This window comes from Kocuria marina (assembly GCA_014652975.1).
Taxonomy (GTDB): Bacteria; Actinomycetota; Actinomycetes; order Actinomycetales; family Micrococcaceae; genus Kocuria; species Kocuria marina.
In genome coordinates this window covers 57672-115342 of record BMZV01000006.1, presented here as the reverse complement: position 1 = coordinate 115342, position 57671 = coordinate 57672, and the positions used below count along the sequence as shown (strand labels likewise).

57 protein-coding genes and 1 pseudogene (2 of these 58 cut by a window edge) are annotated in these 57671 nt (G+C 68.7%); 38 read left to right on the top strand and 20 right to left on the bottom strand.

Going from position 1 to position 57671, the window contains the following annotated elements; translation table 11 throughout:
- The 4 genes from IE157_RS11905 to IE157_RS11890 all read left to right on the top strand — a co-directional run.
- Positions 1-290, top strand: the 3' end of a protein-coding gene (locus IE157_RS11905; RefSeq protein ID WP_064847476.1) for a recombinase family protein. The gene continues 313 nt to the left of window position 1, outside the view; only the last 290 of its 603 coding nucleotides appear in the window; its start codon lies off the left edge, out of view; it ends in the stop codon at positions 288-290.
- Between the two features lies 1 nt (position 291).
- Positions 292-1698, top strand: a complete 1407-nt coding sequence (locus tag IE157_RS11900) for a Mu transposase C-terminal domain-containing protein (protein WP_139126915.1) — start codon at positions 292-294, stop codon at positions 1696-1698.
- Positions 1695-2513, top strand: coding sequence for an AAA family ATPase (locus IE157_RS11895; RefSeq protein ID WP_144998909.1), 819 nt, complete (start codon positions 1695-1697; stop codon positions 2511-2513). The genes IE157_RS11900 and IE157_RS11895 overlap by 4 nt, the downstream gene beginning before the upstream one ends.
- A gap of 68 nt (positions 2514-2581) precedes the next feature.
- Entirely contained in the window at positions 2582-3019 is a 438-nt protein-coding gene (locus tag IE157_RS11890) for a hypothetical protein (RefSeq protein WP_144998911.1), read from the top strand.
- 194 nt (positions 3020-3213) lie between these two features.
- Here IE157_RS11890 and gabT read toward each other — a convergent pair whose 3' ends face one another.
- The 3 genes from gabT to IE157_RS11875 form a co-directional block, all read right to left on the bottom strand.
- Complete coding sequence (gene gabT, locus IE157_RS11885; RefSeq protein WP_064847249.1) at positions 3214-4557, bottom strand: 4-aminobutyrate--2-oxoglutarate transaminase; 1344 nt, start codon at positions 4555-4557, stop codon at positions 3214-3216.
- Positions 4558-4730: 173 nt separating this feature from the next.
- Complete coding sequence (locus IE157_RS11880) at positions 4731-6206, bottom strand: NAD-dependent succinate-semialdehyde dehydrogenase (protein ID WP_035959265.1); 1476 nt, start codon at positions 6204-6206, stop codon at positions 4731-4733.
- A 103-nt stretch (positions 6207-6309) separates the two neighbouring features.
- A complete protein-coding gene (locus tag IE157_RS11875; protein WP_064847248.1) occupies positions 6310-7758 on the bottom strand; it encodes an APC family permease in 1449 nt (482 codons plus the stop codon).
- A 277-nt stretch (positions 7759-8035) separates the two neighbouring features.
- Between IE157_RS11875 and IE157_RS11870 the strand changes: the two genes are divergently transcribed.
- On the top strand, positions 8036-9412 hold the full coding sequence (locus tag IE157_RS11870) for an NAD-dependent succinate-semialdehyde dehydrogenase (RefSeq protein ID WP_064847247.1): 1377 nt from the start codon (positions 8036-8038) through the stop codon (positions 9410-9412).
- Positions 9413-9517: 105 nt separating this feature from the next.
- On the opposite strand, the gene IE157_RS11865 is transcribed toward IE157_RS11870, so the two are convergent.
- Both IE157_RS11865 and IE157_RS13005 read right to left on the bottom strand, forming a co-directional pair.
- On the bottom strand, positions 9518-9853 hold the full coding sequence (locus IE157_RS11865) for an MFS transporter (protein WP_193520072.1): 336 nt from the start codon (positions 9851-9853) through the stop codon (positions 9518-9520).
- Positions 9854-9963: 110 nt separating this feature from the next.
- The gene (locus tag IE157_RS13005; RefSeq protein WP_255359901.1) at positions 9964-10086 is read right to left on the bottom strand and encodes a hypothetical protein; all 123 of its coding nucleotides are present in this window, start codon (positions 10084-10086) and stop codon (positions 9964-9966) included.
- Between the two features lie 356 nt (positions 10087-10442).
- Between IE157_RS13005 and IE157_RS11860 the strand changes: the two genes are divergently transcribed.
- Positions 10443-11483, top strand: coding sequence for an Lrp/AsnC family transcriptional regulator (locus IE157_RS11860; RefSeq protein ID WP_064847358.1), 1041 nt, complete (start codon positions 10443-10445; stop codon positions 11481-11483).
- Between the two features lie 133 nt (positions 11484-11616).
- Here IE157_RS11860 and IE157_RS11855 read toward each other — a convergent pair whose 3' ends face one another.
- The 3 genes and pseudogenes from IE157_RS11855 to IE157_RS13135 all read right to left on the bottom strand — a co-directional run.
- Entirely contained in the window at positions 11617-13245 is a 1629-nt protein-coding gene (locus IE157_RS11855) for an amidohydrolase (protein ID WP_193520071.1), read from the bottom strand.
- A gap of 214 nt (positions 13246-13459) precedes the next feature.
- Entirely contained in the window at positions 13460-13987 is a 528-nt protein-coding gene (locus IE157_RS13000) for an aminotransferase class I/II-fold pyridoxal phosphate-dependent enzyme (RefSeq protein ID WP_318281467.1), read from the bottom strand.
- 59 nt (positions 13988-14046) lie between these two features.
- Positions 14047-14268: pseudogene (locus tag IE157_RS13135) on the bottom strand (PLP-dependent aminotransferase family protein); the annotation flags it as partial.
- Positions 14269-14336: 68 nt separating this feature from the next.
- Between IE157_RS13135 and IE157_RS11840 the strand changes: the two are divergent.
- The 4 genes from IE157_RS11840 to IE157_RS11825 all read left to right on the top strand — a co-directional run bounded on the left by IE157_RS11840 (position 14337) and on the right by IE157_RS11825 (position 17545).
- A complete protein-coding gene (locus tag IE157_RS11840) occupies positions 14337-14708 on the top strand; it encodes a hypothetical protein (RefSeq protein ID WP_193520068.1) in 372 nt (123 codons plus the stop codon).
- Between the two features lie 103 nt (positions 14709-14811).
- Positions 14812-15147: a rhodanese-like domain-containing protein gene (locus IE157_RS11835; protein ID WP_064847362.1), complete on the top strand. Its 336-nt coding sequence runs from the start codon at positions 14812-14814 to the stop codon at positions 15145-15147.
- On the top strand, positions 15144-16145 hold the full coding sequence (pheA, locus tag IE157_RS11830) for a prephenate dehydratase (protein ID WP_193520067.1): 1002 nt from the start codon (positions 15144-15146) through the stop codon (positions 16143-16145). Before IE157_RS11835 ends, pheA begins: the two co-directional genes overlap by 4 nt.
- A 5-nt stretch (positions 16146-16150) precedes the next feature.
- The gene (locus tag IE157_RS11825) at positions 16151-17545 is read left to right on the top strand and encodes a GntP family permease (protein ID WP_193520066.1); all 1395 of its coding nucleotides are present in this window, start codon (positions 16151-16153) and stop codon (positions 17543-17545) included.
- A gap of 141 nt (positions 17546-17686) precedes the next feature.
- Here IE157_RS11825 and IE157_RS11820 read toward each other — a convergent pair whose 3' ends face one another.
- The gene (locus IE157_RS11820; RefSeq protein WP_064847365.1) at positions 17687-18628 is read right to left on the bottom strand and encodes a diacylglycerol/lipid kinase family protein; all 942 of its coding nucleotides are present in this window, start codon (positions 18626-18628) and stop codon (positions 17687-17689) included.
- A gap of 126 nt (positions 18629-18754) precedes the next feature.
- Here IE157_RS11820 and serS point away from each other — a divergent pair, with 126 nt between their 5' ends.
- From serS to IE157_RS11805, 3 genes are all read left to right on the top strand, one after another.
- The gene (gene serS / locus IE157_RS11815; RefSeq protein ID WP_064847366.1) at positions 18755-20059 is read left to right on the top strand and encodes a serine--tRNA ligase; all 1305 of its coding nucleotides are present in this window, start codon (positions 18755-18757) and stop codon (positions 20057-20059) included.
- A gap of 87 nt (positions 20060-20146) precedes the next feature.
- Complete coding sequence (locus IE157_RS11810; RefSeq protein WP_082943469.1) at positions 20147-21061, top strand: HAD family hydrolase; 915 nt, start codon at positions 20147-20149, stop codon at positions 21059-21061.
- Positions 21062-21134: 73 nt separating this feature from the next.
- Positions 21135-21746: a hypothetical protein gene (locus IE157_RS11805; protein WP_064847367.1), complete on the top strand. Its 612-nt coding sequence runs from the start codon at positions 21135-21137 to the stop codon at positions 21744-21746.
- Between the two features lie 120 nt (positions 21747-21866).
- On the opposite strand, the gene IE157_RS11800 is transcribed toward IE157_RS11805, so the two are convergent.
- The 3 genes from IE157_RS11800 to IE157_RS11790 form a co-directional block, all read right to left on the bottom strand.
- Entirely contained in the window at positions 21867-22661 is a 795-nt protein-coding gene (locus IE157_RS11800; protein ID WP_260850678.1) for a hypothetical protein, read from the bottom strand.
- 240 nt (positions 22662-22901) lie between these two features.
- A complete protein-coding gene (locus IE157_RS11795) occupies positions 22902-23417 on the bottom strand; it encodes an inorganic diphosphatase (RefSeq protein ID WP_035959224.1) in 516 nt (171 codons plus the stop codon).
- Positions 23418-23419: 2 nt separating this feature from the next.
- The gene (locus IE157_RS11790) at positions 23420-23638 is read right to left on the bottom strand and encodes a hypothetical protein (protein ID WP_193520065.1); all 219 of its coding nucleotides are present in this window, start codon (positions 23636-23638) and stop codon (positions 23420-23422) included.
- Here IE157_RS11790 and dacB point away from each other — a divergent pair.
- The 20 genes from dacB (at position 23637) to IE157_RS11690 (ending at position 44104) form a co-directional block, all read left to right on the top strand.
- A complete protein-coding gene (dacB, locus tag IE157_RS11785; protein WP_193520064.1) occupies positions 23637-25076 on the top strand; it encodes a D-alanyl-D-alanine carboxypeptidase/D-alanyl-D-alanine endopeptidase in 1440 nt (479 codons plus the stop codon). The genes IE157_RS11790 and dacB overlap by 2 nt on opposite strands.
- A gap of 87 nt (positions 25077-25163) precedes the next feature.
- A complete protein-coding gene (locus tag IE157_RS11780) occupies positions 25164-26258 on the top strand; it encodes a zinc-dependent metalloprotease (RefSeq protein ID WP_167318828.1) in 1095 nt (364 codons plus the stop codon).
- 53 nt (positions 26259-26311) lie between these two features.
- On the top strand, positions 26312-26773 hold the full coding sequence (locus tag IE157_RS11775; protein ID WP_064847371.1) for a hypothetical protein: 462 nt from the start codon (positions 26312-26314) through the stop codon (positions 26771-26773).
- 4 nt (positions 26774-26777) lie between these two features.
- Entirely contained in the window at positions 26778-27980 is a 1203-nt protein-coding gene (gene tilS / locus IE157_RS11770; RefSeq protein WP_404820643.1) for a tRNA lysidine(34) synthetase TilS, read from the top strand.
- Positions 27977-28528 (top strand): hypoxanthine phosphoribosyltransferase, encoded by a 552-nt coding sequence (gene hpt / locus IE157_RS11765; protein ID WP_098054248.1) that lies wholly within the window; start codon positions 27977-27979, stop codon positions 28526-28528. Before tilS ends, hpt begins: the two co-directional genes overlap by 4 nt.
- Before the next feature lie 230 nt (positions 28529-28758).
- On the top strand, positions 28759-30879 hold the full coding sequence (gene ftsH / locus IE157_RS11760) for an ATP-dependent zinc metalloprotease FtsH (RefSeq protein WP_064847374.1): 2121 nt from the start codon (positions 28759-28761) through the stop codon (positions 30877-30879).
- Positions 30879-31535 carry a GTP cyclohydrolase I FolE gene (gene folE / locus IE157_RS11755; RefSeq protein WP_193520063.1) on the top strand — a complete coding sequence of 219 codons (657 nt, stop codon included), beginning with the start codon at positions 30879-30881 and terminating at the stop codon, positions 31533-31535. The genes ftsH and folE overlap by 1 nt, the downstream gene beginning before the upstream one ends.
- Positions 31532-32479 (top strand): dihydropteroate synthase, encoded by a 948-nt coding sequence (gene folP, locus IE157_RS11750; RefSeq protein WP_144998929.1) that lies wholly within the window; start codon positions 31532-31534, stop codon positions 32477-32479. The genes folE and folP overlap by 4 nt, the downstream gene beginning before the upstream one ends.
- Before the next feature lie 7 nt (positions 32480-32486).
- Positions 32487-32903: a dihydroneopterin aldolase gene (gene folB / locus IE157_RS11745; protein WP_131333416.1), complete on the top strand. Its 417-nt coding sequence runs from the start codon at positions 32487-32489 to the stop codon at positions 32901-32903.
- Positions 32900-33424 carry a 2-amino-4-hydroxy-6-hydroxymethyldihydropteridine diphosphokinase gene (gene folK / locus IE157_RS11740; protein WP_064847376.1) on the top strand — a complete coding sequence of 175 codons (525 nt, stop codon included), beginning with the start codon at positions 32900-32902 and terminating at the stop codon, positions 33422-33424. Before folB ends, folK begins: the two co-directional genes overlap by 4 nt.
- Positions 33412-33966 carry a DUF3180 domain-containing protein gene (locus IE157_RS11735; protein ID WP_131333415.1) on the top strand — a complete coding sequence of 185 codons (555 nt, stop codon included), beginning with the start codon at positions 33412-33414 and terminating at the stop codon, positions 33964-33966. Before folK ends, IE157_RS11735 begins: the two co-directional genes overlap by 13 nt.
- Positions 33950-34465: a PH domain-containing protein gene (locus IE157_RS11730; RefSeq protein WP_098054260.1), complete on the top strand. Its 516-nt coding sequence runs from the start codon at positions 33950-33952 to the stop codon at positions 34463-34465. Before IE157_RS11735 ends, IE157_RS11730 begins: the two co-directional genes overlap by 17 nt.
- Complete coding sequence (locus IE157_RS11725) at positions 34465-36300, top strand: PH domain-containing protein (RefSeq protein WP_193520062.1); 1836 nt, start codon at positions 34465-34467, stop codon at positions 36298-36300. Before IE157_RS11730 ends, IE157_RS11725 begins: the two co-directional genes overlap by 1 nt.
- 51 nt (positions 36301-36351) lie before the next feature.
- Complete coding sequence (locus IE157_RS11720) at positions 36352-37344, top strand: Rossmann-like and DUF2520 domain-containing protein (protein WP_064846316.1); 993 nt, start codon at positions 36352-36354, stop codon at positions 37342-37344.
- Complete coding sequence (panC, locus tag IE157_RS11715) at positions 37341-38183, top strand: pantoate--beta-alanine ligase (protein WP_193520061.1); 843 nt, start codon at positions 37341-37343, stop codon at positions 38181-38183. Before IE157_RS11720 ends, panC begins: the two co-directional genes overlap by 4 nt.
- A 108-nt stretch (positions 38184-38291) precedes the next feature.
- Positions 38292-39740 (top strand): lysine--tRNA ligase, encoded by a 1449-nt coding sequence (lysS, locus tag IE157_RS11710; protein WP_404820644.1) that lies wholly within the window; start codon positions 38292-38294, stop codon positions 39738-39740.
- A 61-nt stretch (positions 39741-39801) separates the two neighbouring features.
- The gene (locus IE157_RS11705; RefSeq protein ID WP_318281465.1) at positions 39802-40074 is read left to right on the top strand and encodes a hypothetical protein; all 273 of its coding nucleotides are present in this window, start codon (positions 39802-39804) and stop codon (positions 40072-40074) included.
- A 218-nt stretch (positions 40075-40292) separates the two neighbouring features.
- The gene (locus tag IE157_RS11700) at positions 40293-40634 is read left to right on the top strand and encodes a histone-like nucleoid-structuring protein Lsr2 (RefSeq protein WP_035959173.1); all 342 of its coding nucleotides are present in this window, start codon (positions 40293-40295) and stop codon (positions 40632-40634) included.
- A gap of 217 nt (positions 40635-40851) precedes the next feature.
- Positions 40852-43470 carry an ATP-dependent Clp protease ATP-binding subunit gene (locus IE157_RS11695; RefSeq protein ID WP_193520058.1) on the top strand — a complete coding sequence of 873 codons (2619 nt, stop codon included), beginning with the start codon at positions 40852-40854 and terminating at the stop codon, positions 43468-43470.
- Between the two features lie 115 nt (positions 43471-43585).
- Complete coding sequence (locus tag IE157_RS11690; protein ID WP_179861259.1) at positions 43586-44104, top strand: amino-acid N-acetyltransferase; 519 nt, start codon at positions 43586-43588, stop codon at positions 44102-44104.
- On the opposite strand, the gene IE157_RS11685 is transcribed toward IE157_RS11690, so the two are convergent.
- Positions 44088-45098 carry an HhH-GPD family protein gene (locus IE157_RS11685; RefSeq protein ID WP_156523404.1) on the bottom strand — a complete coding sequence of 337 codons (1011 nt, stop codon included), beginning with the start codon at positions 45096-45098 and terminating at the stop codon, positions 44088-44090. The two genes, IE157_RS11690 and IE157_RS11685, sit on opposite strands and share 17 nt — an antisense overlap.
- Here IE157_RS11685 and IE157_RS11680 point away from each other — a divergent pair.
- On the top strand, positions 45097-45822 hold the full coding sequence (locus tag IE157_RS11680; protein ID WP_193520057.1) for a hypothetical protein: 726 nt from the start codon (positions 45097-45099) through the stop codon (positions 45820-45822). The genes IE157_RS11685 and IE157_RS11680 overlap by 2 nt on opposite strands.
- 151 nt (positions 45823-45973) lie before the next feature.
- Here the strand turns inward: IE157_RS11680 and disA are convergent, their stop codons facing one another.
- From disA to IE157_RS11665, 3 genes are all read right to left on the bottom strand, one after another.
- The gene (gene disA / locus IE157_RS11675; RefSeq protein ID WP_064846309.1) at positions 45974-47050 is read right to left on the bottom strand and encodes a DNA integrity scanning diadenylate cyclase DisA; all 1077 of its coding nucleotides are present in this window, start codon (positions 47048-47050) and stop codon (positions 45974-45976) included.
- A gap of 108 nt (positions 47051-47158) precedes the next feature.
- A complete protein-coding gene (radA, locus tag IE157_RS11670; protein WP_064846324.1) occupies positions 47159-48550 on the bottom strand; it encodes a DNA repair protein RadA in 1392 nt (463 codons plus the stop codon).
- Positions 48551-48607: 57 nt separating this feature from the next.
- Positions 48608-49765, bottom strand: a complete 1158-nt coding sequence (locus tag IE157_RS11665) for an FUSC family protein (RefSeq protein WP_193520056.1) — start codon at positions 49763-49765, stop codon at positions 48608-48610.
- A 252-nt stretch (positions 49766-50017) separates the two neighbouring features.
- Here IE157_RS11665 and pstS point away from each other — a divergent pair, with 252 nt between their 5' ends.
- From pstS to pstB, 4 genes are all read left to right on the top strand, one after another.
- The gene (gene pstS / locus IE157_RS11660; protein ID WP_064846308.1) at positions 50018-51130 is read left to right on the top strand and encodes a phosphate ABC transporter substrate-binding protein PstS; all 1113 of its coding nucleotides are present in this window, start codon (positions 50018-50020) and stop codon (positions 51128-51130) included.
- A 149-nt stretch (positions 51131-51279) separates the two neighbouring features.
- Positions 51280-52227, top strand: a complete 948-nt coding sequence (pstC, locus tag IE157_RS11655) for a phosphate ABC transporter permease subunit PstC (protein WP_064846307.1) — start codon at positions 51280-51282, stop codon at positions 52225-52227.
- On the top strand, positions 52227-53342 hold the full coding sequence (gene pstA / locus IE157_RS11650; RefSeq protein WP_085108135.1) for a phosphate ABC transporter permease PstA: 1116 nt from the start codon (positions 52227-52229) through the stop codon (positions 53340-53342). Before pstC ends, pstA begins: the two co-directional genes overlap by 1 nt.
- Positions 53343-53378: 36 nt before the next feature.
- On the top strand, positions 53379-54158 hold the full coding sequence (gene pstB, locus IE157_RS11645; protein WP_064846305.1) for a phosphate ABC transporter ATP-binding protein PstB: 780 nt from the start codon (positions 53379-53381) through the stop codon (positions 54156-54158).
- Between the two features lie 207 nt (positions 54159-54365).
- Here the strand turns inward: pstB and IE157_RS11640 are convergent, their stop codons facing one another.
- The 4 genes from IE157_RS11640 to glsA all read right to left on the bottom strand — a co-directional run.
- Positions 54366-55397 (bottom strand): inorganic phosphate transporter, encoded by a 1032-nt coding sequence (locus tag IE157_RS11640; protein WP_193520055.1) that lies wholly within the window; start codon positions 55395-55397, stop codon positions 54366-54368.
- Positions 55398-55403: 6 nt separating this feature from the next.
- Complete coding sequence (locus IE157_RS11635) at positions 55404-56021, bottom strand: hypothetical protein (RefSeq protein ID WP_035959144.1); 618 nt, start codon at positions 56019-56021, stop codon at positions 55404-55406.
- Positions 56022-56281: 260 nt separating this feature from the next.
- Positions 56282-56902: a hypothetical protein gene (locus tag IE157_RS11630; protein ID WP_193520054.1), complete on the bottom strand. Its 621-nt coding sequence runs from the start codon at positions 56900-56902 to the stop codon at positions 56282-56284.
- Between the two features lie 43 nt (positions 56903-56945).
- Positions 56946-57671 carry the 3' end of a glutaminase A gene (gene glsA / locus IE157_RS11625; RefSeq protein ID WP_193520053.1) on the bottom strand. It continues 1116 nt past the right edge of the window, so only the last 726 of its 1842 coding nucleotides appear in the window; its start codon lies off the right edge, out of view — the gene reads right to left on this strand; the stop codon is at positions 56946-56948.

Below are 57671 nucleotides of genomic sequence, written 5' to 3'. Positions count from 1 at the left end.
CGGGCCGGATGATGATGGGCATGCTCGCCACGTTGGCCGAGTATGAGCGCGAGCTGATCACCGAACGTGTCAATGCCGGGATCGCCGCGGCGAAGCAGAACGGTACCCGCTTCGGCCGACCTCCGGTCGACCCGGCCGTGGTCGCAGAGAAGCTCGACATCGCCGCCGATGCGCGCGCGAAGGGCCGCACCGCCGAAGACGCCGCCCGACTCGTCGGCTGGTCGCGGGCGACGCTGTATCGCCACCAGCAGGCGGCCCGCGCCCGAGCAGCTGTCGCCGAGCAGGTGTGAGATGGACGGGGCGGCGCGGTGGCGCATCCTGCGGCTGCACGTCGAGGACGGCATCGCGCTGACCGCCCTGGCTCGCGAGACCGGGATCGGGCTGCGCACCTTGGAGCGCTGGCACGCCCGCTACCGCATTGACGGGTATGCGGGCCTGAGCACAGGACAGCGCTCGGATGCCGGTACTCACCATCTTCCCGCGGAGCTCGTGCGGTTGATCGAGGGCCTGGCGCTGAGCAAACCCCGCCCCGCGATCGCCACTCTCCACCGCAGGGTCACCCGTATCTGCGGTACCCGCGGGTGGCCGGTGCCTTCCTACGGCGTGGTCCGCTCGATCGTGGCGGCCCTGGATCCGGGAATGGTCACTCTCGCCCTGGAGGGCGCGGGGTCCTACCGTGACAAGTACGAGCTGGTGTTGCGCCGGCAGGCCGAGCACCCGAATGCGATGTGGCAGAGCGACCACACGTTGCTCGACATCCTCGTGGTGGGCACCGACGGCAAGCCCGCCCGGCCGTGGCTGACGGCGATCATTGACGATTGCTCCCGCGCGATCTGCGGCTACACCGTCTTTCTCGGTGCGCCCTCGGCGATGAACACTGCGCTGGCGCTGAGGCAGGCGATCTGGCACAAGCCCGACCCGGCGTGGCCGATGTGCGGCCTGCCGGACGTGCTCTACGTCGACCACGGCAGCGACTTCATCAGCCACCACCTCACCCGCACCACCGTCGACCTCCATATCCGGCTGATCCACTCCACCGTCGCCCGCCCCCAGGGCCGCGGCAAGATCGAACGGTTCTTCGGCACCGTCAACACCGAGCTTCTCGCTGACCTGCCCGGCTACATCACCGAGGACCACCTTGCTCCGACGCCGAAGCTGTCGCTGGCCGAGCTCGACAGCGCCCTGGAGGGGTTCGTGGCCACCTACAACGACCGGTCGCACAGCGAGCTTGACACCTCGCCGCGCAGTGCGTGGATCGCCGAGGGCTGGCTGCCGCGCATGCCCGAGAGCCTCGAAGACCTCGACGGGCTGCTGCTCACGGTTGCCCAGTCCCGGGTGGTGCAGCGCGATGGCATCCGCTTCCAGGGGCTGCGCTACGTCTCCCCGACGCTGGCCGGCTACGTCGGACGGCCCGTGGTGATCCGCTACGACCCGCGCGACATCACGGAGATCCGCGTCTTTGACCATGACGAGTTCCTCTGCAAGGCCGTGAACCAGGAGCACCAGGCCCAGAAGATCGGCCTCAAGGAGATCCAGGCTGCCCGCAACGCCCGCCGCCGAGCCCTGCGCCAAGGTATCAATGAACGCATCGCCGTCGTAGCCGCACACACCACCGAGGCGCCGCCGACAGCCGAGCCGCCGGCCCCCGCGCCAGCACCGAGGCGGAAGCTGAAGGTCTACAGGGAGGACCTGATGTGAGCCAGCGCTTCATCGTCACCAAGGAGCACCGCCGCTTCACCCAGTTCGCCGACGCTGTGCGCCGCGGCCACACCATCGGCCTGTGCTTCGGACCGGCCGGGGTGGGTAAGACGCTGTCCGCGCGTCGCTACGCACACTGGGAAAAGGCCTACGACCTGCTGACCAACTGGGGGCCGCGCGCCGACAGCGACGCCAAGGTCTACGCCGCCCTGGCTCGGAGTCGTACCGTGCTCTACACCCCCAGTGTGCTCACCACCCCACGGGTGCTCAAGGACGAACTCGCCCAGGCCATCACCCGCACCAACATCTGCATCGAGCAGCACCTGGAGGCGATCGGCCAGATCACCCCGCAGTCGTGGGGATGGCGGCACGGCAGGAACCACGTGCAGCTGGTGATCGTCGATGAGTCCGAACGGCTCCGCCCCACCGCGCTGGAGCTGCTGCGCGATCGCTACGACCGCGACAACATCGCTCTGATCCTGATCGGCATGCCTGGGCTGGAGAAGCAGTTCAGTCACTACCCGCAGTTCTACAGTCGTGTCGGCTTCGCCCACCAATACCGACCCCTGGGCACGGACGAGCTGCTGTTCGTCCTCCAGCGTCACTGGCGCTCCCTGGGCAAGACCCTCGACCCCGAAGACTTCACCGACGCTCAGGCCATCGCAGCCATCACCCGCATTACCCGCGGGAACTTCCGACTGCTGGAGAGGCTCTTCCCGCAGATCGAGCGCGTCATGAAGATCAACGAGCTCGACACCATCACCAACGATGTCATCGAAGCAGCCGCCAGCACCCTCGTTATCGGTACCACTTGAGGCCGCTACGAAGCATCAACAGAACCCCGCCATTTACCGGCAAGAGTCACAGAGCCCCCGAGGCAAAGGTGCCCGTCGGCAGCAATGATCGGCTGGCTGAGCTCTACGGCACCACGCTGAAGGGCAACGACATCAATTTCCGCATTTTCAGCCCGAATGCCCAGAAAGAACTCAACGCCGTGATGCCTCCACAGCTCAATGGCGCATGGGGCGCATTGTGTTCACATGCCGTCACCCAGGAACAGCTCATGGAGACTGGCGTCAACGCGAACGGCCACAATTGGCGGCCCTTCCAGTACGCGGTGACTGAGAGCGGTGCGCCCCCACTCAGCGGCGATGCGAAGTCCAAAGAATATGAGGCGGCCTCGCTGGCGGAACTTTCTCACGGGGGATCCTGCGCCGTCATCCAGTCACCGGACACATCTGCTGCCACCAAAACCAGCGTCGCCTCCGTGGGCCACTACCTGGGCAACTCGACTCTGGAAGCCACGGTGTACGTGAGGTAGCCTGCGGGCTCCGGATCGGACGCCCCCTGGGGAACTGTGGGGGGGTAGAGCCCGCCTTCGGGCTGACTGCGGCTCAGTCGATGTCGTGCGTTTGACGGATACCCCAGCCGTGCGCGCCGGACACGCGAACGGGCGGCCACCGGAACCCCGGTGACCGCCCGCCGTCGTACGCGGTAAAGCTCAAGAAGCGCGGATCAGGCGCCGACCTCCTCGATGGCCTTGGAGAAGATCCGTAGGCCCTCGCGCAGCAGGTCGAAGTCGATCACGAGCGGCGGCAGCAGACGCACGTTGTTGCCGAACGTGCCACACGTGAGGATGACGACGCCCTGCTCGAGGCACTTGGCCGCGATCTGCTTGGCGGCGTCCGCGTTGGGTTCCTTGGAGCCGGGCTTCACGAACTCGAGCGCCATCATGGCGCCGCGCCCACGCAGCTCGCCCACGATGGGGGAGGACTCTGCCAGGGAGCCGAGCTCATCCTTGATGATCTTCTCGATCTCGAGGGCACGGTCCGCGAGGTTCCAGTCCTCGATGGTCTCGATCGCGCCGAGAGCGGCCGCGCACGCGACGGGGTTACCGCCGTAGGTGCCGCCCAGGCCGCCACCGTGCACCACGTTCACGAGCTCCGCGCGGCCCACCACGCCGGACAGCGGCATACCGCCGGCGATGCCCTTGGCGAAGGTCACGAGGTCCGGCTCGACACCCTCGTACTCGGAGGAGAACCACTTGCCCGTGCGGGCCACGCCAGCCTGGACCTCGTCCGCGACGAAGACCGCGCCGTTGTCCTTGCACCACTGCGACAGGGCGGGCAGGAAGCCCGGGGCCGGGACGATGAACCCGCCCTCACCCTGGATGGGCTCGATCACGATCGCGGCCACGTTCTCCGCACCCACCTGCTTCTCCACGAGGGACAGGGCGCGCTTGGCGGCGTCCTCGCCCGTCATGCCCTCCGGATCGCGGAAGGGGTAGGACATGGGAACGCGGTACACCTCGTTGGCGAACGGCCCGAATCCCTGCTTGTACGGCATGACCTTGGAGGTCATGGCCAGGGTCAGGTTGGTGCGGCCGTGGTAGGCGTGGTCGAAGACCACGACCGCGTTGCGCTTGGTGTGCATGCGCGCGATCTTCACGGCGTTCTCCACGGCCTCCGAACCGGAGTTGAACAGCGCGGCGCGCTTGTCGAAGGCCCCAGGGGTCAGGGACGCGATCTTCTCGGCGACCTCCACGTACCCCTCGTAGGGGGTCACCATGAAGCACGTATGGGTGAACTTACCCACGGCCTCGCGCACCTTCTCCACAACCTTGGGCGCGGTGGCGCCCACGGAGGTCACGGCGATGCCGGAGCCCAGGTCGATGAGCTGGTTGCCGTCCGCGTCCTTGATGATGCCGCCGTCGAGCTCGTCCGCGTAGACGGGCACGGAGGAGGCGACACCGGCCGCGACCGCCTTCTCCCGCCGCGCCGCGAGTTCCTGCGACTTGGGGCCCGGGAGGGCGGTCTTCAGATCGCGCTTCTGCTCGAGCCGGTATTCGATGTCAGCCATGTTCGGTTGCCCTTTCACTACAGCGGCACGGGGACGCGAAAACTCGATAATCGGATCCGCCCCGGAAAGCCCCGGTGATCCGGGGCTCCAGCCGAGGCGGGTCCGTGTGCGGCCGGTGCCGGGAGTTCGGACCCTCGTGGGGCCCTCCTCCCGTCAGGCGGGCGCGGGCGTGCTCAGGCCCAGGGCGAGGGCATGCCCATGTACTGCACGGTGGTGTACTCCTCGATGCCCTCGGCGCCGCCCTCGCGGCCCAGGCCCGATTCCTTGACGCCGCCGAACGGCGCCGCGGCGTTGGAGATCACTCCCACGTTCATGCCCAGTAGGCCGTACTCGATGCGGTCGCCGATGCGCAGGGCACGCGAGATGTCCTCGGTGAACACGTAGGACGCCAGGCCGTACTCGGTGGCGTTGGCCAGGCGGACGGCGTCGTCCTCGTCCTTGAACGTGATCACGGGGGCCACGGGGCCGAAGATCTCCTCCTTGAACACGCGGCACTGCTCGGTCACGCCGGTCAGCAGGGTGGGCTCGAAGAAGTACCCCGGTCCGTCCACGGCCTTGCCGCCCACGACGGCCTCGGCGCCGTTGTCGAGCGCGTCCTGGACGAATTCGGCGACGCTGTCACGCGCCTTCTTCTCGACCAGGGGACCCACGGTGGTGTCCTCCTCGAGACCGTTGCCGGGCTTGAGGGCGTCGAGCTTCTCCGCGAACTTCTTGGAGAACTCGTCCGCGACGGACTCGTGCACCAGGAAGCGGTTGGCTGCGGTGCACGCCTCACCCATGTTGCGCATCTTGGCGGCCATGGCGCCATCCACGGCCTTGTCCAGGTCCGCGTCCTCGAACACGATGAACGGGCCGTTGCCGCCCAGTTCCATGGAGGTACGCAGCACGCGGTCCGCAGCGGTCTTCATGAGCTGTTTGCCCACCGGGGTGGAGCCCGTGAAGGAGATCTTGCGCAGCCGGGGATCCTCCATGATGGGCCCGGAGACGTTGGATGCGGACGCGGAGGACACCACGTTGAGCACACCCGCGGGGATGCCTGCCTCGATCATGAGCTTCGCGAAGAACTGTGAGGTCAGCGGGGTCAGGCGCGCGGGCTTGAGGATCATGGTGCACCCGGCGGCCACCGCGGGGGCCACCTTGCGGGTGGCCATGGCCAGCGGAAAGTTCCACGGGGTGATCAGCAGGCACGGGCCCACGGGCTTGTGGGTCACGATCATCTTGAGGTTGCCCTCGGGGGTGTCCACGTAGCGCCCGTAGTGACGCACGGCCTCCTCGGAGAACCAGCGCAGGAACTCGCCGCCGTAGACGACCTCGCCCTGGGACTCCTTGAACGGCTTGCCCATCTCCAGGGTCATCAGCAGTGCGAGATCGTCCTTGTGCTCCTGGACGAGGTCGAACGTCCTGCGTAGGATCTCGGAACGCTCGCGAGCACTCGTGCGGGCCCAGGACTCCTGGGCGTTCGCGGCGGCGTCCATGGCCGCGCGCGAGTCCTCCTCGGTCGCGGAGGCCAGCGTGGCCAGCACCTCGCCGGTCGCGGGATTCTCGACGTCGAACGTCCCGCCGTCGGAGGCATCTCGCCACTCGCCGTTGATCAGGAGGCCCTTGGGTGTGGCCTCGAGGACTTCTGAAACCCGGTCTTTGATGCTCATCTGGTTCCTTTCTGGGAACTCCACTCGGCGTGGTCCGGTGCAGTCTCGAACTCGTGGGACATAGCTCCCTTCCTCCATGGTATGCCCGGCCGCAACGGTGCGATCAGCGGCTGCGGGTTCGTGACTCGCTCGCTGCCACGAGCCGCTCCTCGGCGTCCGCGCCGGGGGCGATCCCGCGCGGGATGCGCAGCATGAAGATCAGCCCCAGGACCCACCACAGCGCGAAGATCACGTAGGGGGCGGTGCCCAACCCCGCGGGCATCCCGGGCAGATACAGCACAGCGAGTCCCAGGCAGAGCACTACGGACAGCACACCGATCACCACACCGCCGTGGTGCTTCCCGCCGATCCGGTAGGGCCGCTCCATCTCCGGTTCGCGGCGTCGCAGGATCACGAACACGATCGACACCAGCAGGTACGCCACCACGATCGAGGGCGAGCCGGAGTCCACGAGCCAGCCGAGCATCTCGGTGCCGAAGAACGGGGCGATGAAGGACAGCGCCCCCACGAACAGCAGGGCATTGGAGGGGGTCCCGTACTTGGGGTGCAGCTTGGCGAACCAGCGGGGCAGCATCCGGGAGTTGCCCAGGGCCCAGAGCAGACGTGAGGCACCCATGAGCAGGGAGTTCCAGGACGTGAGGATCCCGGCCAGGCCACCGGCAAGCAGCACGTTGGCCATGGCGCCCGAGGTGAAGAGGTTGCCGAACGCGTCCGCCACGGCGATGTCCGCGTTCGCGAGGTCATGTGCGGACATCGCCGAGGACGTGGTGAGGATGACCATCACGTACCACGCGGTCGCTATCAGCACGGAGGTGACGATCGTGCCGCCCAGTTTCTTGGGCGGCAGGTGCATCTCCTCGGAGACCTGCGGGATCACGTCGAAGCCCACGAACAGGAACGGGACCACCACGAGCACCAGGGAGAACCCGGAGACACCGTTGTGGAAGAAGGGCTCCATGTTCTGTTCCGAGCCGCGCGTGAACGCGCCGAAGACCATCATGAGTCCCACGATCGCCAGGAAGATGATCACGAAGACCTGCACCGTGGACGCCTGCTTCACACCGCGTAGGTTGATCCACGTGATCACCACGGCGCTGAGCGCACCCACGAGCGCCCACGTGAGGTTCACCTCGAATCCGGCGATCGTCCACAGCGGGACGTGGCTGAGGTTCGGGAAGATGTACTCCACGGTGCGAGGTACGGCCACGGCCTCGAACGCCACGATCGTGATGTACCCGACCGTGATCGCCCACGAGCCGATGAATGCCCACCTGGCACCCATGCCCCGCAGCAGGTAGTTGTGCTCACCGCCCGCGGCGGGCATCGCGGCCACGAGTTCGCCGTACACCAGGCCCACCACGGCCATGATCGCCCCTCCGGCCACCATGGCGAGCACCGCGCCCATGGTCCCGGCGTCGTTCAGCCAGCCTCCCGTGAGGACCACCCAGCCGAAGCCGATCATGGCCCCCACGCCCAGGGTGATGGCGTCCAGCCGCCCCAGGACCTTCTTGAACCCTGCGCCGTGCTCCGGGAGATGGCGTTCGTGTGTCATGCATGCCGTCCTGGGATGTCGAGGAGGTCGAGGTTGTTGCGCTCCATTGTCCGCGCGGACGGCGCCCCCGGGGCTTGTGTGCGAGTTCGTGTCATCGACAGCGGGCGGAGGGCGACGGCGCTGGGTCCCCTTGGCGGTGGGAGTGGCGTCGTCGTCGGTGGGCAGCAGGTCCCGGCAGAGAGGGGAATGACGGCGCGGGGTGGGGGGCAGGTGTCATGAAGTCTCGCCCTCGGTGAACGCTATGTCGTGAGAGTGTGGCGGGGCATACGCTGACAGCATGGCTTACGCAACAATCAACCCTGCAACGGGTGAGACCCTCAAGAAGTTCGACACCGCCACGGATCAGGAGATCAAGGACGCCGTCCAGCGTTCCGCCAAGGAGTACTCCTCCTGGCGCAATGTCCCGGTGGCCGAGCGCGCTCAGCTGATGCACAAGATGGCGGAGCTGTACCGCGAGCGTCAGGACGAGCTCGCCGCGATCCTCACGGAGGAGATGGGCAAGCCGGCCGCGCAGGCCGCGGGCGAGGTACAGATCGTCGCCGCGATCTACGACTACTACGCGGACAACGCGGAGGAGTTCATGAAGGGCCGCAGCCTGACCCCCTCCACCGGGGGAGAAGCCCGTGTGGTCCTGGACTCCACGGGTGTCCTGCTGGGCATCATGCCGTGGAACTTCCCGTACTACCAGGTGGCCCGTTTCGCGGCCCCCAACGTGATGCTGGGCAACACCATCCTGCTCAAGCACGCCGGTAACGTCCCGCAGTCCGCGCTGGTGCAGGAAGAGCTGTTCCACGAGGCGGGCTTCCCCGAGGACGTCTACATCAACGTGTTCGCGTCCAGCGACCAGATCGCGGAGATCATCATCCCGGACCCCGCCGTCCAGGGTGTGTCCCTCACGGGCTCCGAGCGTGCGGGTGCCTCCGTGGCCGCGACCGCCGGCAAGAACCTCAAGAAGGTTGTGCTGGAGTTGGGCGGTTCGGACCCCTTCATCGTGCTCGACGATAAGAACGTGGAACGCACCGTTAAGCAGGCCGTGAATGGGCGCATGAACAACAACGGCCAGGCGTGCACCAACGCCAAGCGGTTCATCGTGCTCGAGGACGCGTACGAGACCTTCGTGGAGAACTTCGCGGAGGCCGTGCAGGGGATCACCCCGAGCGATCCCACGGACGAGAAGACCTTCCTGGGCCCGCTGTGCACCGTGTCCGCGCGTGACGAGATCATGGAGCAGGTCCAGGACGCCGTGGACAAGGGTGCCACGGTGCTGGCCGGCGGCAAGAAGCTGGACAAGCCCGGTGCTTGGATGGAGGCCACGCTGCTCGCGGACGTGACCCCCGAGATGCGCGCCTACGCCGAGGAGATCTTCGGCCCGGTAGCTGTGGTCTACAAGGTCAAGGACGTGGACGAGGCCATCGAGCTGGCCAACTCCTCCTCGTTCGGTCTGGGCGGTTCCGTCTTCGGCGCCGACGAGGCCGAGGCCCTGGAGGTCGCCAAGCGTGTGGACTCCGGCATGGTGTTCGTCAACGAGGTCACCGGCACCGCTCCGGACCTGCCCTTCGGCGGCGTCAAGCGCTCCGGTGTGGGCCGTGAGCTCGGCCCGTTCGGCATCGAGGAGTTCGCCAACAAGAAGCTGCTGCATACCCCCAAGAAGTAATTCCCGCGCGGCCGGGTTCCACATCCGGGACCCGGCCCTGTCCGACGACGTCGCCCCCGCACCGAGAAGGTGCGGGGGCGACGTCGTACCGGGAGAAGGCGGACCCTAGTGCCGCAGGTCCTTGGCCTTGGTCTCGGGCAGGATGGAGGCAACCACGGTGGAGACCACCAGCAGCAGGCCCATGTGCAGCGAGAACATGCCCGCCGAGTACTGCGTGCTGATCCAGTTCTGCAGGTACGGGGCGGGGCCGCCGAAGATGGCCACGGCTACCGCGTACGGGAAGGCCACGCCCACGGTGCGTACGCTCGTGGCGGGCAGGAACAGGGAGAGGAACATCTGGCCCACCATGGCGTTGAGCGGGAAGAACAGCAGCAGCGGCACCAGATTGCCGATGATCAGCAACGGACGCCGGCCCCAGATGTCGGAGAGCTTGCCCCACAACGGCAGGGAATGATCAGGACCACGTTGGCCAACAGGCTCGCCTGCAGGGCGGTGGCCTGGGGGTTGAAGATCTCACACGCGCAGTAGATGGAGAACGTTGCGTAGATGCTTCAGTCGTACCACTCGAGCGCGTTGCCGATACCGGCGTGGATGAGTGTTTTCCTGGAGGAGACCGCCGGGCCGCCGAGGTTGGTCTCGGTGGCTATCTCAGAGGAAGCAGCGGAAGTAGACATGTCGTGCATCCTGAGAGGTGAGGGCGGGTCAGATCAGCCCTGTCAAGTCGTCACTGCGGGCAACAGTCATGCAGCGTGCTAGCCGCTCTGCATGATGTGATACAAATAACCAACTGTATGACATAAATTTCTACAATTTTGGGTTGCTTGAATCGATCTTATTTCAACTCGGGTGTCCGAACGTCTCGGTTACGACTTGGCACCGGACGGTCCTCGCACTCATCATGGGGCGTTGGGAGCCGCGGTCGGGCCCGGGAGTACGTCCGTCCCACGGGTCGCATGCCGCCATCCTGGGACGGCTGAACGGCACCGCCCGCGCCGCCACCCGTGCCACGAGCCCAGGAAACAGAGGACCCATGCTGAGCAACGGCCACATCAAGAGCGAGCTCTCCCCCCAGGATCAGGAACTGATCAGTTTGCTGCAGTGGGCGCCGCGCATCACGTGGGGGGAGGCGGCCGAGATCCTGGGCGCGCACGCCACCACGCTCGCCGGCCGGTGGGAGAAGCTGGAACGTTCGGGCATCGCGTGGATCACGGCGCAGGTCAACCTCTCGGACACCCGCAACCAGCTCAGCTTCATCGAGATCTCGTGCGATCCGGGGGGCTGGGCTCACGTGGTGGACACTTTCACCGCGATGCCCGAGGTAATCTCCGTGGAGGCGTTCGCGCCGTCCCCGGACCTGGGGTTGACCGTGCTCAGTCACGACCTGGAATCGCTGTCCCGTTTCGTGGAGGGACAGATCTCGCAGGTGCCGGGCGTGGCCAAGGTGCAGCTCATGCTCTCGTCACGCCTGCACCGAGCGGGCGACAAGTGGCGACTGGACCAGCTCAGCGACGAGCAGCGTGCCGCGGCCCAGGCGTGGACCTCCGCCGAACAGGCCGCCCTGCCCACCTCAACCACCGCGCTCGGGGAGGACCAGCGCCCGGTGATCGAGGCCCTCATGCGTGACGGCCGCGCGAGCGCCGCGGAGATCGCCCGCAGCACGGGGCTGCACCCGGCTACGGCCCGGCGCTACCTGCAGAAGGTCCTGGCCTCCGGGCTGTTGAGCATCCGCTGCGACCTGGTGCAGGGGCTCTCGTCCTCCCCTGTGACCGCGCAGTGGTTCATGCGTTTGAATGCTTATCGGCACGAGGACGCGGCCGAGGCACTCGCGAAGGACCCACGCACCCGCGTGGTCTCTTCCATCACGGGGCGCTCCAACATGATGGTGGTCATGTGGCTCTCCTCCGTGGGGGAGATCATCGAGGCCGAGCAGGCCATCCAGAGTCTCGTCTCGGACGTGGAGATCCAGGAATCGGTGATCTCCCTGCGCCCGCTCAAGCGCATGGGCTGGGTCCTGGAGAACGAACGTAACGCCACCAGGACCTTCGTGGCCCCTCACCTGCACCTGAGCTGAGCGCGCGGTCGGTCTGCGCGGTCGCGGGGTACGACGCCGCAGGGTCGCCCGCCCGGACGACGTCGCCCGGGGACGCACGCGGGCGACGTCGCCCGTGGGACGTGGGTGAGCGTCGTCGTTGTGCCCCGCGCTGTCAGTCCGCGCGCTGGTAGCGGATCTGGGCGCCCACCACGGTGGCCTCGACCACGGTGTCCTTCACGACCTCGGCGTCCTCGGAGAAGATGTCGCGGTCCACGCTCACGAAGTCCGCGAGCATCCCCGGGGCCAGGCAGCCCTTGAGGTTCTCCTCGTAGGACGCGCGGGCCACCGCGTGGGTGTAGTAGTACACGGTCTCGGCGCGCGGGAGCCGCTCGTGGGGCTGCCACCCGCCCTCGGGCGCGCCGTCCCGTGTGCGGGTGATGGCCGCGTGGATGCCCTGGAACGGGTTGGGGTCCTCTACGGGGCCGTCGGAACCGAACACGAGCTCGGCGCCGGCCTCGCGCAGACTGTTCCACCCGTAGGCTACGAGGTCGCGCTCGGACAGGAAGTCGTTCATGGGGATGTCCGCCGTGCAGTGCATGGGCTGCATGGACGCGGTGACTCCCAGCTCACGGAACCGGGGGACGTCCGAGCGCTTCATGTACTGGGCGTGCTCCACGCGCTGGCGCAGGCCGAAGACCCGGGCGATCGACTGACTCTTGGCGAACGCGTCCAGCACCTCCGTGGTGGCCTGGTCACCGATCGCGTGGACGGCCGTGGCGATCCCGGCGGACGCCGCCAGACCGATCCAGTGCTCGAGCTCGTGCGGGGACGTGACCGTCATGCCGTGGTTCTCGGTGCCCGGCCACGCCTCGGACATGTGGCACGTGTGCGAGCCCAGGGCGCCGTCCGCGAAGAGCTTGAGCGGGCCGATCGAGATCCACTCGTCCCCGGAGGCCGTGCGGATCCCGCGCCGGATGGCGCCGTGGACCTGTTCCTGGTGCAGCACCTTGTGGATGCGGATGTCCAGCTCGCCGCGTTCGCGCAGCTTCTGGTACGCGTACAGGCAGTCCGCGCCGTCGATGTCGTGGATGGATGTGATGCCCCGCTTGAGCAGCTCACGCTGACCCAGGGGCAGGTAATCGTCGATGTTGCCGGAGACGTGCGACTGCATGAGCCCGTCCCGGATGGGGATGGCCGCGGCCTCCCGGATCACGCCGGTGAGCTCACCGTGCTCGTCCCGCACGAACTCGCCGCCGTCAGGGTCCTTGACGTTCCGGTCCAGGCCCAGCTCCTGCAGCGCCTTGGAGTTCAACCACAGGGTGTGCCAGTCCAGCGACCCCAGGGCCACGGGGATGTCCGGGGCCACGGTGTCCAGCGCGTGGCGGTCCGGCAGCTCGGGGACGTCCCACGCGTTGACGTTCCACTGCCCGCCGAAGATCCACGTGATGGACTCATCCGCCATGCCTCGCTCCACGAACGGGCGTAGCACCTCGAGCGCGGACTCCAGGGACGTGCAGTGGCGCATGTCTGGCTCGATGAGGGAGCGGGAGTACATGGCCGAGTGGATGTGGCCGTCGCCCATGCCCGGGAGCACGTAGGTGCCGCCGAGATCGGTACGTTCGGTGCCGAGCGGCGCGAGGTCCTTGAGCCGCTGGTAGTCGCCCACGGCCACGATGCGGTCGTCGGAGGTCAGGATGGCGTCCGGATGGGGCATGTCGTGGGAGTGCCACTGGGCCTGGGGAGTCCATCCGGTGGCCGGATTCATGGCGTGCACCGTGGCGTTGTGGAAGAGGCGGAACATGGAACGGGCTCCTATCGGCCGGCCCCGGCGCCGACACAGTTGTGTGATGGTGCGCCGACCCCCGCGACGGCGCCCCCACGAAGCGGGGTGCAAGGATCGGGCAACCGCGGTCCTCGATCCATCAGTCTAGGTCGCAGCGGATACGGCCCGGCAGAACGACGGCGCCGGGCCACAGAATTGTTGACACCGGCGCCGTGGCGTTCGGGCGAACCGATCAGGCGTTCATGGCCTTCTTCAGGGTGGTGGTGAAGATCTCCACACCCTTGCGGATCTCGCCATCGGCGGGGTGGCAGAAGGACATGCGCACCTCGTACTCACCGCGGCAGTCCGTGGAGAACGCGGTGCCCGGGACGAACACCACGCCCTTGTCGATGCCCTCCATGCACAGGTCGTAGGAGTCCACGTCCTGCGGCAGGGTGATCCACGAGTAGAAGCCGCCCTCGGGGCGGGTCCAGGTCACACCGTCGGGCATGTGCTCGTCGAACGCGTCCATCAGGGTCTGGGCCCATTTGCCGTACAGCACGCGGTACTCGTCCAGCACGGAACGCCAGTCGTACTTCTCGAGGCACCCGGCGACCACTTCCTGAGCGAAGGCCGAGGGACTGAGCACAGGGGCCTCGCTCTGCAGACACAGGATCGTGGCGAGCGAATCGGGGGCCACGGTCCAGCCCACGCGCAGACCCGGCGTGAACATCTTGGACGCCGAGCCCAGGTAGACCACGTTCTCGTCGTCCGCGCGCATGGCACGGCAGTCTGACCCTCGAAGCCCAGCAGGCGATAGGGGTTGTCCTCCGCGATCAGCACGGGGTGCGCGGCGCGGACCTCACAGATCCGGTCGCGGCGCTGCTGCGGCATCATGGTCCCGCCCGCGTTCTGGAAACTCGGGATGGTGTACAGGAACTTGATGCCCCGGTCCTGGGACTCGAGCTCCTCGATGGTCTCCTCGAGTTCGTCCGGGGTCAGCCCCTCGTGGTCGATCGCCACGTGGACGACCTCCGCCTGGGCGCCCGCGAACACGGCCATGGCGCCCGAGTAGGAAGGCGCTTCCGCGAGGATGACGTACCCCCGGATCGATCATCACGCGGGCGAGGGTGTCCAGACCGTTCTGGGAACCGGTGGTCACGAGCGCGTTCTCACGCGTGAACGCCACGCTGTACGCGTGCGCCCGCTCGCTGCGCAACCTCGCGGCCCACGGTCAGGCACGCGGCGTGTCCTTCAAGCTGCCCGACGCTCCCGTGACCACCTACGGGTGCCCCGCGTTCCTGATCCTGCTGAGCCTGCACATCATGTTCGACATGACCAACCCGCACTGGTACTACAGCCTCATCGCGGGCATCGTGATCCTCGTGGGCACCGACATCGGCTACGAGATCTCCACGCGTCACGTGGCCAAGCACGGCCTGTCCGAGCTGGGGCGCTCGCACCCGTCCGAGCACGACAAGACCGGCACCGACGTGCGCTGAGCGACGTCGCCCGCGGCACCCCGCGCCGTCGGCGCCGAACACCGCGCCCTGCCGCTATGGTGGGGGTCCGAGTGAACTGAGCAGTCGAACGACGAGGGACGCCATGGACAACGTGAACAACTTGCCGTCCGCCACCGTGGACGAGATCCCGGCGGGCGCACCCATCCTGGACGTGCGCGAACAGGACGAGTGGGATGCCGGGCACATCGACGGTGCCCAGCACCTGCCGCTGTCGCAGCTCGCGGAGCGCACGGACGAGGTCCCGCTGGACCAGGACGTCTACGTGATCTGCCGTTCCGGCGGCCGCTCGCTGCGCGCCACCGCGTACCTCGCGCAGTACGGGTACGACCCCGTCAACGTGGTGGGCGGCATGGGCGCGTGGGCGGACGCGGAGAAGCCCATCGTGTCCGAGACCGGGGAAACGGCGCGCGTTCTGTGAACGCAGCACTGTCCGGCGTGGCCTCGGGTCCTGTGGACCCGGGGCCATGCGCTCGTGAGTACGCTTTCCTGGGCCCCGAGGGCACGTTCACCGAGGCGGCACTGAGGCAGGTCCCGGGGGTCGACGACGCCGCGTGCACCCCCATGAGCTCCGTCCCGGCCGCGCTCGCGGCCGTTCGAGAGGAACGTGTGGACGCCGCCGTGGTGCCCATCGAGAACTCGGTGGAGGGCGGCGTGACCGCCACGCTCGACGACGTCTCCTTCGGTGCCGAACTGCGGATCCTGCGCGAGATCCTGGTGCCCATCCAGTTCGTCCTCGTGGCCCCGCCGGGCGTGAGCCTGTCCGACGTCCACGCCGTGGCGACCCACAGTCACGCCTGGGCGCAGATCCGCGGCTGGGTCGAACAGAACCTCCCAGGCGTGAGCTACGTCCCCGCGTCCTCCACGGCGGCCTCGGCCATGGACATGTTGGACGGCACGGGCGGGGTGAGCACCGAGGGTCTGGGCTACGACGCCGGCGTGTGTTCCCCCGTGGTCGTGCAGCGCCACCCCGAGCTGAACGTGCTGGCCGAGGACATCGGGGACAACGAGCACGCGGTCACGCGTTTCGTGCTCGTGGCCCGCCCAGATGCACCCATGCCCGAGCCCACCGGGGCGGACAAGACGTCCCTGGTGATCCCGCTGTGGGAGGACCGTCCCGGGGCGCTGCTGGAGATCCTCGAGCAGTTCGCCACGCGCGGGGTCAACCTGACCCGCATCGAGTCCCGCCCCACGGGCACCCACCTGGGCGACTACTTCTTCTCGGTGGACATCGACGGCCACATCCGGGAGGACCGGGTCTCCGAAGCCCTCATGGGTGTGCGCCGGATCTGCCCCCGCACCCGATTCCTCGGGTCCTACCCCCGCGCCGACGGGCGCGCGGTCCACGTGGCCAAGCACTACAGCGACGCCGCCTTCATCCAGGCCCGTTCGTGGGTCAACAACCTGAAAGGACATTGACGTCCATGGAGATCGAGGGTTGGAGTCAGACACTGACAGCCGGGCCGTTGCTGCTGATCGCCGCGGTGGCCATCGCGGTGTTGTTGGTGCTGATCATCACATTCCGCGTGCACGCCTTCCTCGCGCTGATCATCATCTCGGCGCTCACGGCGTTCGCCACGGGCATCCCCACCTCCCAGGTGGTGCCCGTCCTGCTCTACGGCTTCGGTAACACGCTCGCCAGCGTGGCGCTGCTCGTGGGGCTGGGAGCCATGCTGGGCCGCTTGCTCGAGACCTCGGGCGGCGCCCAGGTGCTCGCGGACCGGCTCATCCGCGCGTTCGGGGAGAAGCGCGCACCGCTGGCCCTGGGTGTGGCCTCCCTACTGTTCGGCTTCCCCATCTTCTTCGACGCCGGTCTGGTGGTCATGCTGCCCGTGGTCTTCTCGGTCGCACGCCGACTGGGCGGCAGCGTGCTCACGTACGCGCTGCCCGCCGTGGGCGCGTTCTCCGTGATGCACGTGTTCCTGCCGCCCCACCCGGGTCCGGTCACCGCCGCCACGTTCTTCGAGGCGAACGTGGGCTACATCATCCTGGTGGGCCTGATCTGCGCGATCCCCACGTGGTACGTCTCCTCCTACCTGTTCGGCAAGTTCTCGGGGCGCCGGATCAAGCTCCCGGTCCCCGCGATCCTGGGCCAGGCCGAGGACGTCCGCAACCCTCCTGCGGTGGGCACCGTGGTGGCCATGCTGCTGCTGCCCATGCTGCTGATCTTCCTCAACACCGGCCTGGGCACGCTCGCCAAGTCCGGAGCGGTCTCCGAGGAGACCTCGTCCCAGGCGTGGTTCGAGCTGCTGCGCGCGATCGGTGAGACGCCCATCGCCCTGACGCTCACGCTCATCATCGCCGCGCTGACCATCGGCAAGGCCCGCGGGGTGAGCGGTTCCGCGATCGAGAAGACGTTCGAGTCCGCCCTGGGCCCCGTGTGCTCGGTCATCCTGATCACCGGCGCCGGCGGCATGTTCGGCGGTGTGCTGCGCACCTCCGGGATCGGCAACGCCCTCGAGGACGTGCTCGCGGACCTGGGCATCCCCCTGATCATCGCGGGCTTCCTGATCGCCGCGGTCATGCGCGTGGCGCAGGGTTCCGCCACGGTCGCGCTGACCACGGCCGCGGGTCTGATCGCCCCGGCGGTGCTGGCCGCCGACTACAACGTGGTGCAGCTCGCGGCCATGGTCGTGGCCGTGGCCGCCGGTTCCGTGGTGCTCTCCCACGTCAACGACTCCGGGTTCTGGCTCGTGGGCCGGTTCCTGGAGATGGATGTGCGCACCACGTTCAAGACCTGGACGGTGCTCGAGACCATCATTGGTGTGCTGGGCTTCGCGATCGCCGCGGCGATCTTCGGACTCGCAGGCGCGGTCTGAGCCGGCGCGGTGCGTGGCGCCTGTGCGGGGCGTGGCGCCCGTGCGGCACATGATGCCCGCGCGGCGTCGTCGGCCCTGAGGCCCGCATGAACGAACGGCCCGGTCCCTCCGAGAGGAGGGACCGGGCCGTTCGCGTGCGGATCAGTCGGCCTGGGTCGGTGGCACGCGGACCTGCAGGGACTTGTGGTGCATGGTGGTCTCGAACGCCTTGATCCGCCCCAGGGGATCGCCGTCCACCTGGTACTCGATGGGTTCGTGGAACTCCACCCGGACCTTCTTGCCGCTGCGGTAGTCGATCACGGGCAGCTCGTGGCGGTGGCGGAACGCGACCTTGGCAACCATGCCCAGCCAGCCCACGAGCGAGCGCGGGGTCATCACCACGAGGTCCAGCACGCCGTCGTCGATCTTGGCCTCCGGCACCAGGATCAACCCGGCGGTGAGTTCGCCGCAGTTGCACACCATCACGGAGCGTACGAGCTTGGACTCCCAGGGGCCGTCGTCGATGCTGTAGCGCGCCCAGCGGGGCCGGTTGAACAGGTGCCGGAAGCCGGCTTCGCCGTAGGCGGCCCACCCCACGAGGTCCTTGAGGTCGTCCTTGGTGTCGGCCATGATCTGGGCGTCGAAACCCGCGCCGCCCATGACCAGGAAGCGGTGGTCCTCGGTGCGGTCGTCGTCCGTCTCGAGGTGCACGGCCACGGTGTCGATGGCCTTCTGGGACCCGAACAGCGCCACGTCCACGGAGTGGTGCGGGTCCGCGAGGTCCGCCTTGAGGTTGCGCGCCAGCAGGTTGCCGGTGCCCAGCGGCACGAGCCCCAGCGGGATGCCCCCGCCAGCCAGCGACTCGCCCACGGCACGGATGGTGCCGTCACCGCCCGCGGCGAGCACGACGTCCGCGCCCTCCTCGACGGCGCCGCGGGCCATGGAGAACCCGGGATCGTCCACTTCTGTCTCGTAGAAGACGGGATCCGCCCAACCACCCTTGCGGCACGCGATGATCACCGCGTCCCGTGCTGCGTCTGCCTGGGCCTTGATGGGGTTGATCACCACGGCCACTCGCTGGGGTTCCACTGTGTGCTGCGGCACGGGAGTCCCCTTCCTGGATCGTTCGAAAGGCGGCTGTCGGACGCGGCCAGTCTACTGGCGCGCGGGCCAGGCGCCGCCTCCACGTCGGATCGCGCACCCGCGCGTTTCGTTGGATACCCTGGACGGGTGATCGACATCAACGACCTGCGCGCCGACCCTGAGACCTACCGTGCTTCCCAGACCGCCCGGGGGGCGGACGCGGGACTGGTGGACCGCATCCTGGAGGCGGACTCCCGGCGGCGCGGGGCGATCACCGACTTCGAGTCTCTGCGCGCGGAGCAGAACGCGTTCGGTAAGAAGGTGGCCAAGGCCCAGGGTGAGGAGAAGCAGCAGTTGCTCGCCCAGGTCAAGCAGCTCGCCGCGGACGTCAAGGCCGCCCAGGCGGAGGCAGACGCCGCCCAGCTCACCCAGCAGGAGCTCGTGGCCCAGTTCCCCAACCTGATCGTGGAGGGCATCCCATCCGGCGGCGAGGACGACTTCGTCCTGTTGCGCACCGAGGGCACCCCGCGCGACTTCGAGGCCGAGGGCTTCGAACCCCGGGACCACCTGGAGCTGGGGGAGTTGCTGGACGGGATCGACATGGAACGCGGGGCCAAGGTCTCCGGCTCGCGCTTCTACTTTCTCAAACGGGACGTCGCCCGCCTCGAGACGGCCCTGTTGCTCGCGGCCCAGGACCTCGCCCTGGACAACGGGTTCATCCCCATGTCCACGCCCAACCTGGTGCGCCCGGCCATCATGAACGGCACGGGATTCGACGTGGAGCACGACGACGAGATCTACCGCGTGGGCAAGGACGACCTCTACCTCGTGGGCACGTCCGAGGTCGCGCTCGCGGGCTACCACGCGGACGAGATCCTGGACCTCAGCGACGGGCCGCTGCGCTACGCCGGCTGGTCCTCGTGCTACCGCCGCGAGGCCGGTTCCGCGGGCAAGGACACCCGCGGGATCATCCGCGTGCACCAGTTCAACAAACTCGAGATGTTCGTCTACTGCCACCCCGAGGACGCCGCCGCCGAGCATGAGCGGTTGCTCGCGTGGGAAGAGCAGATGTTGCGGGCGTGTGGGCTGAGCTACCGCGTGATCGACACCGCGGCCGGGGACCTCGGGACCTCCGCGGCCCGCAAGTTCGACTGCGAGGCGTGGATCCCCACCCAGGGCAAGTACCGTGAGCTGACCTCCACATCCAACTGCACCACGTACCAGGCGCGCCGGCTCAACATCCGGGAACGCCTGCCTGAGACCACGGACGCCCAGGGCAGGACCAAGAAGGGTGGGACCCGCGCGGTGGCCACGCTCAACGGGACGCTCGCCACGACCCGCTGGCTCGTGGCGATCCTCGAGACTCATCAGCAACAGGACGGCTCCGTGGTCGTCCCCGAGATCTTGCGCCCGTACCTGCGCGGCCAGGAGGTCCTGCGCCCGGTCGGGTGACGCACATCGCCCGGGAACTTCACGCTCCCGTCACCGGGCGGTCCATCGCAAGACATGCATCGATGGTGATGTGACACCATGACTGTCATGACTGATATCCAGGCCGGCATCGATGACCGGCACACCGAGGAGAAGGCGCAGAGTGCTGCAGCGGCGTTCGCGCCCATGAAAATACAGACCCCCCGTTCGAGTTCCTGGACCAGGGAAGAGGGCGTCCGGTACCTCGTGGCGCTGGACGTGGACGGGACCCTCGTGGACCACGACGGCCACATGTCCCGCGGCGTGAAGGACACCCTGCGCGCCGTCGTGGGCGCCGGCCACCACGTGGTGATCGCCACGGGCCGCTCCAAAGGCGCCACGCTGCCCGTGATCCGCCAGGGCCACATCCACTCCGGGTTCGCGGTGTGCTCCAACGGGGGCGTGACCCTGCGATTGGACCCGCAGCTCGAGCAGCGCTACGAGATCACCGACCGCGTGAGCTTCGACCCCTCCAACGCGCTGCGGGCGCTGTCCAGCAAGTTGCCCACCGCCAAGTTCGCCCTCGAGGGCGTGGATGGGCAGTTCTACTCGACCGAACGCTTCCAGGACTCGTCCTTCGGGATCGAGGCCGTGGGCGTGGACCTTCAGGAGCTCTCCGAGATGCCCGCGGTGCGGCTCGTGGTCTACAGCGCCACGGACGCCCCCAGGGACTTCGCCCAGGCCATCGAGCAGGCCGGTCTGCACGGCGTCGCCTACTCCGTGGGCTGGTCCTCGTGGCTCGACGTCGCCGCGAACGGCGTCTCCAAGGCCAGCGCTTTGGAGCAGATCCGCAAGCAGCTGGACGTGGACCCCGCGCACACCGTGGCCATGGGGGACGGGCGTAACGACATCGAGATGCTGCAATGGGCCGCGCGCGGTGTGGCCATGGGTCAGGCCCCGGACGAGGTCGAGCAGGTCGCCCGCGAGGTCACCGGCAGCGTGTACGACGACGGCGCCGCGGCCATCCTGCGCACGCTGCTCTGAGCGGGACGTCCGGTTCGGGAAATGCGCGGCGTCGTGGCCGGGTTGCCCGGTGCGGAACTGCGATACTGGAACCGTGTTCGTCCTGACCCTGACCCAGCGTGTGGCGGACGCGTCCCGCCCCGACCCCGCCATGGACCACGAACTGTGTCGGCGCCTGCGTGACGTGCCCGCGCGCGCCCCGTTCCAGCCCATGGCGCCGGGTGAGGTGCGCGGTCTGACCGAGGACGCCCACGCTGCGGTCGCGGCGGCCATGATCGCCGTGCGCGAGGACCGCTATGCGGTGGGCATCGGCGTGGGGGACGTGTTCCTCACGCGCGTGGACCACGAGGACGGCCGCGTGGCCGTGACCGCCGAGGGGCCGGGCATGAACCACGGTCACCTCGCCGCGCAACCGGGCCGTGACACCGAGCGGGCAGCCGTGCGGGTCAGCGCGGTGGACGCGACGGCCGCGGAGCAGGCCCAGGCGGTGCTCAAGCTCGTGGGCCGGATCGTGAGCGAGCGCAGCGAGGCCGAGTGGCGCGTGGTGGACCTGCTGGTCCCCGGAGCCAGAGGTCAGCAGAAGACCGTGGCCCAGCAGCTCGGGATCACACCCCAAGCGGTGTCCAAGGCCGTGGTGCGCTCCCTGTGGAACGAGGAGTGGCAGGCCCGTCCGGCGGCCGCGACGCTGTTGCGCCTGTGCGAGTGAGCCCTGGGCCAATGGGTACCCGCGCTATGGGCGTCCGAGGCGGTGCCCGGTCGGGGAACGGCGGCCGGGTCAGCGGTCGAACACGTCAATGCCCGCTCGCGTGAGCGGGTGGCTGCGGCGTCACCACCACGTGTCCACGGCATAACCCGCGCTCGCGAGGTCCGCTTCCAGGATGGGCAGGCACGGGGACGGCAGCCGCAGTGACCCGGCGATGTCCCGGGCGTCGAAGTACCCGGTGAGCCACGTGAAGGCGGGGTGGTCGGTGGCGAGTGCTTCGCAGCGCGCCATGATGTCCGCGACGTCCGCCTCGGGGGCGAAGACCCAGAAGGACTCGAGGTCCGTGAGCTGGAACAGCCCCACGCCGGTGCCTCCGGGCTCCGGGCGGGCGGGATCACCGGGCCGGTCAGAGGGGTCGCGGGGGACCGCGGGCTCCCCGGAACCCCACGCCCGCGCGGGACTGCGTACCCACCCGCCCGACGCCGCGGGGCCGAGTGCCGGAGCCAGGGGATCGAGTTCCCATCGCGGGGCGCGCACGAGCCAGTCCGGTGCGCTGGGCGGGAACAACGGTCCCCCCGGGGGATCGGGCCAGCGGTCCTGCCACGTGGCCCAGCTGCCCTTGTCCACCCGGTCCCAGAAGGCGTCCGACCCGAGGTCCACGGAGACTTCCGTGACCGTGCTACGCACGTGCATCCAGTGTTCGGGTGCCGGGTCACTGGGATCCTGCTGGGATTCCGAGGTGTAGGGGCGCGGGACGATGTCCGAGTGCAAGGACGGCTCGGGCGCCGGATCGGTTCCGGCCGCCGACAGCAGCGTGCGCACCTGACCCATGAGGTGCTCGGGGCCCAGGACCTGCGTGGACTCGGTGCCGTGGAAGACGTAGACGTGCCCGTGTTCACGTGCGTGCGGATCGAACACGGGTACCACCTTTCCGAAGCGCAGGGGACCACCGGGTTCTCGCGGCCGCGTCCCGCAGGATCATCCCACCACGGCCCGCCGACAGGCATAAGCGCCCGCGGTTCCGAGGGGCGCGGGATGCGGAGTCACCGGGCGTGGGAGTCACCGAGCGTGACCGTCACCGAGCCGGTGTGCACGGGTGAGGTCCCCGTGCTCGGTGCGCACACCGACCACGGGGACCCCGAATGGAGGGGGACGGACTCAGTCGTCCTGCTCGGCCTCCGCGGCGCTGTCGTAGTGGGACTGCTCGAAGCGCTGCTGGGCCTCCACGATGAGCCGCTCCGCGGCCTCCTTGCCGTCCCAGCCCTCGCCCTTGACCCACTTGTTGGGCTCCAGGTCCTTGTAGCGCTCGAAGAAGTGCTGGATCTCCTTCTGCTTGAACTCGTTGACGTCCTCGAGACCCTGGATCTCGTCGTAGCGCTTGTCCGTGGACACGCACAGGATCTTGGCGTCCCCGCCGGCCTCGTCCGTCATGTTGAACACGGCGATGGGCCGGGCCTCCACGATCACACCGGGGACCACGTCCACGTCCAGGATGACCATGGCGTCCAGCGGGTCGCCGTCCTCGCCCAGGGTGTTCTCGAAGTAGCCGTAGTGCGTGGGGTACTGCATGGAGGTGAAGAGTACGCGGTCCAGGCGGAGTCGACCGGTCTCGTGGTCGATCTCGTACTTCACGCGGGAATACCGCGGGATCTCGATGGTGACGTCAAGCTCCATGGTCAAACTCCTCGGGTCGTAGTGCTGTGTGCCGGGCGGTTCGCGCACCCGGGCACCGCGCGGGACAGCGCCGAGCCGCCGCGCGTTCGATCGGATGCTCCCACGATACCGGCCGTGGCCGCGCCGTAGGGCAGCGCCCGCCCGTAGCGGTCCGGTGCTCGGCGTACGACGGCGCTCGGTGCGTTGTCCGTGTCGGGCGGGTACGGGAGAATGAGGGCCATGCCCGCACCCCCACCGAGTACCTCCGCGCGTCGCCGCTCCTGGCCCCTCGCGTGTGCACTGCTCGCGCTCGCGGTGCTCGTCGCGGCAACATTCGCCGTGCCCGCGGTCGTCGCGGAGCTACGGCCGGCATGGCAGCACGCGCAGGACGCGGACGACGCCGCGGCGTCGCCCGATCCCGCTGCGGCCGGTCTGGCGGCAGCGTCCGGGACGGTGGATGCCGAGGGCGTGGCGGAGGCCCTGGACGCGGGTCTGACCGGGGCCCCGGGAACCGTGGCAGCCGCCGTGGCGGTGGCGGGGGAGGACACCGTGGTCGCGGGGCGGTCGCAGGAGCGGCCCATGGTGCCGGCGTCGAACCAGAAGGTGCTGACCGCCCTGGCGCTGGCCGCGACCGTGGACCCGTACGAACGACTGGAGACCACCGTGGTCCGGGGGGATCAGCCGCGGAAACTCGTCCTGGTGGCCGGTGGTGACACCCTGCTCGCTCCGGGCGAGGGGCGGGCGGATGCGGTCAACGGTCATGCGGGACTGGGGACGCTCGCGGAACGCACCGCGCAGGCCCTGCGACAGGACGATCCCGATGCCGCGGCCTCCGGGCAGTGGACCGTGGAACTGGACACGGACCTGTTCGCCGGACCGGAGCTGAACCCCGCGTGGGAGGGGGAGGACGTCGCCGCCGGGGAGATCACCCGTGTGGCGCCCGTGGCCCTGTATTCCCACCGGGTGCCCACCGCGGACGGCGCGGACCCGGGCTCCGGCGGCGAACGGCCCCAGGACCCTGCGGCCGCGGTCGCGCGAGAATTCGCGCGCCAGCTCGAACAGCGCCTGGGCGCAGGGGCGAGCGTCACAGTGGGAGGCGCCGCGAGTGCCCCGGAGGACGCCGTGGGGCTCGCGCGCGTGGCATCCGCGCCCGTGTCCGAACAGAGTGCCTACATGCTCGCGCACTCGGACAATTCCCTCGCCGAGAGCCTCGCGCGGGTCGCCGCGGTGGCCTCCGGACGTGAGGGCAGCGTGACGGGTGTGCAGGAGCTGATCCCGGCCGCCCTGGCCGAGCATGGGATCGACACCGAGGGCCTGCGGGCCGCGGACGCGAGCGGGATGGCGCAGCAGGACAGGGTCAGCGCCACCACACTCGCCCGCGCGGTGGACACCCTGGTCACGGATCCCCGCTACGGTCCGTACGGCCGGGGGCTGCCACTGGCGGGAGCCCAGGGAACGCTCTCGGAGCGCTTCGACGACCCGGCGGAGGCCGCGGCGCGCGGTGTCACCCGGGCCAAGACCGGGACCCTGCTGGACGTCGTGGCGCTGTCCGGGTACGTGCAACGCGCCGACGGCAGCGTGCTCGTGTACTCCCTGGTGCTCAACGGGGTCAGCGGGGACACCACCCGGGCCAAGGACACCGTGGATCGCACGGTGGCCGCGCTCGCGAGATCTGCGTGAGCCGACCACTCGCGGAACGCGCCGTACCCCGGGAGTTTCCAGCCTCCGCCCATTCGCGTGACCGCCCGGGTGTGATTGAGTGAGCGCATGAGCCAAGAACTGACACGTCGTTCGCTCGTGGACTGGGACGCAGCCGCCCAGATCGCTGCCAAACTGACCCCGCCGGGCCCCACGCCCGGGCCGCGTGAGATGTCCCGCGCCGTGGAGTCCCTGCGCTACTTCGCACATGAATCGGTGCACCACGTCCACGCGATCACGCGTCTGGACGCCGCGGAGAACCTGCGGGACTCCACCGTGCTCGTGGTGGACCGCGCGGGCTGGGCCAAGGCCAACACGCAGACGTTCTCCGTGCTCGTCCAGCCCGTCTTCGACCGGTTGCACGCCAAGGACCCCGGCACGTTCGACGCCGCCCTGCGGGGCGTGGCGCCCACGGCCATCGCCGCGGAGATGGGGGCCCTGGTGGGTTTCCTGTCCGCCAAGGTCCTGGGGCAGTACGACCCCTACGCCGGGCTCGTCTCCGAACAGGCGGCCCGTTCCCACCCCGGGGGTCGGCTCATGTTCGTGGCACCCAACGTGTTGTGGACCGAGCACGAACTCAACGTGGCACCCGAGGACTTCCGGTTGTGGGTGTGCCTGCACGAACAGACCCACCGTGTGCAGTTCGCGGCGGCCCCGTGGCTGCGCGATCACATGCTCGAGCAGATCTCCCGCCTGGGTTCGCTGGACGCGTCCGCGTGGGATCGCCTGCGCGCCGCCGCGGCGTCGATCACGGGCCGCTCCGCCGGCCGCCCGGACGCGGGTCTGGGTCCCATGACCCATCTGCTCACGGACGCCGAACGTGACACGGTCTCCCACGTGACGGCGGTGATGTCCCTGCTCGAGGGTCACGCCAACGCCGTCATGGACGCCGTGGACTCGTCCATCGTGCCCTCCGTGAAGACCATCCGCCGCCGCTTCGACGACCGCTCCGCGACCCACGGCGCCCTGGACCGGTTCATTCGTTCCCTGCTGGGCATGGACGCCAAGATGCGCCAGTACAGCAACGGCCAGAAGTTCGTGGAGTACATCGTGGAGCGTGTGGGCATGGAGCGCTTCAACACGGTGTGGACCTCACCCGAGACCCTGCCCACCGAGGTGGAGATCCACGACCCGCAGGCCTGGATGGATCGCGTCCTGGGCTGAGCCCGGGACGTGCTCTCGGGTTTTCCCCCGGTTGTCTGTGTCAAGATGACCGTGTGAGCTCTGAAAACATCAATCAACAGATCCGGCTGTACGGTCAGCCGCTGTCAGAGCGTTTTGGCGCCGTGGTGGGGGTCTACGGTATTACGCAGCGCAGGCTGGCCCAGGTCCTGGGCCTGTCCGCGCCCATGCTCTCCCAACTCATCAGCGGCAGACGCATCAAGATCGGTAACCCTGCGGTCTACGAACGCTTGGTCATGCTCGAGGACAGCGCAGGGTCCTCGGACCAGGAGGCCGTCCTGAACAGGGTGGAGGCATCCCAACCGGTGCTGTCCACGTCACAGATCCGCACGCGGATCACCACGGACACGGATGCCGTGTCCGCGCTCGCCTCGGTGGTTCCGGTGGGGGAACTGGAACGCGCCCTGGTCATGCTCGGTGACACCACCCCCGTGCTGAGCAAGGTCCTGGGGATGGCCGAGGAAACGGCGCAGCGCGCCAGGTCCGCCCAGGACTGACGGGGTGCAGCACGGACGGGCCGGTCGCCTCCATCCCGTGGTCGCCCGCGCCAGGCGTGCGGTGGCCCGCGCTGTAGACCACCTACCCCGTGAGACGTCGGCCGGGGGAGCGGACGCACGTGATCCGATGCGTCCGGACCCCTCGACGACCCCGCGGGAAACAACTACCGAGCACGCGCGGGCGGGCACTGATCCCCGCCCGCCCCTCGTGCTCGTGGCATGCAGCGGTGGCGCCGATTCCCTCGCGCTCGCCGCAGCGACTGCGCACCTCGCGCGGCGCGGCCGCGTGCGGGTGGGCGCCGTCGTGGTGGACCACGGACTTCAAGAGGGCTCGGCCGAGGTGGCCCGTGACGCGGCGCGCACCGTGCGGGAGCTCGGCCTCGAGCCCGTCGCGGTCGAGCGGGTCACGGTGGTGCTCGAGCACCACGGCCCCGAGATGGCCGCGCGCCTCGCCCGCTACGGCGCCCTCAGCGATGTCGCGCGCCGAACCGGCGCTGCCGCCGTCCTGCTCGGACACACACGGGACGACCAGGCGGAGACCGTGCTGCTGGGCCTCGCCCGGGGCTCGGGAACGCGCTCGCTGTCCGGGATGCCCGAGCGGCATCATGTCGACGACGTGCTGTACCTGCGTCCGTTCCTCAACGTCACGCGCGCCGAGACCGAGACGGTGTGCGCGGCCGAGGGGCTGTCGCCATGGCACGATCCCACCAACGCGGACACTGCACTGACCCGCGCACGCGTGCGCCACGAGGTCCTGCCCTATCTCGAGTCCCAGCTGGGGCCGGGGGTGGGCAGGGCACTGGCCCGCACGGCGTCGGTACTCGGCGCCGATGCCGACTACCTGGACGAACAGGCGTCCCTGGCGTTCGACGCCGCCCTGGTGCCCGCGGCGTCGTCCGGCTCGTCGGTCGTGCTGGACGGTGCCGTCCTCCAGGGGACCCCGGCGGCGCTGCGCCGACGCATGCTCGCGAAGGCATGTGTCCTCGCGGGCGGGGAGACGCCCACGTTCGAACGGTTGAGCGCGCTCGAGCAGTTCGCGCTCGGGTACGGGGCGGCCGGGCCGGTGCAGATGGCGGGTAAGGTGGCAGCGTGGCGGCACCGCTCGGACGCGACCCATGCGCGAGGGTGCCTCGAGCTGCGCGGTGAGCGCGGACCTCGCCCGCTGGAGACAAGTCCACCCACGAACGACCCCGGGAGTGCACAGTGAAGGCCGAACACGTCCACGACGACCTGAGCAACGTCCTGTTCACCAAGGAACAGATCGCGCAGAAGGTCCGTGAACTCGCCCAGCAGATCGACCGCGACTACGACGGGCGGGACGTGCTGCTCGTGGGGGTGCTCAAGGGTGCGGTGATGGTCATGGCGGACCTCATGCGCGAGCTCGAGGGGCAGTACCCCATGGACTGGATGGCGGTGTCCTCCTACGGTTCGGGCACCAAGTCCTCGGGCGTGGTGCGCATCCTCAAGGACCTGGACACGGACCTGCACGGCAAGGACGTGCTGATCGTGGAGGACGTCATCGACTCGGGCCTCACGCTGTCCTGGCTGCGCACCAACCTGGAGTCGCGCGGACCCGCCTCGGTGGAGATCTGCACGCTGCTGCGCAAGCCCGACGCCGCCAAGACGGACATCGACGTGCGCTATGTGGGCTGGGACATCCCCAACGAGTTCGTGGTGGGGTACGGGTTGGACTTCGCGGAGCAGTACCGCAACCTGGACTGCATCGCCACGCTCGCACCGCACGTTTACGAGTGAGTCGCGCACGGACCCTCACGCCCAGCCAATTTCGGGCAGAGGCGTGTACCGTGGCCCAATCGTGTGCGCTGTGAAAGAACGGACCGCACGCACGGCGTCGCAGCGCCATTCGAAGCGATAGATTGTGCCATACACGTCACGGCCACCGTTCCCCACCCCTCCGCCCCATGGAGACAGGTGTACGAGCGGGCCGTGACGAAACGTGTCACGTCCATGGGAGGATCAACGGCTTGGCCACGGCAAAAAAACCCACGAGTTTCTTCAAGGGTCCACTCTTCTGGATCCTGCTGGCCATTGTGGTCCTGGTTCCCGTGGGCGCCAGCGTGTTCAGCCCCACCTCGTCCCGCGTGGACACCAACGTGGGTCTGGAACTGCTCAGGGACCACAAGGTCGACGAGGCCAAGATCTACGACGGCGAGCAGAAGGTGGAGCTCAGCCTCAGGGACGATCTGAACCGGGACGGCCAGAACCTCGGTAAGGACGTGGAGTTCTTCTACGTCCAGCCCCGCGCGGAAGACGTCGTGCGGACCATGAACGACGCCCAGTTGAGCGGCTTCACGGACCAACCCGTGGAGAACAACTGGTTCCTGTCGCTCGTACGCTTCCTGCTCCCGTTCCTGATCATCCTGGGTATCTTCTGGTTCATCTTCGCCCGCATGCAGACCGGCGGGCAGGCCATGAAGTTCGGCCGGTCCAAGGCCAAGATGTTCAACAAGGAGAACTCCGAGGTCACGTTCGCGAATGTGGCCGGCGCGGACGAGGCCGTCCAGGAGCTCGACGAGATCAAGCAGTTCCTGGTGGAGCACGACCGCTTCACCGCTGTGGGTGCCAAGGTTCCCAAGGGTGTGCTGCTCTACGGCCCTCCGGGTACCGGCAAGACCCTGCTGGCCAAGGCCGTGGCGGGTGAGGCCGGTGTTCCGTTCTACTCGATCTCCGGTTCCGACTTCGTGGAGATGTTCGTGGGCGTGGGTGCGTCCCGCGTGCGCGACCTGTTCCAGCAGGCCAAGGAGAACGCCCCGGCCATCGTGTTCGTGGACGAGATCGACGCCGTGGGCCGCCAGCGCGGTGCCGGTATGGGCGGCGGCAACGACGAGCGCGAGCAGACCCTGAACCAGTTGCTCGTGGAGATGGACGGCTTCGACGCCAACACGAACGTGATCCTAATCGCGGCGACCAACCGCCCGGACGTCCTGGACCCCGCGCTGTTGCGCCCGGGCCGTTTCGACCGCCAGATCGGCGTGGATGCCCCCGACATGAAGGGCCGCGAGCAGATCCTGCGCGTGCACTCCCAGAACAAGCCGCTCGCGAACAACGTGGACCTGGCCTCCGTGGCCAAGCGCACGCCAGGGTTCACGGGTGCGGAACTCGCGAACGTGATGAACGAGGCCGCGCTGTTGACCGCCCGCTCCCACGCGCAGCTGATCGACGACCGCGCGGTGGACGAGGCGATCGACCGCGTGATCGCCGGCCCGCAGAAGCGTTCCCGCGTGATGAAGGAACTCGAGCGCAAGGTCACCGCGTACCACGAGGGCGGCCACGCGCTCGTCGCCGCGGCACTGCGTAACACGGACCCCGTCACCAAGATCACGATCTTGCCGCGCGGCCGAGCGCTGGGCTACACCATGGTGATGCCCTCGGACGACAAGTACTCCACGACCCGCAACGAGCTGTTGGACCAGATGGCCTACGCCATGGGCGGTCGCGCGGCGGAGGAGATCGTGTTCCACGACCCCTCCACGGGTGCGTCCAACGACATCCAGAAGGCCACGGACACCGCGCGCAAGATGGTCACCCAGTACGGGATGAGCTCGCGGATCGGCTCGGTCAAGATCGGCGGGGACAACTCGGACCCGTTCGTGGGCCGCGAGATGGGCTCGGGCTCCAAGGAGTACTCGGACCACACGCTGGCCGTCGTGGACGACGAGGTGCGGGCACTGCTCGACCAGGCCCACACCGAGGCACACCAGATCCTGCTCGAGAACCGTCCCGTCCTGGACCGCCTGGCCCTGGAGCTGCTCGAAAAGGAAACCCTCAACGAGGCCCAGATCCAGGAGATCTTCCGGGACGTCACCAAGCGGGACCTGCGCCCGGTGTGGCTTTCCGGGGAGGAGCGCGAGGTCTCCGACATCCCGCCGGTGGTCACGTCCGCCGAACGGGAGGAGGCTCGCCGCAAGAACCTCCAGGACCCCAGCACCATGGCACCGCAGGACCAGGCCGTGGCCGCCAAGCCGGAACACCCGCTCGAGGTGCCCGAGCACCAGGACCCACAGCCGGGGGCCGACGCCTCCGGCGCGGGCCCGGACGGGCCGTCCGGACAGGAACCGGGCGGTGTGCGGCGGGAGAACCCCTGATGCACGGCACCCACGAGGACGATCCGCACGAGCCGGTGTCGGGGTCCTACGCGGACTACGCCGATGCCCCCCAGCTCGATCCGACGATCGACCAACCTCGGATCGCGGCCGCGGTGCGCGAGATCCTGTTGGCCGTGGGGGAGGACCCGGACCGCGATGGTCTGCGGGACACCCCGGCCCGGGTGGCACGCGCGTACGCCGAGGTCTTCGCGGGTCTGCACCAGGACCCCGTGGACCTGCTGGCCACGTCCTTCGACATCGGCCACTCCGAGATGGTGCTCGTGCGGGACATCCCGTTCTACTCCACGTGTGAGCACCACCTGGTGCCGTTCCACGGGCTCGCTCACGTGGGGTACATCCCGGGCCCGGAAGGCAAGGTCACGGGCCTGTCCAAGCTCGCGCGGCTCGTGGACCTCTACGCCAAGCGTCCCCAGGTCCAGGAGCGGCTCACCACGCAGGTTGTTGAGGCCCTGAGCGAGCACCTGCACCCGGCCGGGGCGATCGTGGTGATCGAGTGCGAGCACCTGTGCATGTCCATGCGGGGGGTTCGTAAACCCGGCGCCAAGACCGTGACGTCGGCCGTGCGCGGTCAACTGCGTAACCCGGCAACCCGCGCCGAGGCCATGAACCTGATCCAGGCGGGGCGCGCGCAATGAGCGCGCCGCACGACGCCGCGAGCTCGCCCGACGGCGTTCGGGCCCACCATGCCGGGCCCGCTCGGCACGCGCTTGGCTGGGGTTCGTTCGACGCGCTGCCCACCGGACGCACACTCGTGATGGGCATCCTCAACGTGACCCCAGATTCGTTCAGCGACGGCGGTCGCCACGACACCGAGGCCGCGGCGGTGGCGCACGGGCTGCTGCTCACCGAACAGGGCGCGGACATCGTGGACGTGGGCGGGGAGTCCACCCGGCCCGACTCCGAACGGGTGGATCCGCGGGAGGAACAGCGGCGCGTGCTGGCCGTGATCCGCGAACTGAGCGACCGCGGCGTCGTCGTGAGCGTGGACACCCTGCACCCGGACACGGCCGAGGCCGCCCTGGACGCCGGGGCGCACATCATCAACGACGTCTCCGGGACGAACCTGGACCCCCGCATGATCGAGCTGGCCGGGGACCGGGGCGTGCCGTACGTGCTCATGCATTCGCGCGGGACCCCCCAGACCATGACGTCCCTCGCGGACTACGACGACACCGTGACCGAGGTGCTCGCCGAGCTCGAGCAGCTGCGGGAGCGCTGCCTCGCCGCGGGGATCCGCCCGGAGCACCTGATTGTGGACCCGGGGCTCGGCTTCGCCAAGGCGGGGGAGCAGAACTGGGAACTGCTGCGCGCCCTGCCCCGGCTGACCGGTCTCGGCAAGGTCCTGATCGCCGCGTCCCGTAAACGCTTCGTGGGCGCCCTGCTGGCCACGCAGGACGGACCGCGTCCCGTGGATGAGCGGGACACGGCCACGGCAGCCATCAGCGCACTGTCCGCGTTCGGGGGAGCCTGGGCCGTGCGCGTTCACGACGTCCCGATCACGGTGGACGCGGTGGCCGCGGCTCACGCGTGGCGCGGCGTCGCCCCGCCCGTACTGCACCCCCGGGATATGGGAAACTGAGCCCGCCATGAACACACCCGCCCCTGACAAGAACCATCGCGATCGGATCACCCTCACCGGCCTGGGCGCGGTGGGCTACCACGGCGTGTTCGAGAAGGAACGCCGCAGCGGTCAGCCGTTCTTCGTGGACCTCGTGCTCTACATGGACCTGCGACCGGCCGGGACCAGCGACGACCTCACCCGCACCGTGCACTACGGGGAGGTCGCGGAAATGGTGCGGGAGATCATCATCGGGACCCGGTTCCAGTTGATCGAGGCACTCGCGGAGGAGATCGCGCGGGCGCTCGTGGAGAATTTCCCCGCGGTGGCCGAGCTCGAGGTCACGGTCCACAAACCCAAGGCGCCGATCGACGTGACGTTCTCGGACGTGGCCGTGAGCATCCACCGCCGCCGAGGACACTACGAGGCGAGCGCGGACGGATGACGGCCCGGTGTGTTGTGGCCCTGGGGGCGAACCTGGGGGAGCGGTTGACGGTGCTGCGGCAGGCCGTGCGGACGCTGGACGCGACACCCGGGATCAGTGTCACGGCGAGCTCACCGGTCGTGGAGACCCGCGCGGTGGGTGGACCGCGGGACTCCCCGGACTACCTCAACGCGGTCGTGGAACTGCGTACCCGGCTCACGCCGTTCGAGGTGCTCGCGGTGTGCCAGAGCATCGAGGCCGAGCACGGTCGCACGCGTGACGTGCGCTGGGGGCCGCGCACCCTGGACCTGGACGTCGTGTGGTTCGAGGACGTCCACAGCGACGATCCGCGTTTGCAGTTGCCGCACCCGCGGGCCCACGAACGCGCGTTCGTGCTCGAACCGTGGGCCCTCATGGATCCGCGGGCCCACCTCGACGGCCGACCCGTCCGCGAGCTGGCCCGTGAGGCCTCGGACTTCGCGGATCTGACCGTGACCGAGCACCGCGTGCGACCGGAGGTGGGGTTCCCGTGCGATACCTGAACGTGTTGTCCCTCGTGGCGGCCGCCGCGGTCGCGGCGGCCGTGGGGTGGAGCCTCAATCACGTGGTGAGCGGGCAACACCAGAGCCTGCTCATCCTGCCGTGGCTCAGTCTGCTCGCCGAACTCGCGGCCGCGCTCGTGGTGGGGTACCTGGGGCTGCGGTTGCGCGCCTACCGGGACCCCGAACGCGGTGCCGGGCGACGTCGCGACCCGGCTCGGCGCAAACCGTACGATCCCGTGTGGGCCGTGGGTACGGCAGCGGCGGCGCAGGCGATCGCGTACTACGGAGCGCTGACCGCCGGGTGGCACGCCGGGATCGGCGTGGACCAGCTCACCCTGCTCGGGGTGCGTTCCACGCAGGAACCGTTGTGGCTGTGCATCGCCCAAGGCGTGGCGGGGATCGTGCTGGCGGTCGTGGGCTGGATCGTGGAGAAATCGTGTCGGCTCCCACCCGATGACCCCGACGCGGAGGAGGAAACCCCCTACGGTGGACGGCGGGACCCGTACGCCCCAGGAGAGGGAGGATATGCCCGCCACCGATGAACTGTCACCTCCGGGACTGACCTGGCACCGGGTGGCGCCCCAGTACGTTTCCGTACGCCTGATCAGCTCCGCCATCTCCACCGTCGTGTGGACCGCGATCTTCTCGATCCCCTTGATCCTGGGTCTGCTCGGGACCTGGGGCGACCGCCCGCAGTGGTGGATGTGGGTGCTGTTCGGGATCGTGCTCGGGCTGGGTCTCGTGAACCTGTCCCTGATCCCGCGCCGGGTCCGGGCCATCGGCTACGCGGAGGCACCCACCGAACTGTGGCTGCGCAAGGGCCTGTTCTTCCGCAGCGTGACCGTGGTGCCGTACGGGCGGATGCAGTACGTGGACATCAAGACCGGGCCGGTGCTCAACGCGTTCGGGCTGGCCACGCTCACGCTCCACACCGCGTCCGCGGCCACGGACGCCGTGCTGCCCGGGTTACCCCGCGCGGAGGCGGGCCGGTTGCGTGAGCAGCTCACGGAGCGCGGGGAAGAGCACATGGTGGGGTTGTGATGAGCCCGGACCCGTCCCACCGCTACGCGCAGCCGGGGTCGCCGACAGACCCGGGCTCCGGTCCGCTCCCCGGGTCCGCCCAGCGCACTGGCACGGGTCCACGCCCCGGGGCGGACGCCGACGGCGCGTGGCACCGGGTGCACCCGCTCACGCCTTTCGTGCGCAGCTGGCTACTCGTGGTGGCCCTCGCGTGGGGCTTCGGCAACGTGTTCCTGGACGACCTCGTCACGGCGGTGCTCAACGGGGACCCCATCGAGATGGACGTGGGCGGGGCGGTGCAGCTCGCGGGCGTGGGTCTTGCGATCGCGATCCTGTGCGGTGTGCTCGGCCTGCTCATCGGTCTGGGTCTACTCTCGTGGTGGTTCATCCGCTACCAGATCACGGACGAACACGTGCGCCTGCGCACGGGGTGGCTGTTTCGCACGCACCGCCAGGCCCGCCTGGACCGGGTCCAGGGCATCGACATCGAGCGCAAGTTCGTCCCCCGGATCCTGGGTCTCGCGTCCTTGAAGTTCGACGTCGCAGACGGCGGGTCCAGCGTCCTCGAGCTGTCCTACCTTCGCCGCGACCACGCCCGCCAGCTGCGGCAACAACTGCTCGTGGCCGCGCACCACGCGTCGGACGCGCCGATCCCGCACACCGCCCCGGACGCCCACGAGGCGTCGGCCGCTCATGACGGCCAAGCAACGGGGGAGGCGGCTGCCGACCGGTACCGGGATCCGCAGGTCACCCGCCCCGGGCGCGTGGCGCCGTGGGACCGTTCGGCGGCGAGCGCCGTCGTCCCCGCCGTGGACTCCGGCGCAACCGACCGCTACCCCGCGTACCCGGGGGACCCCGCGGCCGGTACGGGCGAGCGCGGCAGGCGCGACACCGTGGACGTGCGGGCCGCCCGGAAGTACGGCCTGTTGGGCGAACAGGACGAGCTGCGGCGCGTGTTCACGGTGCCCACGAGCCGGGTGCTGCTGAGCCTCGTATGTTCCCCGCCTGCCGTGCTCCTGCTGCTCATGGCGGTGGCGGCGGTGATCGCCGCGTTCTGGAACGCCCAGGTGATGCGGGTCATGATCCCCAGTTTCGTCCCCCTGCTGCTCGGCGTGGTCTCCACGGTGTACTCGCGGCTCGAGAAGAGCTGGGGGTTCACGCTCAGCGTGGTCCCCTCCGGGGTGCGCACCCGATCCGGGTTGTTCAACGAGCGCTCCTCCACGATTCCCACGGGGAGGGTGCAGGCCCTGGAGGTCGGTAAACCCCTGATGTGGCGCGGTTTCGACGGCCACCACGTCCGTGTGATTACCGCGGGTAAAGGCGGCTCCGAGGGCACCGAGGGGCTCGGTTCCACGGTGTTGCCCGTGGGCACACTCGAGAACGTGCATGAGATCCTCGACCTCGTGCTGCCGCTCGAACACGCGCCCACCGAGCTCGTGGACCAGGGACTCACGGGGATCGGCGGCTCGGAGGACTTCACCACGAGCCCCCGGAGGGCCCGCTGGTTGGATCCGCTCACGTGGCGTCGCACGGGCTTCGCCTTGAACACGTCCGCGCTCGTGCTGCGGTGGGGCAGACTCGCACGGCACGCGAGCGTGATCCCGCACCACAAGACGCAGTCCGTGGCCGTGACCCAGGGTCCCGTGGACCGGCGGTTGCGGCTGAGTGGTTTCGCGGTGCACGTGACCCCCGGGTCGGTGACCACGTCCGTGCACCACCTGGACACCGCACAGGTCCGCGAGCTGCAGGCACGCCACACGGACCTTGCCCGCGCGGCGCGCGACCGCGTCAACGGTCGGGGCCGCGAACAGCACGCCACTGCGCTGGCAGGCACGCCCGACCCGCGGGGGAGCTGAGGCGCGTGCGCTACTCTGTGCGTGCCGTCGTCCCCGACGAGGAGAATTTCCGTGAGACAACCCAGTGACCGCCCGGGCCGGTTGGGCGTGGGCGTGATCAGTGCCGGCAAGGTGGGCGCGGTGCTGGGCGCCGCGCTGCGGGCTGCGGGACACGCCGTCGTGGGTGTGCACGCGTCCTCCGAACAGAGCCGGGAGCGCGCGGGCGCCCTGTTGCCGGACGTACCCGTGTTGGACGTCCCCACGATCGTGGAACGCAGTGAACTCGTACTGCTCGCGGTCCCGGACGACCAACTACCAGGCCTGGTGAGCGGGCTCGGTGCCACGGGCGCGTGGCAACCCGGTCAGCTCGTGGTGCACACCGCGGGGCGCTACGGCACGGATGTGCTCGAACCCGTGCGCCGCGCCGGGGGGATTGGCCTGGCCGTGCACCCCGCCATGACTTTCACGGGGCTCAGTCTGGACCTGCACCGGCTCGCGGACTGCAGCTTCGGCGTCACCGCCGCGGCACCCGTCCTGCCCATCGCGCAAGCCCTCGTGGTGGAGATGGGCGCCGAGCCCGTGGTGATCGCGGAAGCGGATCGCCCCCTGTACCACGCGGCGCTCGCCCACGGTTCCAATCACGTGATGACCCTGCTCGGGGAGTCCATGCAAGTGCTCGGGCAGATCGGGGTCACCCACCCGGAACGCGTCCTGGGCCCCCTCGCGCGAGCCACGGTGGACAACGCCCTGGCCTCCGGGGAGGATGCCCTGACCGGTCCCGTGGCCCGCGGGGACGTCGCCACGGTGGCCGCCCACGTCGCCGCCCTACGGGAGCTGTCCCAAGATGGGGTCTCCGCCGCCGACGCCGCCCGCTCGCCCGAGCGCGTCACGGCACCCGACGCCTCCGTGCGGGGAGCGCGCCAGACGGACGCCGGGGAGCAGTTGTTGGCGGGGTACCGCGCACTGGCGCGGCAGACCGCGGCCCGCGCGGCGTCGTCGGGCCGGATCGACGAGACGACCTATCGCGCGGTGCTTGCCGCGCTCGACGGAGAGGAACGCCCGTGACGGGACCCGTGGTGTGCACCACCGTGGCGCAGTTGCGCGAGGAGATCGGGGCGCGCGTGACCCGCGGCGCCCGCACCGTGGGGTTGTTCCCCACCATGGGTGCCCTGCACGACGGGCACGCGCGGATCGCGCAGCGCACGCGTGCGGAGAACGACCTCGCGGTGGTGTCCGTGTTCGTCAACCCACTGCAGTTCGGTCCCGGCGAGGACTTCGAGAGCTACCCGCGGGACCTGGACGGGGACGTTGCGCGGCTCGCCGAGGTGGGTGTGGACCTCGTCTTCGCGCCGTCGGTCGAGCAGATGTACCCGGACGGGACGCCCGTGGTGTCCGTGACCTCCGGGCGGGCAGGGTCGATCCTGGAGGGGGCCACGCGCCCCGGGCACTTCGACGGCGCCCTGACCGTGGTCAACAAGCTGTTCGCGATCGCGGCACCGGGCCCCGCCGCCGAACTGCGGGCCTATTTCGGGGAGAAGGACGCGCAGCAACTGCTGCTTATGCAGCGGATGGTGCGTGATTTCGATCACCCGGTGGAGATCCGTGCGGTGCCCATCGTGCGCTCGGAGCAAGGGCTCGCCCTGTCCTCGCGCAACCAGTACCTCTCCGCCGCGCAGGCCGGCCACGCGCTCGTGCTGCACCGGACGTTGCGCGCGCTCGCGGCAGGGGAGCTCACGCTCGAGCGGGCGCGCAGCGCCATCGACGCCGAGCCGGAGGTGCGCCTGGACTACTTCGTGACCGTGGACCCGGGAGATCTTTCCCTCGTGGAACCCGGCCCCGGGACCCTCGCGCTCGTGGCGGCGTGGGTGGGCCCCACCCGCCTGATCGACAACATGCGAATCTGAGCGCGGGCGGTATCCTGGTCCATTGTGACCGAGCAGCCCGAATCCACCGTTCCCGCAGACACCGCCAGCACCGATCCGGAGCTGAGCGCCCACGAGCTCAACGATCAGATGGCCGTGCGCGCCGCCAAGCGCCAGGCAGCGCAGGTCGTCGGGATGGCGCCCTATCCCGTGGACGTGCATCGCACCACGACCCTTGCCGCGGTCCGTGAGCAGTTCGGTCAGCTCGAACCCGGGGAGGAGACCGAGCACGTCGTGACCGTGGCCGGTCGTGTGGTCCACGTGCGCAACACCGGCAAGTTGTGCTTCGCGACCCTCCAGGAGGGGGACGGCACCCGGCTGCAGGCCATGCTCTCCAAGGTCAACGTGGGGGACGAACCCCTCGCGCAGTGGAAGGCCCTCGTGGACCTTGGCGACTTCGTGGCCATCACCGGTCGCGTGATCAGCTCGCGGCGCGGGGAGCTGTCCGTGATGGCGGACTCGTGGACCTTGGCCTCCAAGGCCCTGCGCCCCCTGCCCACCATGCATAAGGAACTCAACGAGGAAACCCGGGTGCGCCAGCGCTACCTGGACCTGATCGTGCGCCAGGAGGCCCGCGACGTCGTCCTCACGCGCTCCACGATCACGCGCACCGTACGCCGTGTCATGGAGGAACAGGGGTACGTGGAGATCGAGACCCCCGTGCTCCAGCTCGTGCACGGCGGGGCCGCGGCGCGCCCATTCGGTACGCACCTCAACGCGTTCGACCAGGACATGACGCTGCGTATCGCCACCGAGCTGTATCTCAAGCGCGCGGTCGTGGGCGGTATCGACAGGGTTTTCGAGATCGGCCGGGTCTTCCGGAACGAGGGTGTGGATTCCTCCCACAGCCCGGAATTCACCACGCTCGAGGCGTATGAGGCCTATGCCGATCAATTCGTGATGGCGCAGCGGATCCAGGAGATCATCCAGGAATGTGCCCGCGCGCTCGGTGTGGACGGGGTGGACACCGAGGACGGCCGCATTGATTTGTTCGGGGAGTGGGCATGGGTTTCCGTGTATCCGGGACTGTCCGAGGCCGTGGGACGGGAGGTCACCCCGGACACGGATGTCACGGAACTGCGAAAGATCGCCGCTCAGCGCGATATCCAAGTGAATCCTGCATGGGACGCACAGAAACTCGTCATGGAACTCTTCGAGGAAATCGTGGAGCCCACCCTGATCCAACCCACGTTCGTGTACGACTACCCGCCGGCCGCACAACCGCTCGCCCGGCCCCACCGCGAGAAGCCGGGGTTGATCGAGGCGTGGGACCTGATCATCGGAGGGATGGAGCGTGGCACCGCGTTCTCCGAGCTCGTGGACCCGGTGGTGCAGCGCGACCGGCTCACGGAGCAGTCCCGGCTCGCCGCGGCGGGGGACGACGAGGCCATGCAGTTGGACGAGGACTTCCTGCGGGCCCTCGAATACGGCGCGCCGCCCATGGGCGGGCTCGGCCTGGGGCTGGACCGGCTCATCATGCTGTTCACCAACCTGGGTATCCGGGACACCATCCTCTTCCCACTCATGAAGCCCGAGTGAACCGACCCGGCGCAGTACCGCGTCCAGCCGCCGTCCAGTCCTGGAGAGAATGATCACCGTCATGGATTACCTGGCCGTCTTCGTACCCTCACTCGGTGTGGGTGTGGTCTTCTACCTCGTGATGCGCTGGTTGCTGCGCGGGGACAGGACCGAGCGCAATGCGCAGGCACAGGCCCGCGACGACGCCGAGCAGTGGTACCGCTCGGTACGCGAACGCGAGGGGGACAAAGTCCCGTTCGGATATCAGGAGGATAAGACCCGGCAACAACGGGGTCTGGACTTACGCAACAGCATTCCTATTCGTGAATCCCCGGAAGATCCCAATAGCCCGTGATGACAATTATTCGAATATCTGCCATGATAGGACCGTGAATCCGCGGTCCCTGCATTTCATTCCGGGGGCGTTCCCATGGGTGAATCCGAACAGTTTCCACGAGGAATGGAGATCGGAATCACACGGGGGACAAATTCCTGTGTTTCACCCCACAGCATGAATTTGCTAGCGCGAATAATTGATCGACGAGCCCGTAGGGCGTTTGGAGGAGCTGGAGCATGGCTCAGACCGTGAAAATCATTCTTGAAGACGATATCGACGGCGGCGAGGCCAATGAGACCGTGCGTTTCGGTCTGGACGGCGGCCAGTACGAGATCGACCTGAGCTCGGCCAATGCCACCAAGCTGCGCGACGCCCTGCGTCCCTACGTCGCGGCCGGTCGCCGCGCGTCCGCCAAGAGCGGGCGCAGCCAGAACACCACCACGCGCCCGAACCGCTCGGGCAACCCCGAGACCCCCAAGATCCGCGCGTGGGCCAAAAAGCAGGGCCTGCAGGTCTCGGACCGCGGCCGCATCCACCAGGACATCCAGGACAAGTACTACGCCGCTCACAACGACTGAGTTCGTAGCACACCCCGGCATCACGGCCGGAACACGCCGCAACAGGCGTGTTCCGGCCGTTGTCGTCGGTACCGGGGAGCACGGGACGGGGAGTTGCGAAAGGCCCCCCGGGGGGAATTTTGCTGAGGGCTGGATACCGTGCGCCAGTGGCGAACAGTGCCGGAAACGCCGCGCGGGATGCCTAGCATCGTTGACAGAGATCAATGAAGGAGTATCCATGTTCGAACGCTTCACCGACCGCGCCCGCAGGGTCGTCGTGCTGGCCCAGGAAGAGGCCAGGATGCTCAACCACAACTACATCGGGACCGAGCACCTGCTGCTCGGCCTGATCCACGAGGGTGAGGGCGTCGCCGCCAAGGCCCTCGAGTCCATGGGCATCACCCTGAGCGCCGCCCGCGAGCAGGTCCAGGACATCATCGGCCCGGGCCAGCAAGCGCCCTCGGGCCACATCCCGTTCACGCCCCGCGCCAAGAAGGTGCTCGAGCACTCGCTGCGCGAGGCCCTGCAGTTGGGGCACAACTACATCGGTACCGAGCACATCCTCCTCGGGATCATCCGTGCCGGCGAGGGCGTGGCCTCCCAGGTGCTCGTCAAGCTGGGTGCGGATCCCGGTAAGGTCCGCGCCACGGTGCTGGAACTGATCTCCGGCTACCAGTCCGGCAACGCCGGCGGGGAGAAGGAAGCCGCCGGCGTCGGCACCGGTGGCCGCGCGGAGGGCACTCCCGCGGGGTCGGCCGTGCTGGACCAGTTCGGTCGCAACCTCACCGCCGCCGCGCGCGAGTCCACGCTGGACCCCGTCATCGGGCGCTACCGCGAGATGGAGCGCGTGATGCAGGTGCTCTCCCGGCGCACCAAGAACAACCCGGTGCTGATCGGTGAGCCCGGTGTCGGTAAGACCGCGGTCGTGGAGGGCCTGGCCCAGGCGATCGTGCGCGGGGACGTCCCCGAGACGCTCAAGGACAAGCAGCTCTACACGCTGGACCTGGGATCGCTCGTGGCCGGTTCCCGCTACCGCGGTGACTTCGAGGAACGCCTCAAGAAGGTGCTCAAGGAGATCCGCACGCGCGGGGACATCATCCTGTTCATCGACGAGATCCACACGCTCGTGGGTGCGGGTGCCGCGGAAGGCGCGATCGACGCCGCGTCGATCCTCAAGCCCATGCTGGCGCGCGGCGAGCTGCAGACCATCGGTGCCACCACGCTGGACGAGTACCGCAAGCACATCGAGAAGGACGCCGCCCTCGAACGGCGCTTCCAGCCCATCCAGGTGGACGAGCCCTCCGAGGCCCACGCCGTGGAGATCCTCAAGGGCCTGCGCGACAAGTACGAGGCGCACCACCGCGTGTCCATCTCGGACGACGCGCTGGAGGCCGCGGTGCACATGTCCGCGCGCTACGTCTCGGACCGGTTCCTGCCCGACAAGGCCATCGACCTGATCGACGAGGCCGGTGCACGTCTGCGCATCAAGCGCATGACCGCGCCGCCGGAGATCAAGGCCCTGGAGCAGAAGATCGCGGACACCAAGCGTGCCAAGGAAGCCGCGATCGAGGGCCAGGACTACGAGAAGGCCGCGTCCCTGCGCGACACCGAGCAGAAGCTCATCGCCGAGCGTGACGAGAAGGACACTGCGTGGCGCGAGGGCGACGACCAGATCTCGGAGGTGACCCCGGAGGTCATCTCGGACGTCCTGTCCGCCTCCACGGGTGTGCCCGTGTACAAGCTCTCCGAGGAGGAGTCCGGGCGGCTGCTGCACATGGAGGACGAGTTGCACAAGCGCGTCATCGGGCAGAACGAGGCCATCAAGGCCCTGTCCCGCTCCATCCGCCGTACCCGAGCTGGTCTGAAGGACCCGCGCCGCCCGGGTGGCTCGTTCATCTTCGCCGGGCCCACTGGTGTGGGTAAGACCGAGCTGGCCAAGGCGCTCGCGGAGTTCCTGTTCGGTGACGAGGACGCCCTGATCACGCTGGACATGTCCGAGTACCAGGAGAAGCACACCGTCTCCCGGCTCTTCGGTGCCCCTCCGGGCTACGTGGGGTACGAGGAGGGCGGTCAGTTGACCGAGAAGGTCCGCCGCAAGCCGTTCTCCGTGGTGCTGTTCGACGAGGTCGAGAAGGCCCACCAGGACCTCTTCAACTCGCTGCTGCAGATCCTCGAGGACGGTCGCCTGACCGACTCGCAGGGCCGTGTGGTGGACTTCAAGAACACCGTGATCATCATGACCACGAACCTCGGTACCCGGGACATCTCCCGCACGGTTCCCGTGGGCTTCCAGGCCAGCGGGGACGCGGCCACGTCCTACGACCGCATGCAGGCCAAGGTGCAGGAGGAGCTCAAGGAGCACTTCCGTCCCGAGTTCCTTAACCGCGTGGACGAGATCATCGTGTTCCCGCAGCTGAGCGAGAGTGAGATCGTGCAGATCGTGGACCTGTTCGTCGCGCGCCTGCAGCGGCGGTTGCGTGAGCAGGACATGTCCATCTCGCTGTCCGACGCCGCCAAGCAGTTGCTCGCCAAGAAGGGCTACGACCCCGCGATGGGTGCCCGGCCGCTGCGCCGGACCATGCAGCGCGAGATCGAGGACCAGCTCTCCGAGCGGATCCTGTTCGGCGAGATCGCCTCGGGTGAGAAGATCTCGGTGGACGTCGAGGGTGAGGGCGACGACGCCACCTTCACCTTCTCCTCCACGCCCATGTCCGAGCTCTCCGACGACGAGATCCGGGAGATCGAGAACACCCCGGCGTTCTCGGACGACGCCGACAGCCAGTCCGGCAAAGACGTGCCGCGCTCGCCCCACTCGGGGCCCGACAGCGGCGGGGGAGCGGCCCAGGCGCAGGCCTGAGCCACCCCGCGCGGTGCCCGGCACCGCGGCGCCTCCGCGAGCGGGCGGCGTCGTCGACCACAACGGTCGGCGGCGCCGCCCGCTCGCGTTCGAACGGACGCGTACAGTCGTGGGCATGGTAGAGATCCGCATCCGCCCCGCCCGGACCTCGGACGTCCATGGCATCAAGGAGCTCGTGGCGCCCATGGCGGCCGAGCGCATCCTGATCACCAAGGACACGGTGACGTACTTCGAGAGTATCCAGGAGTTCGTGGTTGCGGAGGACGACGCCGGGAACCTCGTGGGCTGCGGGGCCTTGCACGTGATGTGGGAGGACCTCGCGGAGGTGCGCACCCTGGCCACGTCCCCCGCGGCGCGCGGTCATGGCGTGGGCGGGCGGATGATCGAGGAACTGCTGGCCCGTGCGGCTCGGCTCGGGGTCGGCCGGGTTTTCTGCCTGACCTTCGAGGTGGCGTTCTTCGCGCGGCACGGATTCGCCGTGATGGAGAACCAGGAGACCATCGAGCCCGAGGTCTTCGCAGAGCTGTTGCGTTCCCACGACGAGGGCGTCGCCGAGTTCCTGGACCTGGCCCGGGTCAAACCCAACACGCTGGGCAACACGCGGATGATCCGCGCGATCACCCCGGAAGGCTGACCGCGCCGTCGTTCGAGGTGGCCAGACCGTCCGCGAGCAGTCCGTTCAACGCACGCTCCCGTTGTTCGGCGGGCGCGGGCAGCCGCCACAGGGCCCCGAGCCGTTCGATCACCACGGCGGGTGGGGCCGCGTGCTCCCCGGCGATCTGTTCCGAGCTCGCGAGGTCCGTGAGCAGCAACTGCGCGGGCACGGGCTCGTCCGCGGCGCGCAGCACTGCCATCATGGCCCCCCGGACCTGGCGGTCCGTGCCGTGCCACAACTGGCCCCTGGGCGTCTCCTGCGCGGGAGGGCTGCCAGCCGCGACCCACGCGCAGTCCCGCCGCACGGGGCACTCGTCGCAGCGCGGGGAACGCGCGGTGCAGATCAGTGCGCCCAGTTCCATCACGGCCTGGTTCCACGCGACCGATTCCGCGACGTCCTGCGGCAGGACGTCCTGCGCCAACCGGGTCTCCGCCGCGGTGAGGGAACGGGACGGCAGGGCCCGCCCGGAGAACACCCGGGCCTCGACCCGGCGGATGTTCGTGTCCACGACCGTGTGGCGCTGACCGAACGCGAACACGGCCACTGCCGCCGCGGTGTACGCGCCGATCCCGGGCAACGCCAACAGCTGTGCGTGGTCCTCGGGCACCCGCCCGTCGTGCTCCGCGGCGATGTTCTGGGCAGCCGCGTGCAGCCGCAGCGCGCGGCGCGGGTAGCCGAGCCTGTCCCACGCGCGCAGGACCTCCGCCGGCGACGCCGCCGCGAGATCGCCCGGTTCCGGCCACTGTTCGAGCCACCGGCGCCACACCGGCAGGACGCGCCCCACCGGGGTCTGCTGCAGCATGATCTCGCTTACGAGCACCTGCCACGGTGTGCGTTCGGGCGCGCGCCACGGCAGGTCGCGGGACGCCCGCCGGTACCACTCGATCACGGCTGCGTGAGTGCCGTGAAGTCGCTCGTCGCGGGCTGGTGTGCGGCTCGAGTTCATAACTGTCCACGGTAGCCTGGAGACCATGGCTTCCGGTTCCGAACAGCACGATCCCCCCACGTCCCCCACGGAATCCGCGGACACCGGGGGCAGGCTCCCGGAGCACGTCTATCGGCGACGCCGCATGGTCGCGCTCGCCGTGATCGTCGTCCTGGCACTGGCCCTGCTGTGGGCAGTGGTCTCGGGCGTGCGCGCACTCACGGCACCGGACGCCGACGACACGAATGCCACGCAGCAGCCCGACGCCGCGGCGCAGCCGAGCACGGATCCCCAGAACAAGTTCGCGGACTTCACTGCCCGGCCCACACCGTCCGGGTCTGGTGCACCCGGTGCGTCCGGCAGCCCGAGTGCCAGCAGGACGGCGGCGCCGGAATGCGGCGCGGATCTGGCGGTGAGTGCCGCGACCGACAAACAGAGCTACGCGGCGGGCCAGAACCCGGTGCTCGAACTGACCCTCGAGAACAAGGGCCAGCACCCGTGCCGCGTGGACGCCGGTAGCAATCACATGGCCTTCGTGGTGACCTCCGGTGCGGACACCGTCTTTGATTCACGGCACTGCGCGGCAGCCGGTGAGGACCGTCAGATCACCCTGGACACGGGGCAGAAGGAGACCGCACGGCTCACGTGGAACCGGGTGCGCACCGCGGAGGGCTGCCCGGCCGGCCAGTCCGAGGCGCTCGCCGGGTACTACAACCTCACGACGTCACTCGGGGACGTCGCGAGCCAGCAGGCCGTTTTCAGTCTGCAGTGAGTGGGCGACGGGCGGCTCGCGGCTTGCGCAGATCCACCGGCGACGGCGGTCCCGAGGTTCGCGCGGCCGGCTGGCGGCCCTCGAGGTGACCATCGGTGGGCGATGCCCGGGCGGTGCACGGGCCGCGTCCGCGACCGGGCCACCCGGACTGCTACATGAACCGTTCCAGCAGGCTCGTCTCGGCCATACGGGACAAGGACTCGCGTACGGTGCGGGCACGCTGCTCGCCGATGCCCTCCACGGACATCAGGTCCTCGAGGTTCGCGGCCATGAGCGACTGCAGGCCGTCGAACTGGGCCACGAGCCGTTTCGCCACCGCACGCGGCATGGACTTGATGCCCTCGAGCAGCCGGTAACCGTGGGGGTGCAGGTCCACATCCAAGTTGCCCTGCGGCCCGGTGAGACCCGCGGCCACTGCGACCCGCTGCAGATCGATCAGTTCGGTGGACGACAACCGGGCGAGCCGGTCCAGGGACTCCGCGATCACCTCGGGCGTCGTGGCCTCGGGCAGGTAGTCCCGCAGGACTACGCCGGGCCCCGGTCCCGTCCCGGCCGTGAGCTCCTCGAGCTGCAGGGAGATCAGACGCCCGTCCGAGCCGAGTTCCAGGACGTACCACCCGATCTCGTCCGAGATCCTGCGCACCATCTCCATCCGCTGCAGCGTCAGGGCCACGTCGCGGGCGGTCACGGCGGCTTCGATCTCGAGCGCCGAGAGGCTGCCCAGGACCTGCTCGAGGCGGTTGCTGTAGTGCTCCAGGGTCTGCAGGGCCTGGTTCGCGCGGGCCATGATGGCCTGGGAACCGTCGATCGCGTAGCGGTAATCGGCCACGTAGATCGTGATGACGCTCATGGACTGGCTGACCGAGATCACGGGAACACCGGTCTGCTTGGCGGTGCGCTCGGCGGAGCGGTGACGCGTGCCGGACTCCTGGGTGCGGATGGACGCGTCCGGCATGAGCTGGACCCCGGCCTTGAGGATGCGGGTGGCTTCCTTGTCGCACACGATCGCCCCGTCCATCTTGGCGAGTTCGCGCAACTTGGTGGGGGTGAATTCGGTGTCGATGTCGAACCCGCCCGAACACAGCGACTCCACGGAGCGGTCGAATCCGAGCACGATGAGCGCGCCTGTGCGGCCCCGGAGGATGCGCTCCAGCCCCGTCCTCAGTTCGGTACCGGGGGAGACCCTGGCAAGGGTCCGTCTCAGGGCAGTCTCGTGCGATTTCACCACGGCCTCATTCTATGTGCGCTCGCCCCGCCCGAAGGCCAACATGCCCCGCGTGGCATGTGTGTTCGGACTCGGCCCTGCCCCGGCGAACTCGGCCGTACGGCGTCGGACTCAGCCCTGCCGCGGCGGGAAGAGCAGCTCCATGGCCTGTGAGACGGTGGTGACCTCACGCACGGAGAAGCCCGGAGGGATCTTGCCGGGTCCGTTGGGGGATGCCGGGACCACGGCGTGGGTGAAGCCCAGCCGGGCGACCTCCTGGATCCTGCGGTTGATCTCGGGTACGGGGCGGACCTCACCGGCCAGTCCGATCTCCCCGAAGCACACGAGCCGCTGGGGCAGCGGTCGATCCTGGGCGGCGGACGCGAGCGCCATGCACACCGCGAGGTCCGTGGCGGGTTCGGTGAGCCGCACACCGCCCACGGTGGACACGTAGCAGTCCATGGTCGCGAGGGCCACGCCCGCCCGGCGCTGCAACACCGCGAGCAGCATGGCCACCCGGGAACCGTCCAGGCCGGAGGTGGCCCGTCGGGGTTGCGCGGTGCTGGACTTGTCCAGCAGGGCCTGGACCTCCGCGAGCAGCGGCCTGCGCCCCTCCACGGTGACGCTCAGACATGTTCCCGCGACCGGGACGGGGGTGCGGGAGACGAACAGGCCGGACGGGTCCGAGACCGAGCGGATACCGTTCTCCTCGAGATCGAAGCACCCGACCTCGTCCGTGGGGCCGAACCGGTTCTTCACGGCCCGCAGTAGGCGGATGCGCGAGTGTTTGTCCCCCTCGAACTGACACACGACGTCCACGAGGTGTTCGAGCAACCGGGGACCGGCGATCGAACCCTCCTTGGTCACGTGGCCCACGAGCAGGGTGGTCATGTTCCGGGTCTTGGCGGCGTGGATGAGGCTCGCCGCGACCTCCCGCACCTGGCTCACCCCGCCCGCCGAACCCTCGATCTCCGGGCTCGCGAGGGTCTGCACCGAGTCCACGATCAACAGTTCCGGTTTTAAGTCCTTGACCTGCGCGAGCGCCGCGGAGAGGTCGGTCTCCGCGGTGAGGTACAGCTTTTCCGAGAGGGCATCGATGCGCTCGGCCCGCAGTTTGACCTGCGCCGCGGACTCCTCCCCGGTCACGTACAACACGGTGCGGGGATCGGGCCCGCCCGCCACCTTGGCGGCTGCGTCCAGGAGCAGCGTGGACTTACCCACGCCGGGTTCCCCCGCGATCAGGATGACCGCACCGGGCACGAGTCCGCCGCCCAGGACGCGGTCGAACTCGGTGACGCGCGTGGGGGTGAAGCGGGCCACCGAGGAATCCACCTGGCCGATGGGTTGAGCGGGCACCGCCACGCTGGCCGCGGCCCGGGTGCGCCCGTGTTCCAGGTTCGTGGAGATCTCCTGCACGGTGCCCCAGGACTGGCACTCACCGCACCGGCCCACCCATTTGGCCGTGGTCCAGCCGCATTCCGTGCACCGGTAGGAGACGGACGGCTTCCTGGTCTTCGCGCTCATGCTGTCACCGTAGGGGGCGGATCTGACGCGCATAAGCGGCACGGATCCGTGGCTCGGTCACCGACCGCCCAGCGTGGGCAGGTGCCGGATCGCCTCCTCGTGGGTGAGACCGGTGGACTCCAACAGGTCCACGACCAACGGACGGATCAGCAGCACGAGTGCCTCGCCCTCCATGGTCCGCACCCCCATGAGCCCGGGTTCCAGGCGACCGGCCACGGAGATCAGTTCATTGCGCGTCTGGCGCAGGTAGCTTTCACGGGTCTGGGGGTGACTCGCGGAGAACGTGTGATCCAGGCTCAGGATGGCGTCGGAGAGATCGGCGAGGGCCTCGGAGAGGGAGGCCACGGCGTCGTCGGACAGGGAGACGCGGTTGAGGACGGACGCGAGGCGGCGTGCGAACACGCGCGAGTTGCGCACGGCGAGGTCCACGTACCGGATGCTCTCGCTCAGGTCGTCGATCTCGCGGCGGTGCCGGCGGTGCAGAGGGGATGCGTGGGCGATCTCCCGGGAGGCCGTGAGCCCCGAGCGTACCGAGTCCACGAGCGGCTGCGTCTGACGAGCCCGCACGAGGGCGTGCCACGCGAGGCGCGAATCGGTGTCCGAGACCGCACGGGAGCAGTCCGTGAGCACCTGGGTGAACTCCACGATGAGCTTGCTGAGGTCCTGGCGCGGTTCGCGGCGCGGGTCTTGGGGAATCACGTACGCGAGGAGCAGCGCGCACAGGCACCCCACCACGGCGTCGAAGGACCGCGCGAACACGCCGTCCTGCGATGGCGGGAGGAGCACCACCAGCACGGACTGCAGCCCCATCTGCGTGGTGAAGATCGCGCCGTTGTCAAGGAACCGGGCGAGCAAGAGGGACAGGAGCAACACGAGGGCCGCTTGCCACTCACCATGGCCCAGGACCTGGATGAGCAGATCGCCCATCACGATCCCCAGGGTGCACCCGATCGAGACCTCCAGCACCCGGCGATAGCGCAGCCCGCCCTTGGCGTACCCCAGGGACACGAGCGCGGCGGTCGCGGCGAAGATGGGGCCTTGATGGCCCAGCAGTCGTTCCGCGATCACGTACGCGCCAACGGCCGCCACGGTCATCTGCACGGCCTGGAAGAAACCGGACGTCATGCGTGCCCAGCCGGAGCGCCCGCGCTTGCCCACGACCTCGGGAACACGACGGAATCGGGAGCGGTACTGAGCTGCTTCCGAGGACGTCATGGCTCCCATCCTAGGCGGGCGCCTCGGACGGACGCGTACCGCGCGGGACGCGTGACCGGGCGGCGCCGTGGCCAGGGGTGGCGCCGGTCACAGGGGTTGTTAACCGCCAGTTCACCTTCCCGGCCGCATCTGTCAATATCGCCTGCCTACGGTAATTCCCGGGCGCGCTGCGGACGCAGCGGCGTTGGACTCCAAGATCCGGTTGTCCGCACCCACCGGGCTCCCCGGTTCACGCTTTCGAAGGGAAATACAGTGAAGGTTTCGCATGTCGGCCGTTCGGCCGCAGTCCTGGCCATTGGTGCCCTCGCTCTGACCGCTTGCGGTTCCGACAACGCCACCGGCAACACCAACAGCGGCGGGGGCTCGGGCGAGAGCAGCGGCGTGTCCGGAACGCTGACCGGCATCGGGGCGTCCTCCCAGCAGGCCGCCATGACCGCGTGGCAGAACGGCTTCCAGTCCGCTAACAGCGGCTCCACCGTGCAGTACTCCCCGGACGGCTCCGGCGCCGGGCGCAAGGCCTTCCTGGCGGGCGGCGCGAACTTCGCCGGCTCGGACGCCTACCTCTCCGACGACGAGGTCGAGCAGGCCAAGCAGCAGTGCGGCCCCGACGGCGCCATGGACCTCCCGGTCTACATCTCCCCGATCTCCGTAGCGTTCAACCTGCCCGGTATCGAGTCCCTGAACCTGGACGCCCCCACCATCGCCAAGATCTTCAAGGGTGAGATCAAGCGCTGGAACGCCGAGCAGATCAAGCAGCAGAACCCGGACGCCGATCTCCCGGACACCCCGATCACCGTGGTGCACCGCAGCGATGACTCCGGGACCACCGAGAACTTCACCGACTACCTGCACAAGGCCGCTCCGCAGGAGTGGACCAAGGACCCGGCACAGGCTTGGCCCTCCGAGTACGCGGCGGAGAACAACAAGGGCACCTCCGGCGTGGTCTCCACGACCTCCGGCACCGAGGGCGCCGTGACCTACGCGGACTCCTCCGCCGTGGGCGATCTCGGCACCGCCGCGATCAAGGTGGGCGACCAGTACGTGACCCACTCGCCCGAGGCCGCCGCCAAGGCCGTCGAGGTCTCCGCCCAGGCCGAGGGCCGCGGCGAGCACGACCTCGCGATCAACATCGGGCGCGACACCAAGGAATCCGGTGCGTACCCGCTCGTGCTGATCTCCTACCACATCGTGTGCTCCCAGTACGACTCCCAGGAGACCGCGGACCTGGTCAAGGCCTTCGAGAACTACGTGATCTCCGAGGACGGGCAGAAGGCCGCTGCGGACTCCGCCGGTTCCGCCCCGCTGAGCCAGACCCTGCGCGACCAGGCCAAGGCGGCCGTGGACTCCATCACCGCGAAGGGCTGATCCGCCCCGACGACGTGTGAGTGCGGCGCCGGCGTGTCATCGCGCGTCGGCGCCGCAGCCACGCACGCGGTCATCTCGGACCGCCACGTCCTACGCTGTCCGAATTCACCGCTCAGCTCGTTCCACACCTTGATCGAAGGGACTGGTTCATGTCCACCACCATCAGCGCCCAGAAACCGGGGACCCGGCAGTCCTCGGCCGGACGTGCCGGTGACTCCGTCTTCTCCGGACTCAGCCTGGCCGCCGGCATCCTGATCTTCGCGGTGCTCGCGGCCGTCGCGCTATTCCTTTTGCTGCAGGCGCTGCCCACGTTCGCCGCCCCCGCCGAGGAGATCACCGGTGGGCAGGGCTTCTTCCACTACATTTGGCCGCTCATCGTGGGCACGCTCATCGCCGCGGTGATCGCCCTGCTGATCGCCACACCCGTGGGCATCCTGGTGGCGCTCTACATCTCCCACTACGCACCGGCCAAGATCTCCAAGCCGGTGGGCTACGTGATCGACCTGCTCGCGGCCATTCCCTCCGTGATCTACGGCGCGTGGGGTGCCACGGTGCTCGCGCCGGCGCTCGTACCGCTGTACAACTGGCTCACCGAGCACCTGGGCTTCATCCCCATCTTCGACGGGCCCGCGTCCCAGACGGGTAAGACCATGCTCACCGCAGGCATCGTGCTGGCCATCATGATCCTGCCGATCATCACGTCCATGTCCCGCGAGATCTTCACGCAGACGCCCAAGCTCCACGAGGAGGCCGCGCTGGCACTGGGGGCCACGCGGTGGGAGATGATCCGGATGGCCGTGCTGCCGTTCGCGCGCCCCGGGATCATCTCCTCGATCATGCTGGCCCTGGGCCGCGCGCTCGGCGAGACCATGGCGGTGGCCCTAGTGCTGTCCTCCGGGCCCATGATCGCGTCCCTGATCAAGTCCGGTAACCAGACAATCGCCGCGGAGATCGCGCTGAACTTCCCCGAGGCCTACGGCCTGCGGTTGTCCGAACTGATCGCGGCCGGTCTCGTGCTGTTCCTGATCACCCTCGTGGTCAACATGATCGCCCGCGCCATCATCGCTCGCTACAAGGAATTCTCGGGGGCCAACTGATGACCACGTCCACCCAACCCGGAACCTCACCCGTCCGCCAGTCAAGGCTCACCCGCGGTCAGCGCCCCAAGTGGCTCGTCCCCGTCATCGGCGTGGCCGCGATCGTAGCGGGGGCCGCGCTTGCCGCTCTGGTGGGGTTCAGCATCGCGCTGTGGGCCCTGTTCGCCACCGTGATCTTCCTGGTGGTCGGCCCGCTGGCCGTGGGCATGATCGAGGGTTCCCGCGCCGGGGCCGATTCGCTCATGACCTTCCTGGTCTATGCCGCCTTCATCCTCGCGGTGATCCCGCTGATCTCCGTGATCTGGACGGTGCTCGCCAACGGCATCCCCGGTCTGACCTCCAACATGTTGTTTACCTCCATGAACGGGGTCACGGGCTTCCACGACAACCAGGCCGATGCGCCCAGTCAGGTGATGGGCGGCGCCTACCACGCGATCATCGGTACGGTGTCCATCACGTTCTGGGCCACGCTCATGTCGGTGCCCGTGGGGTTGCTCACCGCGATCTACCTCGTGGAGTACTCCCGGGGCGGCTGGCTCGGCAAGGCCATCACGTTCTTCGTGGACGTCATGACCGGTATCCCGTCCATCGTGGCTGGTCTGTTCGCGGCCGCTCTGTTCGGCATGATCTTCGGCCCCTCGACCCGTACCGGGTTCGTGGCGGCGGTCGCGCTGACCGTGCTGATGATCCCCACGGTGGTCAAGAACACCGAGGAGATGCTGCGGATCGTGCCCAACGAACTGCGCGAGGCGTCCTACGCGCTGGGTGTGCGCAAGTGGCGGACCATCCTCAAGGTGGTCATCCCCACGGCCATCTCGGGTATCGCCTCGGGTGTGACCCTCGCGATCGCCCGTGTGATCGGTGAGACGGCGCCGCTGCTCGTGACCGCGGGCTTCGCCACGGCCATCAACTGGAACTCGTTCTCCGGCTGGATGACCACGCTGCCCACGTTCATCTACTACCAGATCATGACGCCCACCTCGCCCACGAACCCCGATCCGTCCCTGCAGCGGGCCTGGGCCGCGGCGCTGATCCTGATCGTGATCGTGATGCTGCTCAACCTCGTGGCACGCTTGATCGCCAGGGCCTTCGCTCCCAAGACCGCCGGCCGCTGAGTGCTGGCCGACCATTCGATCTAAGGAAACACACCCATGTCGAAACGAATCGACGTCGAAAACCTCAACGTCTACTACGGCGATTTCCTGGCGGTCCAGGACGTCAGCATGAACATCGAACCCCGCTCGGTCACCGCGTTCATCGGTCCCTCCGGTTGCGGCAAGTCCACGTTCCTGCGCACCCTCAACCGCATGCACGAGGTGATCCCGGGTGCTTACGCCCAGGGCAAGGTGCTGCTGGACGGGGACGATCTCTACGGCAAGGGCGTGGACCCCGTGACCGTGCGCTCCATGGTGGGCATGGTGTTCCAGCGCCCCAACCCGTTCCCCACGATGTCCATCCGCGACAACGTGCTCGCGGGCGTGAAGCTCAACAACAAGCGCATCTCGAGCAAGGACGCGGACGAGCTCGTGGAGAGCTCGCTGCGCGGCGCGAACCTCTGGAACGAGGTCAAGGACCGTTTGGACAAGCCCGGTTCCGGTCTTTCCGGTGGTCAGCAGCAGCGGCTGTGCATCGCCCGCGCAATCGCGGTCAAGCCGGACGTGATCCTCATGGACGAGCCGTGCTCCGCGCTGGACCCCATCTCCACGCTCGCGATCGAGGACCTGATCAACGAGATCAAGACCGATTACACCGTGGTGATCGTGACCCACAACATGCAGCAGGCGTCCCGTGTGTCGGACAAGACCGCGTTCTTCAACATCGAGGGCACGGGCAAGCCCGGCCGTCTGATTGAGTACGCGCCCACCACGGACATCTTCAACAACCCGCAGAAGAAGGACACCGAGGACTACGTGTCCGGCCGCTTCGGCTGATCCGCGTCCTCGCGCACGCGAACGGTGCCCTCCGAGACGGAGGGCACCGTTCGCGTGCACGCCCGGGGGCACGACGGCGCTCCGGCGGGACCCGGGGGTACGACGACGCACGCACCGGGAGCGCGCAGCGATCCGCACCGTGCGACGTCGTCAGCCTCCGCGTGCCCCCGATCGTGACGCGTGCCCCGAGCGAACCGCGGGTACGGATCAGGCCGCGGGGACCTGGATCAGCGGGGAGGCCGCCAGGAACAGGATGGCGGAGACCAGGCCGCACACGGGTACCGTGGCGACCCATGAGGCGATGACCCGCAGCACGGTGGCGTGATACACGGTGCGGAACTTCTGGGCGGAACCCGCGCCCAGGATCGCCGCGGTGGTGGTCTGGGACGTAGAGAGCGGAATGGGGGAGAGGAACCCCCCTACGAACAGCAGGGCGCCGGACACCGTTTGTGCCGCCGCTCCGCGCAGGGGATCCAGCGTCACGATGCGTGCGGAGAGGGTGTAGGAGATCCGCCAGCCGCCCAGCAGGGTACCGAACGCGAGACACGCCCCCACGAGCACCGTGAGCCACACGGGGATGCTGTCCCGGGAGAGGTTGGGGTTCACGATCAGCAGGAGGACCAAGAGGATCCACAGCGTGCGCCGGGCGTGCTGGATCCCGTGTCCGAAGTGAATGGCCGCGGCACCCGTGGCCTGCACGACCCCGGCGCGGAAGTTCACGCGTCCCGGGGTCTCGTGGCGTACCAGGTACACGATGGGCACGACCAGCAGGAACGCGAGCCCGAACGCGATCACGGGGGAGATCAGCAGGGGCAGCAGCACGTTCCAGGAGAAGTAGGAGCCCATGGCCAGGTGCTCGTCGTAGAGCCCCGCGGCGCGTGCTCCGAGCAGAGCACCCACCACGGCGCCGCCGATCGCGGCGGTGGAGGACGTGGGCATGCGCCACCACCACGTGAGGAGGTCCCACCCGATGGCCGTGAACAGGGCACACAACAGGGCCACCACGCCCGCGTCGTTGAGGGGGATGGGGATATCGAACGAGATCAGCCGGTCCAGGACCAGCCCCACCAGGAGGGCGCCCATGAGGTTGAACACCGCTCCGGTCCACAGGGCCACACGGGGTGTCAGGGCGTTGAACCGTACGGGCAGGGCCACGGCGTTGGAGGCGTCGTGGAAACCGTTGACGACCGTTAAGACCAGGGTCAGGAGGATGCCTACGACGGCCAGTAACTCTGTCACGGCGAGTCAGGACTCTGCCACGAGGATCCGGCCCACCTCTGCGGAGACCTGGCCCAGGGCGCGTGCGGCATCGAAGAGCTGGCGGGCGGCGTCCATGCGGCGGATGGCCTGGGCCGTCTTGAACTGATCCAGCAAGCTCGCGCGGTACACCCGGTGGGTCCGTTCGGCCTGGCGTGTGAGACGGATCATCTCGAACCAGTAGTCGTCCAGCTCGTTCAAGCTGGTCAGCCGGCCCATGGCCTTGGTGGTCATGAGCGACATGTGCTGGATCACCGCGAGCTGCTCGGTCGCGTGCGAGGTGGGCCGCTCCAGCTTGTACAGCTGGTGGGTCTCGGCACTCGCCACGAGGCACTGGACGGCTCGCAACAGCCACTGCCCCAAGATGTAGACGTCCTGACGCGGGATGGGCACTACGTACGAGGAGCGCGTGGTGGTCATCAGGGAGAAGTAAAGGTTGGTGCAGCGGTCCTCGGTGTCCAGGAGGTCCGTGATGGGGCGCTGCCAGGTCTTGTCGATCTGCCCGATGTGTTCGGCGAGCTGATCCACCGCGGTGCCCACGCACTGGGACATCTGGACCAGGAGCTCGGTCACCCGCTCGTCCTCCGGGAAGATCCGAAAGGCCATCCGTTTCGTCCTCCCGTTGAACCGTTCACCTTTCGGCCGTCACTGTACCGAACGAAAGTTAACCGGGGAGACATGTGGATCTTGTTGAGGGGGGGCGGTGCCGGACCGGGAGCGCCTCTCGGCGGAAGGCCGCTCGTAGCGGCTAAATGATGGAGCCCGGGGCTGCCACGACCCGACACCTGCCTCCATCATAATCCCCGACCCCGGGGGTGCCGCAAAGCGGTCCGTCCGGACGAGGACGCCCCGCGGAGGGCAGACCCTTACTCGAGCGCACCCCTGCGCCACGCGGCGGCCGCGGACTCGAGTTCCTCCGCGGTGCGGATCAGGCGGGGGATGCGGCGCCACGGATCGCGCACGCCGAGGCTTGAGATGTCCAGCGTGCGTTCCTGGCCCGTCGCGATCACGCGGCAGAACGCGGCGGAGCGTTCGAGAGCGACGTCGAACTCGCCGTCGAACGCGCCGGAGAGGATGGCGTCCGCGACCTCGCAGATCTCCTCCGCGCCGGGCGGGTCCGCGACGCCCGCGACCACGTTGGACACCTGCGCGGTCTGCTTACCCGCGGCGAACCAGCGGCCCATGCGGTAGGGGTCCTTGCGGGCGGCGGCGCGCAGCGCGTAGAGCCGCCACAGCGCACCCGGGAGGGACACCGCGGGGGCCTGCGCCCACATCTCCGCGATCCCCTCGAGACCCTGCTCGTCCGTGAGCCGAACGAGGCGATCGTGGACCACCGGATCCTCGGATTCCCGGCCCCGCGACACGAGCGCCTGCGCGGCCAGGTGGGCCGCCTCCGACACTCGGGCGGGGTCCGTGCCGCCCTCGTGGGCGTCGAACTTCTCGGGGGAGAACTTCACGGGCGAATGATGCGTGCGGCGTTCGGACATGCGCCCGAGTGTACGCCGCGCACCTTTCACGGGGCTCGGCGGATCAGTCGACCGTGTGCGTCTCCCCGGCCTGCTGACGCCAGCGTTCCTCGATGCGCAACAGGGCCTGCTGGGACACCGCGCGCCACCACCGCAGGGCCAGCCGGGGGTCCTCCTCCTCGATCTCCTGGATCGCCTCCGGGGAGAGCCTGCGCGCGGAGACGTCCGTGAGCGCGGTGAAGCTCACCAGGTGGCGCATATTGGTACCCAGGGCGATCTCACCGAAGCTCATCCCCGGGCCGATCACCTCCAGTTCCACGCGGTCACCCTGCGGTGAGCGCCGGGATACCTCCATGTTGCCGGACGTGACCATGTACACGCCGTTGAACTTCTGGCCCGTGCGCAACACCGTGGTCCCGGCCTTCCAGCCCACGGACTCGGTGTGTGAGCGGATGCGCTCCACGTCCTCCTCGCCGAGCGTGCTCAGCAGTTCGGAACGGGTGGAGTGCACCTTGTCCGGGGTGCACTCGGGGCCGCCGAAGCGCTCCAGGATCTGGTCCTCGGCCCACGTGAGGGCCTCGGCGCGCGTGGCGAAGACCGTGAGCGGGTGTTCGAGGTTCCGCGTGTTCTCACCGCTCTTCTCCGCGACGAGCACCATGTGGTGGCCCGTCTTCTCGATCTGTTCGGCGGTGCGGCTGAGCATGGGCAGGACGAAGCGGGCCATATCGTCCACCTGCCGGATGTCCACGAGCACGTAACTGGACCTGCGGGCGGCGTCGCGCACCGTGCG

Coding starts and splice junctions, on each gene's coding strand:
- IE157_RS11900 (WP_139126915.1), top strand. CDS start 292: ATGGACGGGGCGGCGCGGTGGCGCATCCTGCGGCTGCACGTCGAGGAC.
- gabT (WP_064847249.1), bottom strand. CDS start 4,557: ATGGCTGACATCGAATACCGGCTCGAGCAGAAGCGCGATCTGAAGACC.
- IE157_RS11880 (WP_035959265.1), bottom strand. CDS start 6,206: ATGAGCATCAAAGACCGGGTTTCAGAAGTCCTCGAGGCCACACCCAAG.
- IE157_RS11875 (WP_064847248.1), bottom strand. CDS start 7,758: ATGACACACGAACGCCATCTCCCGGAGCACGGCGCAGGGTTCAAGAAG.
- IE157_RS11870 (WP_064847247.1), top strand. CDS start 8,036: ATGGCTTACGCAACAATCAACCCTGCAACGGGTGAGACCCTCAAGAAG.
- IE157_RS13005 (WP_255359901.1), bottom strand. CDS start 10,086: ATGTCTACTTCCGCTGCTTCCTCTGAGATAGCCACCGAGACCAACCTC.
- IE157_RS11860 (WP_064847358.1), top strand. CDS start 10,443: ATGCTGAGCAACGGCCACATCAAGAGCGAGCTCTCCCCCCAGGATCAG.
- IE157_RS11855 (WP_193520071.1), bottom strand. CDS start 13,245: ATGTTCCGCCTCTTCCACAACGCCACGGTGCACGCCATGAATCCGGCC.
- IE157_RS13000 (WP_318281467.1), bottom strand. CDS start 13,987: ATGCGCGCGGACGACGAGAACGTGGTCTACCTGGGCTCGGCGTCCAAG.
- IE157_RS11835 (WP_064847362.1), top strand. CDS start 14,812: ATGGACAACGTGAACAACTTGCCGTCCGCCACCGTGGACGAGATCCCG.
- IE157_RS11825 (WP_193520066.1), top strand. CDS start 16,151: ATGGAGATCGAGGGTTGGAGTCAGACACTGACAGCCGGGCCGTTGCTG.
- IE157_RS11810 (WP_082943469.1), top strand. CDS start 20,147: ATGACTGATATCCAGGCCGGCATCGATGACCGGCACACCGAGGAGAAG.
- IE157_RS11795 (WP_035959224.1), bottom strand. CDS start 23,417: ATGGAGCTTGACGTCACCATCGAGATCCCGCGGTATTCCCGCGTGAAG.
- dacB (WP_193520064.1), top strand. CDS start 23,637: ATGCCCGCACCCCCACCGAGTACCTCCGCGCGTCGCCGCTCCTGGCCC.
- IE157_RS11790 (WP_193520065.1), bottom strand. CDS start 23,638: ATGGCCCTCATTCTCCCGTACCCGCCCGACACGGACAACGCACCGAGC.
- IE157_RS11780 (WP_167318828.1), top strand. CDS start 25,164: ATGAGCCAAGAACTGACACGTCGTTCGCTCGTGGACTGGGACGCAGCC.
- folE (WP_193520063.1), top strand. CDS start 30,879: ATGCACGGCACCCACGAGGACGATCCGCACGAGCCGGTGTCGGGGTCC.
- folP (WP_144998929.1), top strand. CDS start 31,532: ATGAGCGCGCCGCACGACGCCGCGAGCTCGCCCGACGGCGTTCGGGCC.
- folB (WP_131333416.1), top strand. CDS start 32,487: ATGAACACACCCGCCCCTGACAAGAACCATCGCGATCGGATCACCCTC.
- folK (WP_064847376.1), top strand. CDS start 32,900: ATGACGGCCCGGTGTGTTGTGGCCCTGGGGGCGAACCTGGGGGAGCGG.
- IE157_RS11730 (WP_098054260.1), top strand. CDS start 33,950: ATGCCCGCCACCGATGAACTGTCACCTCCGGGACTGACCTGGCACCGG.
- IE157_RS11725 (WP_193520062.1), top strand. CDS start 34,465: ATGAGCCCGGACCCGTCCCACCGCTACGCGCAGCCGGGGTCGCCGACA.
- lysS (WP_404820644.1), top strand. CDS start 38,292: ATGGCCGTGCGCGCCGCCAAGCGCCAGGCAGCGCAGGTCGTCGGGATG.
- IE157_RS11705 (WP_318281465.1), top strand. CDS start 39,802: ATGGATTACCTGGCCGTCTTCGTACCCTCACTCGGTGTGGGTGTGGTC.
- IE157_RS11700 (WP_035959173.1), top strand. CDS start 40,293: ATGGCTCAGACCGTGAAAATCATTCTTGAAGACGATATCGACGGCGGC.
- IE157_RS11695 (WP_193520058.1), top strand. CDS start 40,852: ATGTTCGAACGCTTCACCGACCGCGCCCGCAGGGTCGTCGTGCTGGCC.
- IE157_RS11690 (WP_179861259.1), top strand. CDS start 43,586: ATGGTAGAGATCCGCATCCGCCCCGCCCGGACCTCGGACGTCCATGGC.
- IE157_RS11680 (WP_193520057.1), top strand. CDS start 45,097: ATGGCTTCCGGTTCCGAACAGCACGATCCCCCCACGTCCCCCACGGAA.
- IE157_RS11685 (WP_156523404.1), bottom strand. CDS start 45,098: ATGGTCTCCAGGCTACCGTGGACAGTTATGAACTCGAGCCGCACACCA.
- radA (WP_064846324.1), bottom strand. CDS start 48,550: ATGAGCGCGAAGACCAGGAAGCCGTCCGTCTCCTACCGGTGCACGGAA.
- IE157_RS11665 (WP_193520056.1), bottom strand. CDS start 49,765: ATGACGTCCTCGGAAGCAGCTCAGTACCGCTCCCGATTCCGTCGTGTT.
- pstC (WP_064846307.1), top strand. CDS start 51,280: ATGTCCACCACCATCAGCGCCCAGAAACCGGGGACCCGGCAGTCCTCG.
- pstA (WP_085108135.1), top strand. CDS start 52,227: ATGACCACGTCCACCCAACCCGGAACCTCACCCGTCCGCCAGTCAAGG.
- pstB (WP_064846305.1), top strand. CDS start 53,379: ATGTCGAAACGAATCGACGTCGAAAACCTCAACGTCTACTACGGCGAT.
- IE157_RS11635 (WP_035959144.1), bottom strand. CDS start 56,021: ATGGCCTTTCGGATCTTCCCGGAGGACGAGCGGGTGACCGAGCTCCTG.
- IE157_RS11630 (WP_193520054.1), bottom strand. CDS start 56,902: ATGTCCGAACGCCGCACGCATCATTCGCCCGTGAAGTTCTCCCCCGAG.